The organism is Actinomadura sp. DC4 (assembly GCF_030406325.1).
GTDB lineage: Bacteria > Actinomycetota > Actinomycetes > Streptosporangiales > Streptosporangiaceae > Actinoallomurus.
Map to the genome: position 1 here is coordinate 1 of NZ_JAUEQY010000034.1, position 57,671 is coordinate 57,671.

Here is a 57,671-nt window from a genome sequence, read left to right on the forward strand (position 1 = left end):
GCGGCGGCGGCCGCCACCTGTGGCGTACCCCCACCAGCTATCGCGCCCGCGCGCGCGTGGACGCGGGGACCCACCGGCTCGCGGCTTTCATCTATCCGTACTCGGGCGGGGACCACTCATAGACTACGGATAAATACTAAAAACCGCTTTATACACTGGGGGTATTTTTCATTTCACACGGTTGGGGGGTGCCCCGCGGGGGGCACACGCCCCACTTCCCGCGATCCCCGCGCCATGGCCACCCGAGTCGAGGTGGCTCAGCCGTATCAGAACAGGCGAAAGGAAAATGTCGTGACCGTACACGCGATTCGCGGGGCCACCCAGGCCGAGGCGAACTCACGGGAGGCCATTCTGGAGGCGACGACCGAGCTCGTCGCCGAGGTGATGGCGCGCAACGCCCTCACGACCGACGACGTGATCAGCGTGGTCTTCACCGCGACACCCGACCTGGACGCCGAGTTCCCCGCGGTCGCGGCGCGCAAGGTCGGGTTCGACGAGGTCCCCTTACTGTGCGCGGGCGAGCTCGGGGTGCCGGGAGCGCTGCCGCGGATCGTCCGGCTGATGGCGCACGTCGACATCGACCGGCCGCGTTCCACGATCCGGCACGTGTACCTGCGTGGCGCGACCGCCCTGCGACTCGACATCGCGCAGTGAGAACCTCGACCCCGCATCCCGATCACGACGAACCGGGAGGCCGGGCGCTGCCGTCCGCGATCCTGGTCCGGCGTGTCGTCGTCATCGGCGCCGGGCTGATCGGCACCTCGATCGCGCTGGCGATGTCGGCCCGCGGCACCACGGTGTGGCTCACCGACCGGGACCCGGCGACGGCGGAGCTCGCCGCCGGCCTCGGCGCCGGAAAGGTCCTCGACGACTCCGCCGATCACCCCGCCGACCTGGCGATACTGGCCGTACCACCGGCGGCGGTGGCCACGACCCTGCGGGACGCGCAAAAGTGCGGTCTCGCCCGGATCTACACCGACGTGGCGAGCGTCAAGGCGGGGCCGCTGGCCGAGGCCGCCCGGCTCGGATGCGACATGTCGGTCTTCGTCGGAGGTCATCCGATGGGCGGGCGCGAACGCTCCGGGCCGGCGGCCGCGCGCGCCGATCTCTTCCTCGGCCGCCCGTGGGCGCTGTGCCCCTCCGACCAGTGCGACGCGAGTGCCATCGGTGTGGTGTCCGCCCTGGTCAGAGGGTGTGGCGCCCGGCCTCTCATCGTCGACGCCGCCGCACACGACCAGGCCGTGGCGCTGGTCTCGCACGCCCCCCACGTCGTGTCGTCGGCGATGGCGGCCCGATTCGGGGACGCCCCCGAGAGCGTCCTCGGCCTGGTGGGACAGGGCGTACGGGACGTGACCCGCATCGCGGCCGGCGACCCGCAACTGTGGCTGGGAATCCTGGCGGCCAACGCCGGGCCCGTCGCCGAGGTGCTGGAGGACGTGTCACACGACCTCGCCCTCACCGCGTCGGCGCTGCGCGAGCGGTCCATCGGGGAGACGGCGGGGGCCGTCGACGTCTGCGCGGACGTGACCGATCTTCTTCTGCGGGGGGAAAAGGGGCGCGCCCGGATCACCGGGCAGGCGCGCTGAGCCTTTCGGGATGACGGGGGTTTTCCAGGGCATTCGCTGTCCCGCCGGCGGGACGGACTTCATCGCGCCGCGGCGGCGTACGTTGTTTCGGTCGCATTCCGTTCTCTGCGCGGATCACATTCACGAGCGAAGGCGCATCGGCTTTCGATTGTCCTTTTCCCGCTCAGGCGAGAAGATGCCTGAGCCGCCGAGATATCGGGACGAATTTTCAATTCCCCGTACGCGGCACTCACGCATTCGCCGGCGGACGGCGGGCGAACCCCCACGGAAACGACAGGAGACCCCATGGTTGTGATCATGGCCCCCGAGGCCACCGAGTCGGACGTCGAGGTCATCGTCGAGATGGTCCAGGGGGTGGGAGGCAAGGCCTTCGTCAGCCGCGGTGTGTCACGGACCATCGTGGGACTGGTCGGCGACGTCGAGGAGTTCGGCGCCCTCAACCTGCGGAGCCGGCCGGGCGTCCTGGACGTCGTGCGGATCTCGGTTCCGTACAAGCTCATCAGCAGGGAGCATCACAGCGCCCGGTCGGTGATCGAGGTGGGCGGGGTCCCCATCGGCCCCGACCACCTGACGGTGATCGCGGGCCCCTGCGCGGTCGAGACTCCGGAGCAGACGCTGACCGCGGCCCGGATGGCCAGGGCGGCGGGCGCCTCGCTGTTACGCGGCGGGGCCTTCAAGCCGCGGACGTCCCCGTACGCCTATCAGGGTCTGGGCGAGGCCGGCCTGAAGATCCTCGCCGACGTGCGCGCCGAGACGGGGCTGCCGGTGGTGACCGAGGTGATCGACCCGGCGCACGTCGACATGGTCGCCTCCTACGCCGACATGCTCCAGGTCGGCACGCGCAACATGCAGAACTTCGCGCTGCTGCAGGCCGTGGGCGCGGCGACCAAGCCGGTCCTGCTCAAGCGCGGCATGAGCTCCACCATCCAGGAATGGCTGATGGCCGCGGAGTACATCGCCCAGCGCGGCAACCTCGACATCGTCCTGTGCGAGCGCGGCATCCGCACGTTCGAGACCGCGACGCGCAACACGCTCGACATCAGCGCCGTCCCGGTCGCGCAGCGGCTGTCGCACCTGCCGGTCATCGTCGACCCCTCGCACTCGGGCGGCCGGCGTGAACTCGTCCTCCCGCTGACCAGGGCGGCGATCGCCGCCGGCGCCGACGGCCTCATCATCGACATCCACCCCGAGCCCAAGATGGCGCTGTGCGACGGCGACCAGGCGCTGGTCGACTCTGACCTGGCCGAGATCGCGAGGATCGGCGCCGAGCTCTCCGCCCTGATGGGCCGCGTCCTCACTCCGGCGCCGGACGCCTCGCCGGCACGCGTGCCGAGCGCGCTCTGACCCTGCGGACGCCGAGCGGCGTGGGGGCGTACGAGCATCCCGGATGGCAGGCGGCTGCGCGCCATCCGGGATGCGCTCGCCCGCGGCGGCCGTCCGGCGTCCGGCGGCTGAACCGGCCGTCATGTCCTGGCGGGTGGACCGTCGGCCGTCCCCCTCATCCAAAGCCGGGCCGGGTGCGGCGCCACGCGACTGAGCCGCGGCGGCGGCCTCGGGAAGGGAAAGTCCTAGCAGTACCCGGAGAAGGCGTCTCAACAGGGGCACGAGGGCTCTCCTGCGCGGCGACCGGGTATCCGTACGCCCGTCGCGGCCGGTCCCGGAGCCGTGGCTCGGGTCGCGCTGCGCGGTCGCTGTCGCTGTCGCCGACGGGCCTGTCACCCGGCCGACAGTAGAAGCTGCCCGGTATCACCGGCGTAACAACCGGCGTTACGGTGCCGTTATCGGGGATCGGGCATGGTGGGGCGCGAGGGTCTGCCCACGTGCGCTCCTCGAACTCGAATCGCCTGTTCGGAGGGCATCGCCGATGAGAGTCCTGATCGTCGAGGACCACACCAAGCTCGCCGAGACCGTCGCGGCGGGGTTACGCCGCGAGGGCATGGCCGTGGACATCTCGTTCGACGGGCTTGACGCCCTGGACCATGCCGGCACCAACCGTTATGACGTCATAGTCCTCGATCGGGACCTGCCGGGGATGCACGGAGATGACGTGTGCCGGTCCCTGGTGTCGAGCGACTGCGAAGGCCGGATCCTGATGCTGACGGCGGCCGGCACCATCGAGGACCGGGTCGAGGGCCTGTGCCAGGGTGCCGACGACTACCTCTCCAAGCCCTTCGCGTTCGCCGAGCTCGTCGCGCGAATCCGCGCGCTCGCCCGGCGTTCGCAGCCGGCGCTGCCGCCCACCCTGGTGCACGGCGACATCCGCCTCGACTCCGCGCGGCGGGTCGCCACCAGGGCGGGGGAGCGACTCACGCTGAGCCCGAAGGAGTTCGCCGTCCTCGAACTTCTTCTCGGGGCGCGGGGCGCGGTCGTGTCGGCCGAGGAGCTCCTCGAACGCGTCTGGGACGAGATGGCCGATCCCTTCACCAACGCCGTCAAGATGACCGTCAGCCGGCTCCGCGCCAAGCTCGGGGACCCGCCGGTGATCGAGACCGTCGCTCAGGCCGGCTACCGCATCTAGGCTTCCGCGACAACGGCGGCCGGATTTGGCCGTTCGCCCATTCTTTGCTGCCTGTACTAGGCGCATTGTCGTTACGTGTGAAGCGCCGTATGGTCGGGTGTTTCGTTCACCGGAACGTGTATCCCTTAAGTGTTCCCGCGTGAACAGACGCGTGATCAAAAGCGGGAAAGGCCGAGTCCGGCCTGAATTGCCGGGGATCTATTGTGTCGGCTGGAAGGGCCGTCGTAGCATCAAGCCGATGCACGGGGGCCGGTGGGCGAAAGATCGCTGACCAGGCATTGTTGGCGTAGGTTAGGACTGCCCTTTACGGGGTTATTTCTCGTCACGAATCAGGGGCGGCTTCGTCCGTCGCGCCTGTTTCTGATCTCCAACAGACCTGATGACCTGCTCCACGCTGTCCAATCAAGGTGAGGTCAGATCGTGAGGAGTTGGACTTGAAATCGGCACCAGACCAGGTCGATCTTCAACCGGTGGTAGAAGTCGACATCGGCCTACTGTCAGTCGGCTGTTCGCCGAGGATCGCGGGGGAGAATCTCGAGCACGTGGAAACGCTCGCGGCGGCGCAGTCTCCTCTTCCTCCGATCATCGTTCACCGGCTGACGATGCGCGTCATCGACGGCATGCACCGGCTGCGGGCCGCCAAGCTGCGCGGTCAGCAGCGAATTCCCGTCAGATTCTTCGACGGCACCGAGGCCGAGGCCTTCATTCTGGCGGTCAAGTCGAATATCGCGCACGGCCTGCCACTGACGCTGGCGGACCGCAAGCGCGCCGCGGAACGCATCATCTCCCTGCATCCGCAGTGGTCGGACCGCATGATCGCCGCGGTCGCGGGCCTGGCGGCCGGGACGGTCGTCGAGATCCGCAGGAAGACCGGCGCCGGTTCGGCGCAGGAGGTCGCCAGGATCGGCAAGGACGGCCGCGTCCGGCCGATCAACGGCGCCGAGGGCCGCCGGCTGGCCTACGAACTCATCGTCGAGGATCCCAGTCTCTCCTTACGCCAGATCGCCCGTACGGCCGGGATATCCCCGGAGACGGCGCGGGACGTGAGAAACCGGCTTCGCCGGGGCGAGGATCCCCTTTTGAAAGGACGCCGAAAAGCACTCCTCGGCCACGGGAGGCCCGCTAATTGGCAACCCGCGACGGTCAAGAGCATCGCGACCGGTAAAACGATCGCGCAACCGCCGGCGGTGGTCGTCGAGCGCCTGAAGGCCGATCCGGCGCTCCGTTTCAACGAGAGCGGCCGCGATCTGCTGCGGCTGCTCAATATTCACACCATCAGGGCAGAGGACTGGAACAAGATCGTCGATAGCGTTCCGTCCCACTGCCGGGGAATCGTCGCCCAGCTCGCGCGCGACTGTGCGGAGGTGTGGGCGGAACTCGCGCTGCGCATCGAGACCAATTCGCAGCAGGCGACGAGCTGAATCGGCGTCGCCGGATCTTTTCGTACGGGCGCCCGGCAGAGCGTCGGCGCACCATGCCCTGGAGGGTAGGAGACGGTGGAGATTCATTCGGTCGACCACATCGAGTTATACGTCGAGGACGCCGAGAAGGCGTCGAACGAGCTGTGTGAGTCGTTCGGCTTCACGGTGCACGGGCGGGGCGGTCCGGACACGGGCCTGGAAGGCCGTACGTCGGTCCTCCTGCGTCAGCACGACATCGCGCTTGTCGTCACCTCGGCGATCGGCGACGGTCACCGCGCCGCGGAATACGTACGGCGGCACGGCGACGGCATCGCGGTGGTCGGCCTCAGCGTCGACGACGCGTGCGCGGCGTTCGCCGAGGCGGTGGCCCGCGGCGCCGTGCCCACCGCCGAGCCGGAGGCCTTCGGCGAGGTGGTGTTCGCCTCGGTCGAGGGGTTCGGTGACGTCGAGCACCGGTTCACCTCCCGGCCGGCCGGGGCGCCGTTCGCTCCCGGGATCATCGAGCAGGTCGCGGGCGCCTCGTCCGCGGGGCTCCTGAAGAGCGTGGACCACCTCGCGGTGTGCGTTCCGGCGGGGGAGCTGGGCGAGACCGTGCGGCGGTACCGGGAGATCTTCGACTTCGACCAGACCTTCGAGGAGCGGATCATCGTCGGTTCGCAGGCGATGGACTCCAAGGTCGTGCAGAGCGCGTCGGGGAAGGTCACCCTGACCATCATCGAGCCGGACACCACGCGGGCGCGTGGTCAGATCGATGAGTTCGTCGGCTCCCACGGCGGCGCCGGCGTCCAGCACATCGCGTTCCTCACCGAGGACATCACCGTCGCGGTGCGGGCCGGCACGGGCAACGGGGTCCGGTTCCTCACCACACCGCCCAGCTACTACGAGGACCTGCCGTCGCGGCTCGGTTCGGTCGGCTTCCCCGTCGAGACGCTGCAGGAGCTGAACATCCTCGCGGACCGTGACCACTCCGGGGTGATGCTGCAGATCTTCACCGAGTCACGGCACGCCCGCCGCACCCTGTTCTACGAGCTGATCGACCGCCGTGGCGCACGGACCTTCGGAAGCAACAACATCAAGGCCTTGTACGAGGCCGTCGAACGCCAGCAGGCCGCCGACCGCGCCGGCCTCACCTGACAGGAAGGCAAGAGCACATGAGCACGGAGAACCGTGAAGAGTTCGACGTCGTCGTCGTGGGTGGCGGGCCGGGCGGCTCCACACTCGCCACCTTGGTGGCCATGCAAGGTCACCGGGTCCTGATCTTAGAGAAGGAATCGTTCCCCCGGTACCAGATCGGGGAGTCGCTGCTGCCCTCCACCATCCACGGCGTGTGCCGGATGACCGGCGTCGCCGACGACCTCGCCAAGGCGGGCTTCACCCTGAAGCGAGGCGGCACGCTGCGGTGGGGCGCCAAACCGGAACCGTGGACGTTCGCGTTCTCGGTCTCCCCGAAGATGGCCGGATCCACCTCCTTCGCCTACCAGGTCGAACGCTCCAAGTTCGACAAGATCCTCCTCGACAACGCCGTCCGCAAGGGCGTCGAGGTACGGGAGCAGTGCAACGTCCTGGACGTCATCGACGGCCCGGACCGGGTCGAGGGTGTCGCCTACGCCGACGCCGACAGCGTCGAACACCGGGTGTTCGCGAAGTTCGTGGTGGACGCCTCGGGTAACAAGAGCCGCATCTACAAGCGCGTCGGCGGCACTCGGGAGTACTCCGACTTCTTCCGCAGCCTCGCCCTGTTCGGCTACTTCGAGGGCGGCAAGCGGCTGCCGGAGCCGAACTCGGGGAACATCCTGTCGGCGGCGTTCGGGAACGGCTGGTTCTGGTACATCCCGCTCAGCCCGACCCTGACCAGCGTCGGCGCCGTCGTCCGCCGCGACATGGCCGGCCTCATCCAGGGCGACCAGGAGAAGGCACTGCGGAACCTGATCGACGAGTGCCCGATCGTCAAGGACATGCTCGCCGACGCCACCCGTGTCACCACGGGGCAGTACGGGCAGCTGCGGGTGCGCAAGGACTACTCCTACCACCACACGACGTTCTGGCGGCCCGGCCTCGTCCTCATCGGCGACGCGGCCTGCTTCGTCGACCCCGTCTTCTCCTCGGGCGTCCACCTGGCCACCTACAGCGCCCTGCTGGCGGCCCGGTCCATCAACAGCATCATCGCCGGCAGCGTGGGGGAGGCCGCGGCCTTCGACGAGTTCGAGGCCCGCTACCGCCGCGAGTACGGCGTCTTCTATGAGTTCCTCATGTCCTTCTACGACATGCACGTGGACGAGAGCTCCTACTTCTGGTCCGCGAAGAAGGTCACCCAGAACCGCCACTCGGAGCTGGAGTCGTTCGTGGAGCTGGTCGGCGGCATGACCTCCACCGACTTCGCCCTCGAGGACGCCGAGTCCGCCGCGCTGCGCTTCAAGACCCGGTCGGCGGAGTTCGCCGACGCCATCGACGAGCTCACCGCCGACGAGGAGGGGAGCATGGTGCCCCTCTTCCGGTCCTCGGTCGTACGGCAGGCGATGTCCGAAGGCGCCCAGGTCCAGAGCCGGGCCCTGCTGGGCGAGGACCTGGGGCCGGACGTCCCGATCTTCCCGGGCGGCCTGGTGACGTCGGACGACGGGATGTTCTGGCGGGTTCCCGAGCAGATGTGACACCTGGCGGTACGAGCATCACCTGGCCGTCCCCGCCCGCTCATCGGTGAGCGGGCGGAGACGGCTCACCGCCGCCGTCCGGACCGTCTCCCGAGCGCCCACCCCGCGCCGGCGAGACACCCCCCCCGCAGGGACCGGACGGCGGCGGCGACGCCATGCCCGGCGCGTACGGTCAGACTCAGAGGGAGCCCGAGGGCGGGCGGCCCACCGGGGTTTCTCAGGTCCGGGAACCGCCGGGTTCCGGCGCCGGAGTCAGGCGCTGGTCCTCCAGCCGGAGCTCCTCTTCCGCGGTGTACTCCACGCGGCGCATCGCCAGGCGCAGGATCGGCGGCGCCATCAAGGACGTCACGACCGCGACCAGGACGATGATCGTGTACGTGCCGGTGTCCAGGACGCCGAGCCGCAGGCCGACCATCGCCACGATCACCTGGATCACGCCGCGGGCGTTCATGCCCGCGCCCAGCGCCAGGGCCTCCCAGCGGTTGAGGCGGCTCAGCAGCGCGCCGACGTAAGCCCCGGCGAACTTGCCGGCGATCGCGGTCAGCAGCACCAGCACCGCCGCGAGGAGCACCACCGGCCTGCCCAGGGCCCTCAGGTCGATCCTCAGGCCGGCCGTCGCGAAGAAGACCGGGGCCAGGACGGTCAGCACGAGCGTTCGCAGCGCCGAGACGCGCGGGCGCTGGAAGCCGGGGCTGGAGCCGATGAGGATTCCGCAGATGAAGGCGCCGAACACCGCCTCGAGGTGGAGCGCCTGCGTCGCGGCCCCGGCCAGCAGGATCATCACGACGCACGCCGCGACCGTCCGCTCCGCGGAGTCCCCGCACAACCGCAGGACCCAGCGGACGACGTGCCGGCCGAACACGATCGCGGCCAGGACGACGAGCGTGAGGGAGATCAGGGCCGTGGCGGCCTGTCCGGCCGGGGCGCCGCCGATGGCCATCGCCGAGACGACGGAGAGCATGAACCACCCGAAGGCGTCGTCGATCATGCCCGCCGCGAGCGTGAGCTGACCGACGTTGCGGTGGATGAGGTCCATGTCCATCAGCGTCTTCGCGATGACCGGGATGGCGCTGACGCACATGGCGACGCCGAGGAAGAGCGCGAACACCAGCGTCCTCCCCGGCACGTCCAGCATCCGGTCGAGCACATAGGCCAGGGCGACCCCCGGCAGGAACGGCACGATGACGCCGGCCACCCCGACCCGTACCGCGGTAAGGCTGCGGCGGCGGATCAGGGCGAGGTCGATCCCGATCCCCGTGAGCCCGACGAGCAGCAGGACGCCGAGCTGTCCCACGCCGTCCAGGAGATGCATCTGTTCGGCCTGTCTCGGGAACAGCCACCCGGAGGCGTCCGGCGCGGTCCAGCCGAACAGGGACGGCCCGAGGATCACCCCGGCGAGGAGTTCGCCCACGACGGCGGGCATCTTGCACCGCGCCGCCAGGCGTCCCAGGAACGTCGCGGTGAGGAGGAGGACGCCGACCTGGAGAAGGAAGACGAGGAGCTCGTGTTCTGGGATCGGTGGTACAGGAGATGAGTGCATCGATGTACTCCGAGGCCATTAAGTCCTAGCTCCGGTCACGGGACATGATCAGTACCCCCGGTCGGATTTGAACCGACAACCTAACCCTTTTAAAGGGTTCGCCTCTACCATTGGGCTACGGGGGCGGTCGAATCATAACCACGCCTCGTCCGGCGTCTCGACTGTCCAATCGGTGAAAACACAGAGACCCTGGTGATGGCCGTCCCACCTGGAGAATTGGTCACCTGCCATTACTCTGAACGGACGGCAATAATTCCGGTGAACGGTTCCGGAGATCGGAGGTCGGCGATGGCAGCCGCCGGTGACACGCGCGGAGGCGACGCCCTCACGCTCGACGACTACGCACGCCTCGCCAGGGAACGGCTGGACCCCGGTGTCTGGGACTTCCTGGAGGGCGGGGCCGGCGAGGAGCGCACCCTCGCGGCGAACGTGGCGGCCTTCGACCGCGTCCGCATCCGGCCGTCCGTCCTGCGCGGCGTGGGCCGGCCGGAGACCGGGACGAAGATCCTCGGCCGTACGTGGGACGTGCCGGTGGCGATCGCCCCGATCGCGTACCACACGCTGGCGCACCCGGACGGCGAGCTCGCCACGGCACGGGGCACGGCGGCCGTGGCGAGGGTTCCGCTGGTGGTCAGCACCTTCGCCGGATGCTCGCTGGAACGGCTGGCCGCCGCCGGCGGGATACCGCTGTGGCTGCAGGTCTACTGCTTCCGCGACCGCTCGACCACCCGGGGCCTCATCGAGCGCGCCGAGAGCGCGGGCCTCGAGGCGCTGGTCGTCACGGTCGACGCCCCGCATCTGGGCCGGCGGCTGAGGGACATCCGGAACGACTTCCGGCTGCCGCCCGGAATCGTCCCGGCCAACCTCGCCGGCGACGACTTCTCCGCGCCCGCCGCGCACGCCCGTACCGCGTTCGACCCCGAACTCGACTGGTCGGTCGTGGAGTGGCTGCGGTCGGTCAGCTCGCTGCCGGTCCTGCTGAAGGGCATCCTCACCGCCGAGGACGCGGCGCGCGCGGTCGACGCCGGGGTCGACGGCATCGTGGTCTCCAACCACGGGGGCCGCCAGCTCGACGGCGTCCCGGCGACGCTCGAGGTGCTCCCGGAGATCGCCGCGGCCGTGGCCGGACGCGTCACGGTCCTGCTCGACGGGGGGATACGGCGCGGCCGCGACGTGCTGGCCGCCCTGGCGCTCGGCGCCGATGCCGCGCTCCTCGGACGGCCCGTGCTGCACGGCCTCGCGGTCGGCGGCGACGAGGGCGTGGCCCGGGTGATGAGGATCCTCATCGACGAGCTGACCGACGCGATGGCGCTCTCCGGCGTCCGCGCGACCGCCGACGCCGGGCCCGCGCTGATACGCCTCTAGAAAAGCGGAACTCCGGTACGGATAATTGCTTCTACCGTGCCTGGAAAGAGTCGTCCAACTGCGAAATCTGATCAGTTGGACGCGATTATGGACGGCTGGATCAGGCGGGTTGCCCAGCTGTCATCGCATCGGTTAGCTTGCAGAGGATTTCCTGCCGAATGGTGCGACGAACAAGAGAGGCGCGGTCATGACCAACCCCTTCGAAGACGAAACCGCAAGCTATTTCGTGCTCATCAATGACGAGGGGCAGCATTCGCTCTGGCCGGCCTTCGCCGACATTCCGAACGGCTGGACCGTCGTGCACGGCGAGGACACGCGCAAGGCCTGCCTCGACTTCATTGAGACGAACTGGACGGACATGCGTCCCAAGAGCCTCATCGAAGAGATGAAGCAGTACGAGAACGCCGAATAGAGCGTCCGGCGGGCGCACATCTGGCGACGGCGGATCCCCGTGCCCGGGGTTTCGCCGTCACGCCTGGGAGAGGCCACCCCACACCACTAGGCAGGTACGTCGATGCTCGGCAATGAAGAGCTGCCTCTGTTCACCGTTCAGTCGCGTATCCGGTCGGCCGAGCGTGAGACCGGCCCGGCGCCTCACCTGGTCCTGTGCGCCGACATCCGCGGCTCGATCGACCCGGCTCTCTTCGAGAGCGCGCTGCGCGAGGTCGTCGGTGAGGCGGAGACCCTGCGCATCCGTCTCGTCGACGCGGTCGACGGTCCCCGGCAGACCATCGACCCGCAGCCGCCGGACTGGCGGCTGCGGATCCTCGACGTCGGCGGGGAGCCGGCCGCGGACGCGTGGCCGAGCGAGGACCCCGCGGAAGAGCGGCTCTTCGCCCACGCCTTGGTGCGGCTCGCCCCCGACCGGTTCCGCTGGTACCAGCGGTACGGGCGCATCGTGATGGACGCGGCCGGCGGAGTGCTCATCGCGCGCCGCGTCGCCGAGGTCTACACCGGTCTCACCGGCGGATCGCCCGAGGGCAGGACCGTCTTCGGCCCGCTGGCCGCCCTGCTCGAGGAGGACCTCGCCGACCCGCCTGCGGCGGTGGCCCCCACGAGAGGCCGGACCGCGACCCTCGGGCGCTCCTCCGCGCTGCGCGAATGGTCGGCCGCGCTGGGGCGCGGCGAGGCCGAGCTCGTCACCGCCCTGGCGGCGGCCTACGTCGGCCGGATGTCCGGCACCGCCGAGGCGGTCGTCGGCCTGCACACCGACCGCCGTACGAGCGACCTCGCCCGGCGCACGCCCGCGCCGATGGCCGGGGTGGTGCCGGTACGGATCTCCCTGCGCCCCGAGGCCCGCTTCTCCGACCTGGTCGAAGAGATCCTGGCGGCGCCGCCGGAGAACGGGTCGCCCGGTGACCTGCGCGCCGCCGTACGGGTCCTGCCGTCCGGAGACGAGCTCGTCTTCGGCGAGGCCCGCGCCACCGTACGCGAGGTCTCCCCGACCGAGCCGCGCGCCACGGGTCTCCAGGTCGAGTTCGCCGCGGAAGACGAGAGCCTGGCCGCGTCGTTCCCGGGATTCGTGGCGGCCGTCGCCGCCGACCCCGCCGCCCGCGTGGGCTCGGTGGGCGTGCTCGGCGCGGCCGAGCGGGCCCGGGTGGTCGAGGAGTGGAACGACACCGCCGTAGAGGTGAAGGACGAGACCCTGGCGGGCCTGTTCGAGGCGCGGGCCGCCGAGAGCCCGGACGCCGTCGCGGTCGTGTTCGAGGGCCGGCGCGTCACCTACGCCGAGCTGGACGACGCGGCCGACCGCCTCGCCCGGCACCTGGTCACCAGGGGAGTGGGGCCGGAGCAGGTCGTCGCCGTGGCGGTGCCGCGGTCGGTGGAGCTCGTCGTGTCGCTGCTCGCCGTCCTCAAGGCGGGCGCGGCGTACCTGCCCGTGGACACCGGCTACCCGGCCGCACGGGTGGCGTTCATGTTGGAGGACGCGGATCCGGCGGCCGTGATCTGCACGACCGCGACCGGGCCCCGGCTGCCCGAGAGCGCGACCCCCCGCGTCGTGGCCGACGACCCGCGCCTGGCCGAGACGCTGGCGGCTTATCCGCAGGGCGCCCCGCACCGGGCCCTGCGGCCGGAGAACCCGGCGTACGTCATCTACACGTCGGGCTCGACCGGGCGGCCGAAGGGCGTGGCGGTCCCGCACCGCGGCATCGTGAACCGGCTGCTGTGGATGCAGTCCGAGTACGGGCTCGCGGCCGAGGACGGCGTCCTGCAGAAGACGCCGTCGGGCTTCGACGTCTCGGTCTGGGAGTTCTTCTGGCCGCTGATCACCGGGGCACGCCTCGTGGTGGCGCGGCCGGAGGGCCACCGCGACCCCGGCTACCTGGTGGGTCTCATCGAGGCCGAGGCGGTGACGACGGTCCACTTCGTGCCCTCGATGCTGCGGCTCTTCGTCGAGGGGACGAGCCGCTGTACGGGACTGCGCCGGGTGATCTGCAGCGGCGAGGCCCTGCCGGCGGACCTGGTGGAGCGGGCGCGCGCGACGCTGCCGGGGGCGAGGCTGCACAACCTGTACGGGCCGACCGAGGCGTCGGTGGACGTGACGTACTGGCCGTGCCCGCAGGACGGCCCCGTGGGCGCCGTGCCGATCGGCCGCCCGATCTGGAACACCCGGACGTACGTGCTGGACGGCTTCTTACAGCCGGTGCCCCCGGGCGTGACCGGCGAGCTCTATCTCGCCGGGACGGGGCTGGCCCGCGGGTACCTCAAGCGACCCGGGCTGACCGGCGAGCGGTTCGTGGCCTGCCCGTTCACCGGCGAGCGGATGTACCGTACCGGCGACCTGGCCCGCTGGACCGCGGACGGCGAGCTGGTGTTCGCCGGCCGCGCGGACGGCCAGGTGAAGGTGCGCGGCTTCCGGATCGAGCCCGGCGAGATCGAGACGGTGCTGTCCGCACTGCCGGGCGTGGGGCAGGCCGCGGTGGTGGCCCGCGAGGACACCCCGGGGCAGAAGCGGCTCGTCGCCTACGTCGTCGGCGACGCCGATCCGGAGGCGGTACGGGAGTTCGCCGCCGCGCGGCTGCCGGAGTACATGGTCCCGGCCGCCGTGGTCCCGATGACCGGACTGCCGCTGACGCCCAGCGGAAAGCTGGACCGCGCCGCGCTGCCGGCCCCGGACTTCGCCGGCCTCGTGGGCGACCGCGAGCCACGTACGCCGGTCGAGGAGGTCCTGTGCGCCCTCTTCGCCGAGGTGCTGCGCCTCGACCGGGTCGGCCCCGACGACGGCTTCTTCGACCTGGGCGGCGACTCGCTCCTGGCGATACGCCTGATCGCACGCGTACGCGCGGCGCTGCGGGCCGAGACGACGATCGGCCGGCTGCTCGACGACCCGACCCCGGCCGGTCTGGCCCGGCTCGTCGAGGACGGCGGCGTGACCGCGGAGCCACCGCCCGCCAGGCCCGTGCCGGTGACGCGGCCGGACCGGGTCCCGCTGTCGTTCGGCCAGGCGCGGATGTGGTTCCTCAACCGCCTGCAGGAAGGCAGCGCGGTCTACAACATGCCGCTGGCCCTGCGCCTGGGCGGAGCGCTGGACGTCGCCGCGCTGCGGGCGGCTCTGGCCGACGTGACGGCGCGCCACGAGAGTCTCCGCACGGTCTTCCCCGACGCCGGCGGCGTCCCCGAGCAGCGCGTGCTGGAGGACCGGGCGCCGGATCTTGCCGTCGTCCCCGCCGACGAGCAGGCCCTGGCGGACCTGCTGGCCGCGGAGGCGGCCCGGGGGTTCGACGTGAGCCGCGATCTGCCGCTGCGGGCGAGCCTGTTCGCCCTGTCGGGCGAGGAGCACGTGCTCCTGCTGGTGGCCCACCACATCACGACCGACGCCTGGTCGACGGGCGTCCTCGCGCGCGACCTGTCAGTCGCCTACGCCGCGCGGAGAGAGGGCCGGGCCCCGCGGTGGGCGCCGCTGCCGCTCCAGTACGCCGACTTCTCGCTCTGGCAGCGGCGGATGCTGGGCGGCGAGGACGATCCGGACAGCCTGATCAGCGGGCAGCTCGCGTACTGGCGCGCGGCGCTGGCCGGGCTGCCCGCCGAGCTGACCCTGCCCGCCGACCGCCCCCGCCCGGCCGTGGCCGGCTTCGAGGGCGGCGAGATCCCGGTGCACGTCGCCCCCGGCGTGCACGCCCGGCTGGCGGAGGTCGCACGGGACGGCCGGGCGACGCTGTTCATGGTGGTCCAGGCCGCGATCGCGCTGCTGCTGTCGCGGCTCGGCGCCGGACGCGACATCCCCATCGGTGTCCCCGTCGCCGGCCGGGGCGACGAGGCGCTGGACGACCTGATCGGCTTCTTCGTCAACACGCTCGTGCTGCGCACCGACCTCGGCGGCGACCCGACCTTCGCCGAGCTGGTCGAACGCGTCCGTGCGGCCGACCTCGCGGCCTACGCCCACCAGGACCTGCCGTTCGAGCGGCTGGTCGAGGAGCTCTCGTCCCGGTCCCCGGTCCGGCACCCCCTGTTCCAGGTCCTGCTGGCCTTCCAGAACGTCCCCCGCGAGGTGCCCTGGGAGCTGCCCGGCCTGACCGTGACCCCGATCGAACCGGGAACCGACGCGTTCGAGTTCGACCTGTCCTTCAGCCTGGAGGAGCGGCGGGCCGGCGACGGCGCCCCGGCCGGCATCGAGGGCGTCGTACGCTACTCGGCCGACGTCTTCGACCGGCGGACCGTCGCGGCGCTGGCCGGGCGGCTGACCGCCGTGCTGGAGACGGTCGCGGCGGACCCCGGCGTACGGCTGAGCCGGATCGGGGTCCTGGGCGCGGCCGAGCGCTCGCGGGTGCTGGAGGAGTGGAACGCCACCGAGGCCCCGGTCGCGGGGACGAGCCTGCCGGAGCGGTTCCGCGCCCTGGTCGCGGAGGCGCCGGAGGCGCCCGCCGTACGCGCTGAAGGCGTCGCCCTGTCGTACGCGGAGCTGGACGCGGCGGCGGACCGGGTGGCGGGGCGGCTGGCCGGCGAGGGCGTGACGCGCGGGTCCCGGGTCGGCGTGGTGATGGAGCGGTCGGCCGAACTCGTCGCGGTGCTGCTCGGCGTGGTGAAGGCCGGGGCCGCGTACGTGCCGGTGGACCCGGAGTGGCCGGCCGGGCGCGTGCGCCGGGTGCTGGCGGAGGCCGGCGTGACGGCCGTGGCCGCGGTGCCGCGCCTGTGCCCGGACGGCCTGCCCGGCGTCGTGCCGGTCGACGGCGGCTGGGTGCTGCGGGGACCGGACGGGCCGGAGCCGCCCGCGGTGACGGGCCCGGCCGACGTGGCGTACGTGATGTACACGTCGGGCTCGACCGGCGTGCCGAAGGGCGTCGCCGTCACGCACGCCGGAGTGCTCGCGCTGGCCGCGGACCGCCGGTGGGCGCGCGGCGCGCACCGCCGGGTGCTGCTGCACGCGCCGCACGCCTTCGACGCCTCGACCTGGGAGCTGTGGGTGCCGCTGCTGACCGGCGGCGAGGTCGTGGTGGCCCCGCCCGGACCGGTCGACGCCTCCTCACTGCCCGCGCTGATCTCGTCCACGGGCCTGACCGCGGTGCACGTCACGGCGGGGCTGTTCGCGGCGCTGGCGGAGGAGTCGGCGGGGTGCTTCGCCGGGGTCGCCGAGATCTTGACCGGCGGTGACAGTGTGAGCGCGGCGGCGGTGGCCAGGGTCGCCGCGGCCTGCCCGGACGCGTCGGTGCGCGAGCTGTACGGGCCCACCGAGGTGACGGTGTGCGCGACGACGTTCGTCGTGGAGCCGGGCGATCGGGTGCCGGCCGTGCTGCCGATCGGCGTGCCGTTCGACAACACGCGGGTCTACGTCCTGGACGAGTTCCTGCGGCCGGTCCCGCCGGGCGTGACGGGTGAGCTGTACGTCGCCGGCGCGGGACTGGCGCGCGGGTACTGGAACCGTCCCGGCCTGACCGCCGAGCGGTTCGTCGCCTGCCCGTTCACCGGCGAGCGGATGTACCGTACGGGCGACCTGGCCCGGTGGAACGGCGACGGCGAGCTGGTCTTCGGCGGCCGGGCCGACACGCAGGTCAAGGTCCGGGGCTTCCGGATCGAGCCGGGCGAGGTCGAGGCCGTACTGTCCGGGCATCCGGCCGTCGCACGGGTCGCCGTCGTGGCCCGCAAGGACACACCCGCGCAGAGGCGGCTCGTCGCCTACGTCGTCCCCGGGAGCGTCGACGGCGCGGCGGTCCGTGCGTTCGCCGCCGAGCGGCTGCCCGACTACATGGTCCCGGCCGCCGTCGTCGCGCTGGAGGCCCTCCCGCTCACGCCCAACGGCAAGGTCGACCGTACGGCCCTGCCCGCGCCCGGCTTCGCCCGCCCGGCCGGCGGGCGCGCGCCGCGCGGCCCGGTCGAGGAGATGCTGTGCGCCCTGTTCGCCGAGGCGCTCCGGCTCGACCACGTCGGGCCCGACGACGGCTTCTTCGACCTCGGCGGCGACTCGCTGCTCGCCATGCGCCTCATCGCACGGGTCAAGGCGGCGCTGCGGACGGACATGACCATCGCGGCGCTGCTCGCGGAGCCGACACCGGCCGGCGTGGCCCGGCTGGTCCAGGCCGGCGGCGCGGCCGCGGAGGACCGCCTGCCGCGCCTGCCCCTCGCCCCCGCGACCCGCCCGGACGTGGTCCCGCTGTCGTTCGGCCAGGCGCGGATGTGGTTCCTCAACCGCTTCGAGGGCGGGGAGGCGGTCTACAACGTGCCGCTGGCGCTGCGCCTGAGCGGTGACCTGGACGTCGTGGCGCTGCGGGCGGCGCTGGCGGACGTGGCGGCGCGTCACGAGAGTCTGCGCACGGTCTTTCCCGACGCCGACGGCGTGCCGCGCCAGCAGGTTCTGAAGGACGGGGCGCCGGGGCTGACCGTCGTCGCGGTCGATGAGGAGGCGCTGGCCGGGAGCCTGACGGCCGAGGCGGAGCGCGGCTTCGACGTGGCGCGCGAGCTTCCGCTGCGGGCCCGCCTGTTCGTCCTGCCGGAGTCCGAGCACGTGCTGTCGCTCGTGGCCCACCACGTCGCGGCCGACGGCTGGTCGATGGGCGTGCTGGCCCGCGACCTGCCCGCGGCGTACGCGGCGCGCCGCCGGGGACGCGCGCCGGACTGGGCCCCGCTGCCGGTGCAGTACGCGGACTTCTCGATCTGGCAGCGCCGGGTCCTGGGCGCCGAGGACGACCCGGACAGCCTGATCAGCGGGCAGCTCGCGTACTGGCGCGAGGCGCTGGCCGGGCTCCCGGCCGAGCTGACGCTGCCCGTCGACCGGCCGCGCCCGGCCGTCGCGAGCTTCCAGGGCGGCTCGGTCCCGGTCCGCGTCAGCGCGGAGACGCACGCGCGGCTCGCCGAGATCGCCAGGGAGCAGCAGGCCACGTTGTTCATGGTCGTGCAGGCCGCGGTCGGCCTCATGCTGTCGCGGCTCGGCGCCGGCGAGGACGTCCCCCTCGGCGCGGCGGTGGCCGGTCGCGCCGACGAGGCGCTGGACGACCTGATCGGCTTCTTCGTCAACACGCTCGTCCTGCGCACCGATGTGAGCGGCGACCCCACCTTCACCGGCCTGCTCGGGCGCGTGCGGGACGCGGACCTGGCGGCGTACGCCCACCAGGACGTGCCGTTCGAGCGTCTCGTCGAGGAGCTCCACCCGGCCCGCTCGCTCGCCCGCCACCCGCTGTTCCAGGTCATGCTCGCCTTCCAGAACACCCCGCAGCGCGAGTGGAGCCTGGAGGGCCTCGACACCCGGCGCATCCAGGCCCGCGCCGACGCCGCGAAGTTCGACCTGTCCTTCGACCTGGCCGAACGCCGCGACGGCGAGGGCGCGGCGGCGGGCATCGCGGGCGTCCTCGACTTCTCCGCCGACCTGTTCGACCGGGCCACGGCGGAGTGGCTGGCGCTGCGGCTCGTACGTGTGCTGGAGGCGGTGGCCGCCGACCCGTCGCTGCGCGTCAGCCGGGTGACCGTGCTGGACGCGGTCGAGCGCGACCGGGTCGTACGGGAGTGGAACGACACCGACGTCCCGCTGCCGGACGCGACGCTGAGCGGGCGGTTCCGGGCGCGGGTGGCCGCCTCCCCGGACGCGGTCGCGCTGCTCGCCGGTGAGGTCGAGCTGTCCTACGCGGAGCTGGACGCGGCGGCGGACCGCGTGGCGCGGCGGCTGGCCGGCGAAGGCGTGACGCGCGGGTCCCGGGTCGGCGTGGTGATGGAGCGGTCGCCGGAGCTGATCGCCACGTTCCTGGGCGTCGTACGGACGGGCGCGGCGTACGTCCCGGCCGACACCGACTGGCCGGCCGAACGCGTGCGGCAGGTGTTCGCCGAGGCCGGGGTCCGCGTCGTCGTGTCCGACGACGCCACCTGGGACACACCCGGCCTCGACGTCGTGCTCACGAGCGGCTGGGTCCTCGGCGGCCCCGCCCACCCGGGCGTTCAGGTCGCGGTGAGCCCCGACGACGTGGCGTACGTGATGTACACCTCGGGCTCGACCGGCGTGCCGAAGGGCGTGGCGGCCACCCATGCCGGCGTCGTGGCGCTGGCGGCGGACCGCCGCTGGAGCCAGGGCGGTGACCACCGCCGGGTGCTGCTGCACGCGCCGCATGCCTTCGACGCCTCGACCTGGGAGATCTGGGCGCCGCTGCTGAGCGGCGGTGAGGTCGTCCTGGCCCCGCCCGGCCCGGTCGACGCGGCCTCCCTGGCCGCGCTGATCGGCGCGGCGGGCCTCACCGCGGTGCACGTGACCGCCGGGCTGTTCGCCGCGCTGGCGGAGGAGTCGGCCGGCTGTTTCGCCGGGCTGGCCGAGGTGCTGACCGGCGGGGACAGCGTGAGCGTGGCGGCGGTGGCCAAGGTCGCCGCGGCCTGCCCGGACACGACGATCCGCGAGCTGTACGGGCCCACCGAGATCACGATGTGCGCCACCGGCCACGTCCTGCGGCCCGGGGACCCGGTCCCGGACGTGCTGCCGATCGGCGTGCCGCTGGACAACACGCGGGCCTACGTCCTGGATGAGTTCCTGCACCCCGTACCGCCCGGGGTGATCGGCGAGCTGTACCTCGGAGGGACCGGCCTGGCCCGCGGCTACCTCGGCCGTCCGGGCCTGACCGCGGAGCGGTTCGCCGCCTGCCCGTTCGGCGACGGGAGGCGGATGTACCGTACGGGCGACCTGGCCCGGTGGAACGGCGCAGGCGAGCTGGTCTTCGCGGGGCGGGCCGACACGCAGGTGAAGGTCCGGGGCTTCCGGATCGAGCCGGGCGAGGTCGAGGCCGTGCTGTCCGCCCACCCCGGCGTGCGGCGCGCCGCGGTGCTGGCCCGCGAGGACACACCCGGGCAGAAGCAGCTCGTCGCCTACGTCGTCCCCGGGAGCGTCGACGGCGCGGCGGTCCGCGCGTTCACTGCCGGGCGGCTGCCGGACTACATGGTCCCGGCGGCCGTCGTCGCGCTGGCCGCGCTGCCGCTCACGCCCAACGGCAAGCTCGACCGCGCCGCGCTGCCGGCGCCCGACTTCGCCGGTCTCGCCGGCGGACGCGCGCCGCGCACCCCCGTCGAGGAGGTCCTGTGCGCGCTGTTCGCCGACGTGCTGGGGCTCGACCGCGTGGGACCCGACGACGGCTTCTTCGACCTCGGCGGCGACTCGCTGCTCGCCATGCGCCTGATCGCGCGGGTGCGGGACGCGCTGGACGCGGAGGTGAACATCCGCCGGCTGTTCGTGGCCCCGACCCCGGCCGGAGTGGCACGGCTCGTCGGCGACCGCGGCGTGACCCGCGTCCCGCTGCGGCCCGCGGACCGTCCCGGCGTGCTGCCGCTGTCGTACGGCCAGACCCGGATGTGGTTCCTCAACCGGCTCGAGGGCGGGGAGGCGGTCTACAACGTGCCGCTGGCGCTGCGCCTGAGCGGTGACCTGGACGTCGTGGCGCTGCGGGCGGCGCTGGCGGACGTGGCGGCGCGTCACGAGAGTCTGCGCACGGTCTTCCCCGACGCCGACGGCGTGCCGCGCCAGCAAATTCTGGAGGACGGGGCGCCGGACCTCGCCGTGGCAGAGATCGGTGCGGAGGACCTGGCCGGGCGCCTGGAGGCCGAGGCCGCGCGCGGTTTCGACGTCGGCCGTGAGCTTCCGTGGCGGGCCCGCCTGTTCGTCCTGCCCGGACGTGCGCACGTGCTGCTGCTGGTGGCGCATCACATCGCGGCCGACGGCTGGTCGATGGGCGTGCTGGCCCGCGACCTGCCCGACGCGTACGCGGCACGGCGACACGGGCGGCCGCCCCGGTGGGCGCCGCTGCCGGTGCAGTACGCGGACTTCTCGATCTGGCAGCGCCGGGTCCTCGGCGCCGAGGACGACCCCGGCAGCCTGATCAGCGGGCAGCTCGCGTACTGGCGCGAGGCGCTGGCCGACCTCCCGGCCGAGCTGGCCCTTCCCGTCGACCGGCCGCGCCCGGCCGTCGCGAGCTTCCAGGGCGGCTCGGTCCCGGTACGGATCGGCGCGGAGACGCACGCGCGGCTCGCCGGGCTCGCGCGCGCCGAACGGGCCACGGTGTTCATGGCCGTACAGGCCGCGGTCGCGCTGACGCTCTCGCGGCTCGGCGCGGGCGAGGACGTCCCGCTCGGCACCGTCTCGGCGGGCCGCGGCGACGAGGCGCTGGACGACCTGATCGGCTTCTTCGTCAACACGCTGGTCCTGCGCACCGACGTGAGCGGCGACCCCACCTTCACCGAGTTGCTCGGGCGCGTGCGGGAGACGGACCTGGCGGCGTACGCCCACCAGGACGTGCCGTTCGAGCGTCTCGTCGAGGAGCTCCACCCGGCCCGCTCGCTCGCCCGCCACCCGCTGTTCCAGGTCATGCTCGCCTTCCAGAACACTCCGCACCCCATCACCTGGGAGCTGCCGGACCTCGACGTCGAGCGGATCCGCCCCGGCGACGTCGAGACCTCCAAGTTCGACCTGTCCTTCGACCTGACCGAACACCGCGACGGCGAGGGCGCGGCGGCGGGCATCGCGGGCGTCCTCGACTACTCCGCCGACCTGTTCGACCGGGCCACCGCCGAGCGCCTGGCGGCACGGCTCGTACGGGTCCTGGACGCCGTGGCCGCCGACCCGTCGCTGCGGGCCCGCCGGGTCCCCGTGCTGAGCGAGGCCGAGCGCGAGCAGGTCCTCTCGGCGTGGAACGCCACCGCGGTCCCGGTCGAGGACGCCACGATCGCGGTGCGGTTCGAGGCGCGCGCGGCCGAGCGCCCGGACGCGGTGGCCGTGACGTTCGAGGACACCGAACTCTCCTACGCCGAGCTCGACGCCGCCGCGAACCGGCTCGCCCGGCACCTCGTCGCGCGGGGCGTCGGGCCGGAGCAGGTCGTCGCGGTCGCGATGCCGCGCTCGGCCGGGCTGGTCGTCGCGCTGCTGGCGGTGCTGAAGGCGGGAGCGGCGTACCTGCCCGTCGACCCGGAGTACCCGGCGGCGCGCGTGGCGTTCATGCTGGCCGACGCCGATCCCGTCGCGGTGGTCTGCACCGCCGAGACGGGGCGCCGGCTGCCGGAGGGCCCGACCCCCTGCGTGGTCCTCGACGACCCCGCGCAGGCAGGGACCATCGCCGCGTACCCGCCGGCCTCGCCCGGCGGCGGCGCGCACCGGCCGCGGCACCCGGCGTACGTGATCTACACCTCCGGGTCGACCGGGACGCCCAAGGGCGTGCTGATCCCGAATCGCAACGTCGTGTCCCTGGTCGAGACGGCGGGGCGGAGGTTCGGGCTCGGGCCCGATGACGTGTGGAGCCTCTTCCACTCCTACGCGTTCGACTTCTCGGTGTGGGAGCTGTGGGGCGCGCTGCTGCTGGGCGGCCGCGTCGTCGTCGTGTCGCACGGCGTCAGCCGGTCCCCGGCGGAGTTCGCCGAGCTGCTGAACCGGACCGGCGTGACGATGCTGAGCCAGACCCCGTCGGCCTTCTACCAGCTCATCCACGCCGACCGGGAGACGCCCGTCGCCGGCCACGCCCTGCGCCACGTCGTCTTCGGCGGGGAGGCCCTGGAGCCGGCCCGGCTGGGGGAGTGGTACGGCCGGCACCCCGAGGACGCCCCGGCGCTGGTCAACATGTACGGCATCACCGAGACCACGGTGCACGTCAGCTTCGCCGCGCTGGACCGGCGGCCGGTGGCCGCGGGCGCCGGCAGCGTGGTGGGCGGGCCGCTCGACAACACGCGGGTGTACGTCCTGGACGACCTCCTGCGGCCGGTGCCGCCCGGCGTGGTCGCGGAGCTGTACGTCGCCGGGACGGGCCTGGCCCGCGGCTACCTGGGCCGGCCGGCGCTGACCGGCGAGCGCTTCGTCGCCTGCCCGTACGGCGAGGCGGGGGAGCGGATGTACCGTACCGGGGACCTGGCGCGGTGGACCCCCGACGGCCAGTTGATCTTCGGAGGCCGCGCGGACGCGCAGGTGAAGATCCGCGGCTTCCGCATCGAGCCGGGCGAGATCGAGGCCGTGCTGTCCGGGCACGCGGCGGTCGGCCAGGTCGCCGTCGTGGCGCGGGAGGACCAGCCGGGCCAGAGACAGCTCGTCGCCTACGTCGTACCGGCCGGTGGAGAGGACGTCGACGGCGGGGCGCTGCGGGAGTTCGCCGCCGGGCGGCTCCCGGAGTACATGGTTCCGGCGGCCGTGGTCGCCATGGCCGGCCTGCCGCTGACCTCCAACGGCAAGCTGGACCGCGCGGCGCTGCCGGCGCCGGACTTCGGCGGCCTGGCGACCGGGCGCGCGCCGCGCAGCCCGGTCGAGGAGATGTTGTGCACGCTGTTCGCCGAGGTGCTCCACCTCGAAAGCGTCGGCGCCGACGACGGCTTCTTCGACCTGGGCGGCGACTCGATCATGTCGATGCAGCTGGTCGCCCGCGCCCGCCGCTCCGGCCTGGTCATCACGCCGCGCCAGGTGTTCGAGCAGCGCACCCCGGCGGGGTTGTCGCTGGTGGCGACGGGTGAGACGGCCGCGCCCGCGGTGGCCGACAGCGGCGTCGGCGAGGCGCCCCTGGTCCCGGTGATGCGCTGGGTGGCCGAACGCGCGGGGACGATGGACCGCTTCTCCCAGTCGGTCCTCCTCACGGTCCCGGCCGGGCTGGACGCCCGGCACCTGACCACGGCGGTCCAGACGCTGATGGACCACCACGACGTACTGCGAGCGCGCCTCGTCGCCGGGGACGAGCACGACACCGCCTCGTGGCGGCTGGACATCCCCGCCGGTACGGACGCGGGCGGCCTGGTCTCGCGCGTGAACGCCGCCGGGGCGGGCGACGAGGCGCTGAGCGCACTCGTCGCGGAGCGGAGCCGCCTGGCCGCGGCGCGGCTCGACCCGCGGGCCGGCACGATGCTCCAGGTCGTGTGGCTGGACCGCGGGCCCGACCGGCCGGGCCGGGTGCTGGTGATGGCGCACCACCTGGTGGTCGACGGCGTGTCCTGGCGGATCCTCCTGCCGGACCTGGCCGCGGCGTACGCGGCGGCGACGGCGGGACGGCCCGCCGGACTCGAACCCGTCGTCACCTCCTTCCGCCGGTGGGCACGGCTCGCCGAGGCGCAGGCGCTGGACCCGGAGCGGGCGGCCGAGCTCCCCGCGTGGCGGGAGATCCTCGCCGGCGCCGAACCCCTGTTCGGCCCGCTGGACGCGGCGCGCGACACCACGGCGAGCACCCGCCGGATGGCGCTACGCGTGCCGGCGGACGTGACCACGGCGCTGCTGACGAGCGTGCCGGCGGCGTTCCACGCGGGCATCGACGACGTGCTGCTCGCGGGGCTGGCCGCGGCCGTCGCCGAGTGGCGCGAGCGGCGCGACGGCGGTACCGGACCGGTGCTCGTGGACGTGGAGGGCCACGGACGCGAGCCGCTGGACGCCAAGACCGAGCTCTCCCGCACCGTGGGCTGGTTCACCGCCGTCCACCCGGTCCGCCTGGATCCCGGCCCGGCCGACTTCGCCCGCGTACGCGCCGGCGGCCCGGCGGCGGACCAGGTGATCAAGAGGATCAAGGAGCAGCTGCGGGCCGTCCCCGGCGACGGCCTGGGCTACGGGCTGCTGCGCTACCTCAACCCGGAGACCGGCCCGGCCCTCGCGGCCCTGCCGGCCCCGCGGATCGGCTTCAACTACCTCGGCCGTTTCACCACCGCGTCCCAGGGCGCGAACTGGGAGCCCGCCGACGCCGACGCGCTGGACGGCCAGGTCGACGCGGCGATGCCGGCCGCCCACGTGCTGGAGGCGGACGGGATCGTCGAGGACGGGCCGGACGGGCCCGAGCTGAGCGTGGGGCTGGCCTGGCCCCGGCGCCTCCTCGGGGAGGACGAGGTCGCGGAGCTCCTCGAAGGATGGGCGGCGATGTTGACCGGGCTCGCCGCACGGGCGACGCGGCCGGGCGCGGGCGGGCACACCCCGTCGGACTTCCCGCTGCTGGCGCTGGCCCAGGACCAGCTGGAGGAGCTGGAGGCCGAGATCGCCTCGGACCTGTAGGGGAAGGGAAGGGCACGGGATGGCGGTAGTCCGGATCAACGGGGTCAATCTGAGCTTCGACGACTACGGCTCGGGGGAGCCGGTCGTCCTGGTCACCGGGACGGGCGCCCCCGGGCGCGTGTGGAGGACCCACCAGGTTCCCGCGCTCAGGGCGGCGGGCTATCGCCCCATCACCGTCGACAATCGCGGCATCCCGCCGACCGACACCGGCCCCGAGGGGTTCACCCTGCACGACATGGTGGCGGACACGGCCGGGCTGATCGAGCACCTCGGGATCGGCCCGTGCCGGATCGTGGGGTTCTCCCTCGGCGCGATGGTCGTGCAGGAACTCCTCCTCGCCCGGCCGGACCTCGTACGCCGGGCGGTCCTCATGGCGACGCGCGGGAGGTCGGACGCGCTGGCCGTCGCCATGTCCGACGCGGAGATCGAGATGTGCGCGAGCGGGATCAAACCGCCGCCCCGGTACACCGCGTTCACCCACGCGATGCAGAGCCTCTCGCCGCGCACGCTCGCCGACGAGCAGCGGCTGCGCGACTGGCTCGACATCCTCGAACTCTCCGCGATCGACCTGTCCTCGGTGCCGGGACAGCTCGGCCTGGAGCGGATCCCCGACCGCCTTACGGCGTACGGGGAGATCCGTTGCCCCTGCCTGGTCATCGGCTTCGCGGACGACCTGATCGTGCGCCCGGAGCTGTGCCGCGAGCTCGCCGGCGCCATCCCGGGCGGCCGGTACCAGGAGATCGCCGGCTGCGGCCACTACGGCTACCTCGAGGAGCCCGACGCGGTGAACGCGGCCGTCATCGGCTTCTTGCGCGAGGACTGAGGCGGCCTCACGGCGCGAGCCTCCCGGTGTTCCTGCGGATCGACAGCCGGCCGTTCCGCATCACGCCCACGCACGGGGCGCGGTAGGCCAGGGCGCTGTCGTGCGTGACGAGGATGAGCGTGAGGTCGTGCCGGCGGTGCATGGTCTCCAGCAGTGTGATGATGTCGTCCCGCGTGTCCTCGTCGAGGTTGCCGGTGGGCTCGTCGGCGAGCAGCACCCGCGGCCGCTTGGCCAGGGCGCGGGCGATGCCGACGCGCTGCTGCTGTCCGCCGGACAGCTCGGAGGGCAGGTGGTGCGCCCGGTCGCCGAGCTTGACGCTGTCGAGCACCTCGCCGACCCGCCGCCGGCGTTCCGCCGAGCGCATGCCGAGCGGGATGAGCGCCGCCTCGACGTTCTCGGCCGCCGACAGCGTCGGGATCAGGTTGAACGTCTGGAAGACGAACCCGATGGTCGTGGCGCGGATCTTGCCGACCTCCCGCTCGCGCATCGCGGTCAGGTCGTGGCCGTCGAGCCGGACCGTGCCCGCGGTCGGCCGGTCGAGCCCGCCCAGGACGTTCAGCAGCGTGCTCTTCCCATGGCCCGTACGGCCCTGGATGGCGAGCCACTCGCCGTCCTCGATCTCCAGGTCGACGTCCTGCAGCGCGGCGACGGTGCCGCCGTCCTTCTTGTACGTCTTGGTGACGCCGGTCAGTGTGTACACGGGGGTGTCTCTCCTTCGCTGCGCGGGGCGTACCCGCTGGTCATCCGATGCGGCCGAGCGCCTCAGAAGGTCGGAGCCGTACGGCCCGCCAGCCCCCGAGGGCGCCGGCGACCAGGCCTCCCGCGACCGCGAGCACGACGGCCAGCAGGATCGCGGCCGGTGTGATCGGCGCGGTCAGGTGAACGGCCACGTCGCGGGAGTCGCCCGGACTCGTGGGAACGGTCGCCGAGAGTTCCGGCGCGATCAGCCGGACCAGCCCGGCTCCGGCGAATCCGAGGGCGACGCCGAGGGCCGCGCCGGCCACTCCGGTGACGAGCGACTCGCCCATGAGCTGGGCCACGATCCGCCGCCCGCGCCAGCCGAGCGCCCGCAGGGTGCCCAGCTCCCGTACGCGGCGGGTGACCGACGCCATGGTCAGCAGGCCGGCCACCGCGAAGGCCGCCGCCAGGCAGGCGGCCGCGAGCCACCGGCCCAGCCCGCTCGCCAGTTCGGCGGCGCTCGCCAGGGAGCCGTCCACGGCGCCGACGAGGTTCGAGGACGAGGTCAGGGTGGCGTGCGGCAGGAGCACGGAGATCTCCTTCTGCACCGAGGCGAGAGAGTCGCGGCCGGCCGCCTTCACGTAGATGGCGTCGACGTGACCGCTCAGCGTCTTCAGGCCGGGGGAGGAGGCAAGGCCCTGGGCGGTGGCCAGCGGAACGTAGACGTTCGCCCTGCTCTGCCCCTGCGCGGTGATCCCGATGACGCGGAGGCCCCGGCCGGCGACGGTCAGCGTCGAGCCGGCCCTGAGCCCGTGCGTCCTCGCGTACGAGGAGTCAACGACGGCCACGTACGCCGTCGCGTCCGAGGCCGTGAAGGACCGCCCCGAGCCGATCGTGGTGGAGGCGTACGGGCCGAGGCCGGTGCGGTGCGGATCGACGCCCTCGACGGTGAAACTCGCCGGCATCGGGAACCGCGGCCCGCCGTCCCCGGGCTTCGGCGGGTCGAGCGCCGTGTCGACGAGCGTCAGACCGCCCGCGGCGGACGCGACGCCGGACAGCCGGGCCACGGCCGGCACCGACGCCGCGTCCAGCACGCCGAGCCCCTGGGGCGGAGTGAGGAACTCCCGCCGCCCCGCCGCTGCCGCCGGAGCCGCACCGAGGGCCTTGCCCGATCCGGACTTCGGCGGCGTCGTGGTGACCGTGACGTCGGTGCCGAGCCCGTACAGGGAGTGCAGCACCTGCGCCTGGGCCCGGCGCACGCCGTTCGAGGCGGCGGTGACGGTCATGACCAGGCCGATCCCGACCGCGAGCCCGAGGGCGATGACGATCGTCTGACGTTTGCGCCGGAGCAGTTCATGGCCGAGGTAGGTCAGGAAGAACATGCGGAGGTCACTGGCCGCCCGGAACCGAGCCGGGCCCCGACTGGACCCACGCGGGCGGTGCCAGCGACTTGCAGGGGCCGTTCAGCGCGGCGAGGTAGCCGGAGGAGGCCGCGTCGACGCCGCTGTCCGGCCCGAGCCGGCCACTCTTGCCGTTCGGGTCGGGGAACCGGGCCACACCGTGGTCCCGCATGCACTGGGCGAACTCCTTCGTGAACGCGCCCGGTCCGGCGTTGTGGCTGCCCTCGGCCTTGCTCTTGGTGTTGAAGTTCTGGCCGGGCGCCGCGGTGCCCTGGGGCGCGGAGGTGTCCGCGGCCTTGGCGGCGACCGCACGGGCCGGTCCGTCGCCGGTTCCGCAGGCGGCCGAGAGTAAGGCGATCCCGGCCGCGGCGAGGCCGGCGAGCGCCAGTGACGTGCGCCGCCGGGTGATCGGGTCGGTGGTCATCGGATTGATTCCCTTCCGTGGGGTGCTTCGCTGAAGGCGACGCTACGGCGCGGTCAGTACCACGGTCGTAACGTGCGGTGTTATTACGCGGTTATGCATGATCTGCCATTGTGGTGACCGGCGATTTCGCCTTTGACATGCGCGTATCACCCGGCTATGGCCGCATTTGAAGGAAGCCGATGCCCGACCACAGATCATCTCGCGGATTACTCCGGCTACTGCGTCCCCGCCGGAGTACGGTCCGGCTCCGGCTCACATTCCTGCAGGGCGCGCTCTTCCTCGCGTCGGGGGCCGCCCTGATCGGCATCACCTACCTCCTCGCGGTGGCGGAGTTCCCCGCCCGGCACACGACCCAGGGACTGAGCGGCACCGGAACGACGACCGGCGGCTCGGCGGGCGTCAGCACCGGGAAGGCGCCGCACGAGTCGGTGCAGACGGCGCAGCGCGCGGCCGACCTGCACCAGTTCCTCACCGAGTCGGTGATCGCCCTGGTCATCACGGTGATCCTGTCCGTCGGGCTCGGCTGGCTCGTCGCGGGCCGGATCCTGCGGCCGCTGCGGACGATGACCACGAGCACCCGGCAGATCTTCGAGGACAACCTGCACGAACGGCTCGCCGTGCAGGGCCCGCGCGACGAGCTCAAGGAACTCGGCGACACCATCGACGGCCTGCTCGCCCGGCTGGAGGCCGCCTTCGAGGCACAGCGGCGATTCGTCGCCAACGCCTCACACGAGCTGCGCACGCCTCTCACCCTCGAACAGACCATGCTCGAGGTCGCGCTCGCCGATCCGGCCGCGACGGCCGAGACCCTGCGCTCCACCTGCGAAGACGTGCTGGCCTCCAGTCGCCAGCAGGAGCGCCTGATCGACGCGCTCCTCACGCTGGCGCGGAGCCAGCGGGGGCTGGACCACCGGCAGGTGTTCGACCTCGGCGCCGTCGCCGCGAGTGTCCTCCAGGCGGCCCGGCCGCACGCGGAGCACGCGGGGCTGCACCTGCGCGCCGCCCTCACGCCGGTCCAGGTGTCCGGCGACCCGCGCCTGGCCGAACGCCTCGTGGCCAACCTCGTTGACAACGCCCTGCGTTACAACGTGCCCGACGGCACGGTCGACGTGACCGTCGGCGGAAGCGCCGTCCTGACGGTGACGAACACCGGCCCGGTGACGCCCGCCGACCAGATCGAGCGATTGCTCCAGCCCTTCCAGCGCATGGCCGCCGGCCGGTCGGGCGTCCAGGACGGGCTGGGCCTCGGCCTGTCGATCGTGGCCGCCGTCGCCAAGGCGCACGACGCGCTCCTCGACGTACGACCGGGGCCGCACGGCGGGCTCCGGATCATGGTCTCCTTCGCCGTCTCCCAGGCCGCCGGCCGTCATTCCGGGCGGGGCGCCCACCGGGGTAACGGGCTCGTACGCTCCGAGCGCCAGTCCCGGTGAAAAAGGCTTTCCGGCCGTTGGATTGACACGCGGTCTGCGCTGTAAATTACCCCAAATCGGGCGATGTTACGGGAGTGGATTCGCATGTCCAAGACGTTTGTCATCCTGACCCACGTACGTTCCGGAAGTAGCATGTTGTCCGACATGCTGGCGCGAAACGCGTTAGGCGCTCCGGAAGAGCATTTGAACCTGCGTTTCCTCGGAGAGGGCGGCGACTGGCATCCGGCCGACGTTCTCGCCGGGGCCAGAAAGGAGACTCCGGGCGACTACTTCGGCTCCAAGGTGATGATCCACTGGCTCGACGTGCTCAAGAAGCACGCGGGCCTGCCGGCCGCGACCGACGCGCGCCTGCTCGCCGAGCTGTTCGGCGAGGACTTCACCATGATCCACCTCTACCGCGAGGACACGGTCGCGGCGGCCGTCTCCTTCACGCTGGCCGGCCTCAACCAGGAGTGGCACCGCCGGACCGGTGAGTCGGCCAAGCAGGTCGTGCTGCCCGACTGGGAGGTGCTGAACGTCATGATCTCCGACAACGTGACGTGGCTCGACTGGTGCCGGCACCGCCTGAGAATGGCCGCCTCGACCAGCATGCGAGCGGTGGTCGAGATGCGCTACGAGGACCTCGAGCGCGAGCCGGCCGCCGAGCTCCGGCGCGCGGTCACGGCCATCATGGGCGAGGAGGCCGCCTCGGCCCACGAGCTCACGGTCGGCACCAAACTCGTCAAACAGCGGAACGAACGCTCGGCCGAGCTCCGCGGCCGCTGGCTGGCCGAACATCCCGGCTACGGGAGTTATGACCTCGGATAGCCCACCGGCCGTCCGGGCGCCGGCAGGGGTACGGCGGCGTGTCCCGGGCCGTCGCCGGCCGCCAGCATGTTCAGGGTCAGCGCGGCCGACCAGCTGAAGTCGTGCGCGCCCCGCCCGGAGCCGTCCAGCGGGTCGAAGTACTCGCGGAAGCCCGACCGCTGGATGAGTTCGAGCGTCGCCGCGCGGACGGTCCGCGCGACGTCCGGGCGGCCCGCGCGCAGCGTCCCGATCCAGACCAGCCAGTTGGTGTTCACCCAGGCCGGCCCGCGCCAGTAGCGGTGCGGTTCGAAGTCACGTGAACGCAGGTCGTACGTTGGCACGGGGTACCGGCATCCGCCGAGGAAGGCGGGGGAGACCAGCAGGTCGATCAGCCGCCGGCGTACGGCGGCGGGCAGCCACGGGTCGAGCAGCGGCACGAAACCGGCGACGGTCACCGCCGTCGCGCACTCGCCGGTTCGCGCGTCGCGGGCCACGAACGTGCCCAGGTCCTCGTCCCAGAGCCGCGCCAGGAGCGCCCGGTGGATGGCGTACGCCGCCGCCCGGTGCGGCTCCGGGTCGCGGCCGAGGAGACGCGCGATCTCGGCCAGGCACAGCTCGCCGTCCAGCAGGATCGCGTTGAACAGGGGGTCTTCCACCGTGAAGGGGTGCTTGGCGAACAGGCGGCCGTCGTCGTACCCGAGGTCGCGGTAGTTCTCCGCGAGCGCGACGTAGGCCGAGTAGTCGGCGTCGCTGGGCCGCTCGGCCGCCGGGACGTGGTGGAGGTCCTCGCGTACGAAGGGCTGTGACAGGTCGAGCCCGGCGAGGAAGGGGTCCCAGGCCGGGCTGTTGTCCATGCCCGACTCCCACGGGTGGACGATGCACGCCAGCCCGCCGCCGTCGAGGTCGCGGTCCTGCCGGAGGTAGCGGTGCTGCGCGGCGAGCCTCGGGTACGCCTCGGTGAGGAACCGCAGGGCGCCGGCCTCGTCCGTGGCCTGCGTGAAGACGGTCAGCGCCGCCCGCGCGTGCACCGGAGGCTGGACGATGCCGGACGTGCTCACCTCTGGCGCGCCGGGCACGCGGCGGCTGGCCCAGAAGCCGGGCCCGGGGAAGTACGCCTCGTCGGCCCGGTCGTTGTAGACGATGTGCGGCAGCCGCCCGTCGCCCCACTGCGCGCCGAGCAGGCTGAGCAGCTCGTGCTGTGCGCGCTCCTGGCTGACCTGCGCCAGCCCGATCGCGATGAACGCCGAGTCCCAGCTCCACTGGTGCGGATACTGCGTACGGGACGGGAGCGTGGCGGTGCCGGTCCAGTTTCCGGTCAGTGTGCCGGCGGCGGCCCGGCGCAGGTCGCGGTGGCCGATGTCCGTGCTCATGAGCGAGCCGGGACCCGCGAAGCGTACGGCATGGTCCATGTCGCCTCCCTTCAGGTCGTAGAGGTGTAAATCCAACTTATGGCCGATGATCGGACAAAAGTCGCGTACTCATCAGTCATCATGGGACATGTTACGGCCATGTTTCGGCGTTTCGCGATACGCAACAAACAGCTTTGCGGAGCGACCGCCTCGCTTGAGAACGGTTGGGGGAGACGATGACGCGCAGCGGCGTTCCGGCGTCGGCCGGGCGGATCCTGCAGATGATCCGCTCGGGCCAGGTGAGCACGCGCGGTGAGCTGCAGGAGCTCACCGGGCTCTCGCGGTCGACCCTGACGCTCCGGCTGTCGCAGCTCCACGCGGCGGGTTACCTGCGCTCGGAGGCCCGGCGTGCCGGGGCCATGGGCCGGCCATCCGGGATCCTCGCCTTCGACGAGACCGGGAAGTTCATCCTGACCGCCGACCTCGGGGCGACGCACGCCCGGATGGCGGTCACCGACGCCGCCGGGAACGTCGGCGCCGAGACGACGCGCGAACTGCCCGTCGACGAGGGCCCGCGCCCGGTGCTCGGCGTCGTGCAGAAGACGTTCCGCGGGCTGCTGAGGAAGGCCGGGCGCGACGCCGGGGACGTCTGCGGGATCGGCGTCGGCCTCCCGGGCCCGGTCGACTTCGCCACCGGCCGGGTGCGCAACCCGCCGATGATGCCGGGCTGGCACGGCCACTCGGTCCGCGAGAGCCTGGCGGAGGCGTTCGGCGCCCCGGTGTTCGTGGACAACGACGCGAACCTCATGGGGCTGGGCGAGCAGCGGCTCACCTATCCGGGCGTCGACGGCCTGCTGTTCGTCAAGGTCGGCACCGGGATCGGCTCGGGCCTCATCCTGCAGGGGCGGCCCGAGCGCGGTGTCGCCGGAGGTGCCGGCGACATCGGCCACATCCGGATGCGCGGCCCGGCGGAGGAGGCGCCGTGCCCGTGCGGCGGGTCGGGCTGCCTGGCCGCGTACGCGAGCGGCGGGGCGCTGGCCCGGCGGCTCACCGCCGAGGGGATCCCGGCGCGTACCGCCCGCGACGTGGTCACGCTCGTCGAGGCCGGCCGGTCCGAGGCGATCGCGATGGTCGGGGCGGCCGGGCGGCTGCTCGGCGAGGTCCTCGCCACCGCGGTCGCGCTGCTCAACCCCTCGGTGCTCGTCATCGGCGGCGACGTCGCGCGTACCCACGAGCATCTCCTCAACGGCGTGCGCACCGTGCTGTACGAGCGGACCGTCCCCCGCGCGACCCGTGACCTGCTCGTCGCCACCAGCGCCCTCGGCGACCGCGCCGGCGTCGAGGGCGCCCGCCTCATGGTCCTCGAACAGGTCTTCTCCGAAGAGGCCGTCGACGAGCGGCTGCGCCGGATGGCCGTTCCCGGGTGACACGGACGTCCGTTTCCGCGGTCGCGGACCGGGCCGGAAGTGCCGCTGGAACTCAGGGTGGCAGGTCGCGTGAGAGCGGTCCGTGTCCTGCGTTATGCTCACGGGCAGTAGCCGCACAACTACCGCGATGGGTCGGATATGGGAAGCAGGATCGCCGAGCGGCCGGTAAGTCAGATCCGCCCAGGTGACCACGCGGCGTTCTCCTTCACCACGGCCGAGGAGCAGGCCCAGGTCATCGGCCCGTTCCTGCACGACGGCCTGGACGCGCGCCACAAGGTGATCTACATCAGCGGCGGCGGCCCCCGGCAGCTCCCCGGCCTGGCCGGCCGCTGCGACGCCGACCGCCTCGCCGGCACCGGCCAGCTACGGGTCATTCCCCGCGGCGCCGCCTGCCTGACCCGGGGCCGCTTCGACCCCGACCGCATGCTCATGGTCATCGGGCGTGAGATCAGCCTGGCCGCCGAGCAGGGCTACGCCGCCGTGCGGCTCACCGCGGACATGAGCTGGGTGCTCGGCCAGCCCGGGGGATACCCCCTGATGCTGGCGAGCGAGGCGGGCTTCGACGCGGCGATCACGCCCGGCGCCGAGATCATGGCGATCTGCCAGCTCGACCGCGCGCGCTGCGCCCCGGAGCACCTCAGCGCACTGAACGACACCCACCGGATCCGGGTGACGCCCAACCCCGAGTTCGACGACGGCGTGTTACGCATCACCCGCACCCACACGCCGGTCGGCCTGCGCCTCAGCGGAGAGCTCGACGCGGCGCGCCACCCCCCGTTCGTGGCCGCGCTCACCGCGCTCGGCGAGGCGAACACCGACATCCACCTCGACTTCACCGACGTACGCTTCCTCGACCTGGCCACGCTGACCCTGCTGGTCACCCACGCCCTGCGCACGCAGCCGGGCCACGGCCTCGTCCTGGACCACCTGCCGCCGGACGTGGTCAGGCTCATCGAGTCACTCGGCTGGCGCCAGTTCCCGGGCCTCGCCAACGGGCGGCCACGACACCCCTGAGACCGTTCGGGTCATCGGCCGGCGGTGACGTGGCGGTTGCGCGACTGTCACGATGACGACCTGGGTCAGGTGATCCGGGTCTGGGGACGAGAGCCGCCGGCCCGGCGAGCCGCTCCCGGTGGGATGATCCCGGCTTCCACCACAGCGCGCCGGCCGGCTTCCGCGACCGTCTCACCCCGGGCGATCGCGCGGCCCGCCTGCTCGACCTCGCGCCGGCCCGTCTCAAGGACGCCGGGCTCGTGCGTGAACGCCACTCAGCGCACCGATTCCACCCATGTTCTGGGCCGCTTCCCGGACCGGGGCGAGATTTCCCGCCTGAGGTCCGGGCGAGCCGTCTGGCGGCCGGCCTCGAAGGCGTCGAGCTTTCCGGCAGAAGCGGGGCCGGCGGCCACGGCGTGGATCCGCCGTGGCCGCCAGGTGCCCGTCTCAGCCGGCGGAGTGGCCGAGCCACATGTCGAACCCGTCCTCGTCGTGGCCGTTCAGCGTGACCGCGCTCGCGGCCGGCGGATAGCCCGCGGCCGTGACGGTGTACGGCCCGCCGGTCAGGTGGGCGAAGGCGTACTCGCCGTCGGGACCCGTGGTCGCGACGCCGACGACGTTGCCCGCCGCGTCGACCAGGGTCACCCGGGCGTCGGGCACCGGCCCGCGCCCTTCGGCGCGTACGACGCCGCTGATCCGGCCGCCGGGCGGCAGCGCGATGTCCTGCCGGGTCCGCTCCGTGCCGACCTCGACCGGGACCGCGGCCGGGCGGTGTTCCTCCGCGTTGACGGCGAGCGTGTACGCGCCCGGCGTCACCTCGGGGAAGGCGTAGGCGCCGCCGGCGCCGGACGTACCGGTCGCCACGACCTCGCCGCGCAGGTTCGTCACGACGACCCGCGCGTCGCGGACGGGCTCGCCCTCCGCGTCGTGCACGGTGCCGATGAGGCCGCCGGACCCGGTGAGCACCAGGTCGAGGTCGACCGGCTGGTCGCCCACCACGAGGGTGGCGGCGTGCGGAGCGAGCTCCCCCGCCGCCGCGACCAGCACGTACGTGCCGTGGTCCGGCGCCTCCAGCCCGTACCGGCCGTCGTCCTGGGTGGTCGTACGGCCGACCTGGTGGCCGTCGACGTCGATCAGCGTGAGCGCCGCGTTGCCCGCGGGGACGCCGTCGGCCCGGTGGACGGAACCGCGGATGAGCCCGCCGCCGAGGGGTTCCCGGCCGCCCATCGGCGCGTACGCCGGGGGCGTCGCCAGGGAGGCTCCCGCCTCCGCCGCGACCAGGACCGGCTCGGGCACGGCGTTCGCGGCGTGACGTCCGCCGCCTCCGGCCGGGGCCGGCGTGGGAGCGCTGCCGCGCAGCGGCACCTCGCGGATGAACCAGGCGACGATGAACCCGGCGAAGGCGAGGACCGCGCCGCCGATGACCGTTCCGTGCAGGCCGTTGGTGACACCGATCTTGAACGCCTCCCGTACGGGCGCCGCGAGCGTGTGCAGCGCGCCCGGGGTGACGTGGACGCCGCCGCCCGAGGTCAGCGCGTGGCCGGCCTGCGGGCCGAGGTGGTCGACGAGGGAGTCCTTCAGCCGGCTGGTGTAGATCGAGCCCAGCAGGGCGACGCCGAGCGAGCCGCCGATCGTCCGGAACAGCGTGACCGAACCGCTGGCCGCGCCCATGTCGCGCAGCTCGACGCTGTTCTGGGTGACCAGCATCGTGTTCTGCATGATGAAGCCCATGCCCAGGCCGGCCACGGCGGTGAGCGCGGAGCTCGCCACCGTGCTGGTGTCGACCTTCAGCAGGACGAGGAGGAGCATGCCCGCGGTCAGCACGGCGCCGCCGATGATCGGGTAGATGCGGTACCGGCCGTTGCGGGTGATGAGCTGCCCGGTCGTCAGCATGACCGCGAGCATTCCGAACATCAGCGGCAGCAGGAGCAGGCCGCTCGTGGTCGCCGACGCGCCCTGGACGTACTGCATGTACTGCGGGAGGAAGCTCACGGCGCCGAACATCGCGGCCCCGACGAGGAAGCTCAGGATCTGCGCCACCGTGAAGTTGCGCTCGCGGAACAGCCGTGGCGGCAGGATCGGCTCGGGCACCCGGCCCTCGGCGTACACGAAGCCGGCGAGCGCGCCGACGCTGACCACCGCGAGCGCGATGATCTGCGTGGAGACCCACGGGTACTCCGTGCCGCCCCAGCTCGCCACGAGCGTGAGCGCCACGATGCCGACGGTCAGCAGGGTCGCCCCGATGTAGTCGATCTTCGCTTTGACGTGGCGGGTGTGCAGCCGCATGCCGAGCCCGGTCACCAGCAGCGCCAGCACGCCGAGGGGCAGGTTGACGTAGAACGCCCAGCGCCAGCTCAGGTTGTCGGTGAGGAAACCACCGAGCAGCGGGCCGCCGACGAACGCCAGCGGCATCATGCCGCCGATCATCGCCTGGAACTTGCCGCGCTCACGGGGCGGCACGAGGTCGCCGATGATCGCCATCGCCCCGACCATCAGGCCGCCGGCGCCCAGGCCCTGCAGCGCGCGGAACCCGATGAGCTGGTCCATGTTCTGCGACAGGCCCGCGAGCGCGGAGCCGATCAGGAAGATGACGATCGCGGACATGAACATGCCCTTGCGGCCGTACAGGTCGCCGAGCTTGCCCCAGATCGGCGTCGCGGCGGCCGTCGCCAGCGCGTACGCGGTGACCACCCAGGACAGGTGCTCGATTCCGCCGAGATCTCCGACGATCGTCGGCAGCGCGGTGCCGACGATCAAGTTGTCGAGCATGGCCAGGAACATGCCGAGCATGAGCCCGATCATCGCGATGTACAGCGAGCGCGCGCTCCTCGGCGGCGCGGTGTCCGGCGGCGCGGACTCCACTGTGTTCGTGACCGACATTCCGTCTACCCCCAACTTCGGGCGCCGAGTTACTTACTTGTCGCCCGGCTAGCTAACTTACTTGTCGTACGGTAAGCTACGAACTAGCCGGGCGTCAAGTAAGCTCGCATTCCGGGAAGGGACCACGATGGGCGAACGACGGAGCGGCACCCGCGAGAAGATCCAGGCGGTCGCGCTCGAACTGTTCGCCGAGCACGGCTACGAGAAGACCTCGCTCCGCGAGATCGCCGAGCGGCTCGACGTGACGAAGGCGGCGCTGTACTACCACTTCAACACCAAAGAGGACATCGTCGTCAGCCTGTTCGACAGCCTCCTCGCGGACATGGACGAGACGATCGCCTGGCTGGGCGAGCAGCCGCACACGCTGGAGACGCGGCGGGAGCTGGTCGAACGATACGCCCGCCTGACCCGGCAGTGGCCCCCGGGCATGCGGCGGCTGATCCAGGACAGCAAGGCGACCATGCGCGAACTGGCCGTGGCCGAGAAGCTCCACGCCCGCCTCCAGACGATGATCCGCATGCTGACCCCGCCGGACGCCTCGCCCCTCATCCGGCTCAAGTCGACGATGGCGCTGATGTCGATCAACGCCGCCACGTTCGTGCTGCAGGACACCGGCACGGCGCTCGAAGAACGCCACGCCGCCGGCCTCACGCTCGCGCTGGAGCTCGTCTCGGACACGACCTGCGACGCTCCGTCCGGCCGGCCCGCGGACGACGCACGCGCGGTCCAGGTCCAGGCCTGAGAAGGCGGCGTCCCCGTCCCTCACCGAGGTGCTCTAGGGTCGCTGGATGCGGCGAGGGACTGGATTGCTGGTCGGCGGGGCCGCGGTCCTGGCCTGGGGTGAGTGGGTGAACTGGCGCTGGTCTCGAGCCCTCGCGCCGAACAATGGGGGCGCCGCCGAGGCCGTGGTCGTGTTGGGCCACCGGAACCCCCAGGCGACCGCGAACTTCGTCAACCGCTGGCGAGTCCGTGCCGGCATCCGCTCCATCGCCGCCGGCAGTGCGCGTGAGACCTGGGTGATATTCAGCGGCGGTGCGGCCGGCGGCGGGGCCGCGGAGGCCCGGTTGATGGCCGACTACGCGAGGTCGGTGCTCGGGTTCGACGGCGTGGTGCTCCTCGAAGACCGAAGCGTGACGACATGGGAGAACATCACGAACGTGATCCCCCTGCTCGAGGACGCCGACCGCATCAAGATCGTCTCCCAGCCGGCTCACGCGCTCAAGGCCCGCGCGTACTTGCGGCGGCAGCGCCCCGATCTCGCCCAGAGGCTTGCGCGCGCGGACGACTACCGCCCCGGCGAGTGGACGGCCGTCAAACCGCTGCTGGCTCTGTACGGACTCTGGACCCTCCGCGGCCTCGAACTCAGGGCCCCGCCGCATCCCGCGCCGGAACGACCATTCTGCTCGGAGCTCTAGGACGGGGACCTCGCCGCGGTGCGGATCTCCTCCAGCAGGATCGTCAGGTCCGCCTCGGTGGTGTCCGGGTGGAGGACGCAGGCGCGCAGGGCCGTCGTGCCGGACAGGTTCGTGCCGGTGAGAAAGGCGCGGCCCCGGTGCTGGACGGCGGCCGGGAGGCGCCGGTTCAGCTCCTCGACCTCGCGGGGGTCCAGCCCCGCCGGGCGGAGCCGGAAGGCGACGACCGACGTCACCGCCGGGGCGAGCAGGTCGAACTCCTCGTCCGCCTCGACCATCGCCGCCAGCGTCCGCGCGAGGGCGCAGGTGCGGCGTACGAGGCGGGCGACGCCCTCGCGGCCCAGATGGGCGATCGTGGCCCACACGCGCAGTGCGCGGAAGGGGCGGGTCTGCTCCGGGCCGTACTCGGAGAACCAGCCCAGCTCGTCGGCGCCCTCGTCGCGCAGGTAGGGCGGTACGAGGCTGAAGGTGTCGCGCGGCCCGGCGGGGTCGCCGAAGAGGACGCACCCGCAGTCGACGGGGACGCCGAGCCACTTGTGCGGGTCCAGCGCGAGGGAGTCGGCGAGCTCCAGCCCGGTGAAACCGGGGTCGCCCAGGACGCCGAGCGCACCGTACGCGCCGTCGACGTGGAACCAGAGCCCGTGCTCGCGTGCCACCTCGGCGACGTCGCCGAGAGGGTCGACGGCGCCGGTGTTCACCGTTCCCGCGCTGGCGGCGACGAAGAACGGCCGTACGCCCCCGGCCACGTCCGCCGCGACGAGGCGGCGCAGGGCGGCGGTGTCCATCCGGTAGGAGCCGTCGACCGGGACCGTGCGCAGGTACCGGCCGCCCAGGCCGAGGAGTTCGGCCGCCTTGCGCAGGCAGCTGTGGCCCTCGGCGGAGACGTACATCGCCAGCGGGCTCCGCTCGTACAGGCCCGTCTCGCGGACGTCCCAGCCCTGCCGGCGTCCCTCCCGCTGCCGGGCGGTGGCCAGCGCGATCACGGTGGCCATCGACGCGCCGCTGGTCAGCAGCCCGGCGCCCGGCCGGTGCGGGAAGCCCACCAGCTCCGCCAGCCACCGTACGGCGGTGCGTTCCAGGAGGGCGCCCGCGTGCTCGCCACCGGCGCAGCTCGGGTTCATGGCCGCTGCGAGCGGGGCGACCAGGACGCCGGCCGGCGAGGGCGGCGAGTTGACCCAGCCGAAGAACCGCGGGTGCCCGTTGCCCATCGGGTGGGGCAGCACGTGGTCGCGTACGTCGGCGAGCAGGTCCTCCAGCGGGCGGCCCGCGGCGGGCAGCGGCTGGTCGGTGAGCCACGCGCGGTCCGCGCCGGGCACCGGCCGCCAGACGGGGCCGTCGGGCACGGAGGCGAGGTGGCCGGCCGCCAGATCCGCGGCCGTACGGCCGGCCCGGCGCAGGTCGTCCGTCACCCGGACACCGGCGCCACGACGCGGCTCCCGGGCCACCGGTGCGACCGGGCGGGAAGCCGGCCCGTACGATCTGGCCCGTGGAACTTCGCGAATTGGGCAGAACGGGCAGGCAGGTCGGCGTAATCGGCCTCGGAGCGTGGCAGCTGGGCGCCGACTGGGGTGAGGTCGGCGAGGACGACGCGCTGGCGACGCTGACCGCCGCCGTCGACGCCGGCGTGACCTTCATCGACACCGCCGACGTGTACGGCGACGGCCGCAGCGAGCGGATCGTGGGTGGGTTCGTCAAGGGGCGGACCGGGCTCACCGTCGCCACGAAGATGGGCCGCCGGGTGCCGCAGGAGCCGTCCGCGTACACCCTGGACAACTTCCGCGCCTGGAACGACCGGTCGCGGGAGAACCTCGGCGTCGACACCGTCGACCTGGTCCAGCTCCACTGTCCGCCGACCGAGGTCTTCTCCGACGAGGCCGTCTACGACGCGCTCGACTCCATGGTCGAGGAGCGGCGGATCGCCGCGTACGGCGTCAGCGTCGAGACCTGTGACCAGGCGCTGACGGCGATCGCCCGGCCGGGTGTGGCCACCGTGCAGATCATCCTCAACGCCTTCCGCCTCAAACCGCTCGAACGCGTCCTTCCCGCGGCGGCCGAGGCCGGGGTCGGGATCATCGCGCGCGTCCCTCTCGCCAGCGGGCTGCTGTCGGGCCGCTACGACCGCGACACGACGTTCGGCGCGGACGACCACCGTACGTTCAACCGGCACGGCGAGTCCTTCGACGTCGGCGAGACCTTCGCCGGGGTCGACTACGAGACCGGCCTGGAGGCCGTCGAGCGCCTCAGGCCCGTGGTTCCGGAGGGCGTGACGCCGCCCGGGTTCGCGCTGCGCTGGATCATCGACCAGCCGGCCGTCAGCGTGGTGATCCCCGGTGCACGTACGCCCCGGCAGGCGGAGGCGAACGCCGCGGCCGCCGGGCTCGCCCCGCTGGACGAGCGCGCACACGAGTCCGTGACCGCCGTCTACGACGACCTGATCCGCCCGCTGGTGCACGACCGCTGGTAGGCCGCGCTCAGCGGCCGGCGGGCAGGGACAGGGCGTGCCTGATCAGTGTGATGAGCGTCGCCTTGGTCGACTCGCGGTCCCGCGCGTCGCAGGTCACGACCGGCACGTGCGGGGCGAGCGCGAGCGCCTCGCGGATGTCGCGGACGGAGTGGGTGGGCGTGCCGTCGAAGGCGTTGACGCTCACGACGAACGGCAGCCCGGCCTCCTCGAAGTAGTCGACCGCCGCGAAGGAGTCGGTGACCCGGCGGGTGTCGACCAGCACCACGGCGCCGATCGCGCCCCTGGCCAGCTCGTTCCACATGAACCAGAAGCGGTCCTGCCCGGGCGTGCCGAACAGGTAGAGGACGAGTTCCTCGTCGAGGCTGACCCGCCCGAAGTCCATCGCGACGGTCGTGCTGTTCTTGTTCGGGGTCGCGGACAGGTCGTCGAGCCCGGTGCTGGCCACGGTCATAACGGCCTCGGTGGTGAGCGGCATGATGTCCGAGACCGACCCGACGAACGTCGTCTTCCCCACGCCGAAGCCACCTCCGACGACGATCTTGACGGAGGTCATACCGGGGGGAGCACCCCGATTAGAGCTCGCGAAGTCCACTGAGAACCCTTTCCGGCAGGAGATCAGGCAACCCGAGAACGGAGGGAGCCTGATACAAGCGCGGCAGGCCTCGTGTCCATGCCATAAGGGCGGTGAACCATTCCGTAATAAAGGTGAACCGGAGTCAGCTTCAGTATTTGTACACTTATAGCGTGACAGCGGCAAGGCTAAACGCGGGAACACGCCGGGCTCCGGTGCAACGCCGCAGCCGGGAACGCGTCGAGCGGATCCTCGACGCGGCGGGAGAGTTAATCGTCCAGGACGGCGTCGCGACGCTGAGCACCCGCCTGATCGCGCAGCGGGCGGGTATTCCGGTCGCCTCCCTGTACCAGTACTTCGCGGACAAGGAACAGATCCTCCTGGCGCTCGTGGAGCGCGACATGGCCGAGATGGACGCGGCGGTGGCGGCGGCGGTGGGCGCGCTCGGCACTCTCTCCGTACGAAGCCTCGTGACCGCGTCCATGCGGGCGTTCGTGTCCGTCTACCACCAGAGGCCCGCCTTCGTGGTCATCTACTGGCGAGGCCGGACCAACCCGGCGGTGCACGAGTTCTGCCGCGCGCACAACAAGCGGGTCGCAGCCGACCTGTTCGCGTTCGCGCAGGCCACGGACATGGTGCCGGCCGGCACGGTCCCGAGGGTGGTCGAGCTCGCGGTGGAGGTCGGCGACCGGGTGTTCGAGCTGGCCTTCGAACACGACCTCTGCGGCGACCCGGTGCTCATCGAGGAGGGCATCGAGCTGGTGGCGGGCTACCTCGAACGCCACGCGACCCGCGCCGGGCTCACGGGCATCGTCACGCCCGGCCGGGAGGCCCCCGCGTAGGCGCCCGGACCGGCCCGCCTACCCTGGTCACGCCCTGAAACGCACCACCAGGAAGCGGGAACCATGGAACTTCTTCGCCTCGGGCCGGCCGGACAGGAACGGCCCGCCGTACGGCACGAGGGCGCCGTGTACGACCTGTCGCCGCTCACCGGCGACATCGACGGCGCCTTCCTCGCCTCCGACGGCATCGGGCGTACGCGGGACGTCCTGCGGGACGGCGCGCTGCAGGTGCTGGAGGACGCCGGGTCGCTGCGGGTCGGCCCGCCGGTCGCGCGGCCGGCGGCCGTCATCTGCATCGGCCAGAACTACGCGGCGCACGCCGCCGAGTCCGGCAGCACCCCGCCCGAACAGCCCATCGTGTTCTTCAAGCACCCCAACACCGTCATCGGCCCGGACGACGCGGTGACCATCCCTCCGGAGAGCACCAAGACGGACTGGGAGGTCGAGCTGGCCGTCGTCATCGGCCACCGCGCGCGGTACCTTGACTCCGCCGGCGAGGCGATCGGGCACATCGCCGGCTACACGATCGGCAACGACGTGTCCGAGCGGTCGCTGCAGATCGAACAGTCGGGCGGCCAGTGGTCCAAGGGCAAGTCGTGCCCGACGTTCTGCCCGCTGGGACCGTCGCTCGTCCCGGCCGACGAGGTGGACCCGCAGGACCTCGGGCTCCGCTCCTGGGTCAACGGCGAGCCGCGCCAGGACTCCACGACCGCCGACATGATCTTCTCGGTGGGGCAGATCGTCCTTGACCTGTCCCAGTACGTCGTACTCGAGCCGGGAGACGTCATCTTGACCGGTACGCCCGAGGGCGTCGCGCTCTCCGGGCGCTTCCCCTACCTTACCGAGGGCGACGTCATGGAGCTGGAGATCGACGGTCTCGGCCGGCAGCGCCAGCTCCTCCGGTCGAGCCGGGAGGCCGCGTCGTAGGTCACGGTGCCTGGGCGCCCGCCGCGCCCGAGTTGACGGCGGCGATGGCGTCCGCGACGGTCTCGGTGATCGTGAGGACCTTGGTGAGCTGCGTGGTGCGGAACACCTTGTAGACGCGGTCGGTCGCGCCGGCGAGCGCCAGGGAGCCGTTGTGCGTACGCAGGCGGTGCAGCAGGCCGATGATCACGCCGAGGCCGGTGGAGTCGAGGAAGACGACCTCGGACAGGTCGATCACCACGTGCACGTGGCCCTCGTCGATCACGCCGATCAGCGTGTCGCGCATCTGCGGCGCGGACCCGATCTCGATCCACCCGCTCACCTGCACGACCGCGATCTCCCCGACCAGGTGATGGGCGATGCCGAAGTCCATGTACGGGGACCCTCCATCCGGACCGAGAGGACACGGCGGGTACCCGGGCAGCACGAAAGACGCGATCGACGCGTCCGTGGCTGTCCCCGTCCTCGCCGTGAGCGTACCGGCATGATGGCCGAGCGTGACACAGGCTCGGCCGGATGCCGTGTCGTCAGTGCCCGGGGTGTCCCTTGCCGTGCCTGCCGTGCCGTCCCCGGTTCTTGGCCCTTGCCTGGTGGGAGGCCGGAACCGGCCGTTTGACGGGCGGCGTCGTCGTTCTCGCGTGTGAGGGAGAGGGAGTGGGAGAGGCCGCCGGCGCCGCCGACCGCCGCTCCGCCGCCACCGGCCGATGCGCCGGCTCCGGGCGGGCGAACCAGCCCACGACCCCGGCGAGCAGGGCGATCGCGACACCGCCGAGGACGTACGGGACCAGCCGTCGGTGCCACGGCCCGGCGAGCGGGCGTGCCATGACCTGGGTGTGGTCGCGCCGCCCGGCGTCCGGAACCGGCCCGGCTCCGTCGAGCCTCGTGACGGCGACACACGCCAGGCCGGGGGGCGGCGTCATCGTGGGGTCGGCCCGGAGCCGGGTCGCCCACTCCGCGACGGCCGTGGCGTTCTCCGGCCGCATCGCCGGGTCCTTGGCCGTCAGCGCGCGTACGAGGTCGGCGAGCCCGGACGGTACGGACGCGGGCAGCGGCGGGAGGGGCGCGTCGCGGTGCGCGAGGAGCACGGCCGTCGCGAGCCCCTCGTACGGCGGCCGGCCGGTCAGCGCCTCGAAGGCGATGATGCCCAGCGCGTACAGGTCGCTCGCGGCCGTCGCCGGCCTCCCGATCGCCTGCTCGGGCGCGAGGTACAGCGGGGTGCCCATGAGCATCCCGGTCCGCGTCAGCGGGATGGCGTCCACCGCGCGGGCGATCCCGAAGTCCACGATCTTGATGGAGCCGTCGCGGCCGAGCAGGAGGTTGCCGGGCTTGACGTCGCGGTGGACGAGCCCGGCCGCGTGCGCCGCGGCCAGCGCCGCCGCGGCGGCGACGACGACCTCGACCACGATGTCCGCGTCGACCGGAGCCTCACGGGCGATCGCCGCGGACAGGGACTCGCCCTCGACGTACTCCATGACGAGGTAGGGCGCGACGCCGTCGCGTCCCTCGTTGTAGTCGAAGATCTGCGCCACGCCCGGATGCGACAGACCCGCGGCGTGCTGGGCCTCGCGGCGGAACCGGGCACGGAACTCGGCGTTGTCGGCGTACTCCGACCGCAGCACCTTCACCGCCGCCGGCCGGCCGAGGCTGACGTCCTCGGCGCGCCAGACCTCTCCCTGCCCGCCCACGGCGATACGTTCGATCAAGCGGTAACGGCCGTCCAGCACCGTGTCCGCGCTCACTGTCCAGGTCATCGTCGCGCCACGATACCGACACCCCGCCGATGGCACGCGCCCGATGTCCGCCACACTCAGGCCACGAGGTGCCGGAGGGCCCGAGCCGAGGGCGTGCCCGGGTCCGCGGTGATGAAGACGACCTGCTGGTCGTCGTCGGGGACGGCCAGGACGTCGCAGTTCACCCGCAGCGGGCCGAGGCCGGGATGTTCCATCGTCTTGGCCCGGTGGCCCGGCGCGCGTACGGGATTGGTGTCCCAGACGCCGACGAACTCCTCGCTGCCGGCGCGCAGCTCGGCCAGCAGGCGGGCGAGCGGCTCGTCGTGGGGATACCGGTCGGCGGCGCCGCGCAGCCGCGCCACCGCGATCGCGCCGAACTCCTCGGCGCCGGAGCTCGCCGGCGGCCCGGGCTCCAGGAATCTCCGCCGGGCCAGGTTGGGCCGCTGTTCGAGGTCGCCCAGCAGGGCCGCGGCGAGCGGGTTCCAGGCGATCACGTCGTACGCCGCCGAGGTCACGATGGCCCCGGCCTCGGGCATCCGGCGCAGCAGGCCGGCCACGTAGGGGCGGACCCGGCGGGATGGGCCGGGCGGCGGGGTCGGACTGGTCCCGGCCAGGCGGAAGAGGTGTGCCCGCTCGGCCGCGGTGAGCCGGAGCGCGCCCGTGAGGGCGTCCAGGATCCGCGGCGACGGGTGCGGGCCGCGGGCCTGCTCCAGCCGGACGTAGTAGTCGACGGACATGTTGGCCAGGCCCGCGACCTCCTCGCGGCGCAGGCCGGGCGTACGGCGGCGCGGGCCCGCCGGCAGGCCGACGTCGGCCGGGCGCAGGTCCTCCCGGCGGTCGCGCAGGAAACGGGCCAGCTCCTGTCTCGCCATTCGTCACCTCCTGGGGTCCCTGGTACCGGTTGTACCTGGATGGGCCGGTACGCCGGCGGCATCGTCGGCAGCATGAACAATTCCACGGCTCTCGTCACCGGCGCCAACAAGGGCATCGGCAAGGAGATCGCACGTCAGCTCGCCGACGCCGGGATGACCGTTCACGTCGGCTCGCGCGACGCCGAGCGGGGCAGGCGTACCGTCGAGGAGATCGGCGGCGACGCCCGGCTGCTGGTCCTCGACGTCACCGACGCCGCCGGCATCGCCGACGCCGCCCGCCGGGTCGAGCACCTCGACATCCTCGTCAACAACGCCGGCGTCATGCTCGACGGCGAGCGGCCGGTCGACGCCGACCTCGACGTCTTTCGCCGCACGTACGAGACGAACCTCTTCGGCGTGCTCGCGGTCACCAACGCGTTCCTCCCGGCGCTGCGCCGCTCCGGCCGCCCCCGGATCGTGAACATCTCCAGCGGCACCGGGTCGCTGGGCTGGAGCACGGGCCCGGACCGGCAGTTCCCGCCGGCCGGCTCGGGCGCGGCCTACCGGTCCTCCAAGACGGCGCTGAACGCGCTGACCGTGTTCTACGCCCAGGCGCTGGCCGAGGAGGGCTTCAAGGTGAACGCGCTCGCCCCCGGCCTGCGCAGGACCGAGCTCCACCCGCGCGCCATCGCCAGCGACGGCGACCCGGCCGAGGCGGCGGCGGGCGCGGTCCGGCTGGCGCTGCTGCCGGACGATGGCCCGACCGGTGAGTTCCTGTCCTGGGACGGGACCTCCGTTCCGTGGTGAGACGCGGTCGGTCTCAGGCGGCGGTGAAGCCGGTCTGGCGCTCGGGGCGCGGGGCCGCGAACTCCTCGCGCTTGCTCGTACGCGGGCCGAGCGCGACGAGGCGCTCGACCGGCTTGGTGGCCGCCGCGACGCCGCCGGGCCCGGCGAAGATCGCTTCGCAGCGGCCTGGCCATACCCGCGCAGCGGAGGACGATCACCTCGCCTCCATCCGCGTCGCCGGGGTTCACCGCCGTGATCTCGGTGGCGGGAGCGGCGACCTACCGGCACGGTCGCCGACGCGGTGACCACGGTCGGCGGTGGGAAGAACCGGAAGTCGGCCGGCAGGCCGAGGAGGTCACCTCCAGATACGGGAGCGGAGAAGGAGCCCGAGGGCGACGGCCCGGCGCAGGAGCACCCGTCCGCGATCCGGCGGTCGTGGGAGGTCACCCCGGTCACGCTCGGCGGCAGGGTCGTCTTCCGCGGGCTCACGCCCGTGCCGACGCCGGGCGTGGAGTTCTTCGCGTCCGACGTCGTCACGCTCGCGGTGAACGACTCGCTACGCCCGGCCGCCCATCATCGGCGACCGCTCCGCGATCCGACCGCCGTCGCGACCTGGCTCGTCGTCCACCCCTGAGCGCGGGGGCGCGGAAACCGCGTTGGCCACGCGGCCGGAGTCGGTCATCATGCTCCGTATGGGGATCAAGCTCGCGGGTGGTGTGGTGGCCTCGGGCCTGCGCGCCTGGAGCGCGGGGCCGGAGGGTTCGCCCCAGGCGGTCGAGGAGCCGGGCGCGGCCGTCGCCCTCGGGCCGGCCGAGGCCGATGAGGGGCAGGTACGGAGCGCGGTCGCGGAGCTGAACCGCCTCGTTGCGGCCGGTGGCGTCGCGGCGGCGGGCGCGGGCGTCGAGCTGGGGCCGGGTTTCCGCTCCGCCCGCCTGGCCGGGGCGCGCGGGGACCAGCGGGACGCGGTCATCGCCGCGCTGCGGGTCCTCGGCCTGGACGGCGCCGGCCGCCTGGGCGATCGGGCCGGTTTCCTCGTGGCGCTGTTCGGCCCCCACGTTACCAAGAAGGTGGGCGCCGCCGCCGCGCGGGCGATCGGCGACGGGCGGTGGGCCGCGCTGCACCTGGCCACGGCCGCCAGCGACGTGCTCGGGCCCGAGCAACTGGAGCAGGTGCTCGACCTGACCGCGCCCGAAGGCGCCGACCTCATCCCGGGCGGTCCGCCCTCGGCGCTCGCGCAGCACCTCGGGCAGGTCCTCGCGCCGGTGCCGGGGCCGAGCAGGCTGCACCTGATCCTGGACCTGTGGGCGCAGGTCATCGAGCACCACGCCGGGACCGCACGGCTCGAACGCCGCCGCGCGAGCCAGAGCCGCCGGGACCGGTTCGCCGACCTGGTCGAACGCCGCACCCGGTACGAGGACGAGCTGATCCTGGATCCGCTGCGGTCCAGGTTCGGCCGGGAGCCGTCGCTCGCCGAGGCCGTGCGCTGGACGCCGCCCGACCGGTACTGGCACGACCTGTACACCCGGCTCCTCCAGGACGCGCTCGCCGCGACCGCCCTGCTCCGTACGGCGGTCGCGGTCGCCGACCACGGCCTGGAAGAGGGGCTGGACCGCTCGGAGGCGCTGCTCGCCGCGGCCCGGGCGCAGCTGCCCGGCCGTGACGCGGTCCGGTCGGCGCGCGCGGTGCCGGGACTGACCGGCCTGCCGGCCCGTCCGGGCGCCCAGGTGCGCCACATCCACCGCAGGCTCAAGGACGGGACGCGGAAGGATGAGAAGTACGCCGACTACGTCCGGGCGCGGCTGGCCAACGCCCGTGACTACGGCCTCGTGGTCGTCGCGGCGGCCGGAGGCCTGATGGAGGAGGCGGTCGAGGCCCGTTCCGGAATGCTGCGCGAGTGGGCGGAGTCCGACCTGCGGAGCTGGCGCGAAGGAGCCGGCTACGGCGACGTGCGGCCGCCCGGCGAGTGGGGCGGCATCCCCGTGTGGAGCGCCCCGCTCCTCGGCGACCGTGAGCCGCTCCACCGCAGGCTCGCCGGCTCGGCCCCCGAGGACGTGGAGGTGGTCGGCGACCTGCTCTGGTACGCGGAGCTGATCGACGCCCTGGCCCTCGTGTACGGCCACGACGCGGCACGGGCCACGCCCGGCATCGGCGCGCCCTGGTTCGACCACGACCCGCCGGCGCCGGAGCCCGAGCCGCTGGCGCCGCGGCTGGACTCCATCACGATGGCCGTCTCCGGGGCCGCGCAGCTCGTCGCGCTCGGCGGCGCCCCGCCCCGGGGCGTACGGGCCTGGCGGCGGTTCACCGACGGCCTGCTGGCCGGCACCGCGATCGCCGAGTCCCTCACCGGCGGGTTCGCCGTGCCGTCGACGTTCACCGCCCTGGACGGGACCGTCGTCGGGGAGACCGGCGCGCGCCTGCGGGTGGCGCGCGACGCCCGCACGCTGGCCGAGTGGTCGGACTACATGGGCAACTGCATCGCCGGGTGGCACTACGTCCACGAGGCACGGGCCGGCCGGAGCGTGCTGATCGGCCTGTACGGCGAGGACGGCACCCTGCTGCTCAACGCCGAGCTCCGCCCGCTACGGCCCGCCGGGCGCGGTTGGCGGATCGACGAGATCGCGGCGCGGTTCAACGAGGCGCCCGAACCCGTCCTGGAGGGGCGGTTTCGCGACTGGGTCGCCGCCGTCCCCGGCGCGGCGGCCGACCCGCCGGATCCGGTGCCGCCGGAGGAGGACCCGCCCGCCCGGCCGGCCCGGCGGCGCTCCGGGAGCCGCCTGGTCGAGGGGGCCGCTCCCGCGTTCGGCACGCTCGCCCGCCGGGCGTGGGAGGAACAGGTCGGCGAGGAGACGCTGGAGATCTTCGCCGTCCTCGCGGGTACGGCGCCGGACGCCGCCCTGGTCCGGCTGCGCCGCATCGGTCCGGACAAGCTGACCGACGCCTGCCGGCGCGCGCTGGAGGCGGGCACCGTCGACCTCGATCGCCTCTGGGCGGCCGGCGCGGTCCGTCCGCTGACGGCGGCGGTGGAGGCCTTGGCCCCGGCCGCGCGCGACCGCTTCGGGCCGCTGCTCGGCGAGCCGCCCCTGCCCAGCACGCTGCGCCGGCTCGTACGGCGCCCCGAGATCGCCGACGTCTACGCGATCGACCTGGCGGCACGCCGTACGCGGCAGGCGGTCGGACGGCTCGCATGCGCGGACGATCCGGTCATCGCCCGCGCGGTCGCGGGCCGCCCGGCCGAGCCGATGCTGTGCACCCTCATCGTGATGATCGCCTGCCGGGCGCCGTCGATCGACCTCACAACGGTGGCGCCGCCGCGTGCGGTCACCGTGCCCGGGTACCCCGCCACGACGCTGGAGGACCCGGACGGCCCGTGGCGGCGTGCTCTCGTGGCCGCCCGCGAGCTGGGCGCCGACGTCGAGGCGTTCTGGCTCGCGATCGCCGAACACGGCCTGCGCGTGCCCGCCTCATGGCTCGTCCCGGGCGGCTGGGCGGCGCTCTGGGCCCGCGCTCACCGCTGAGCGCTCACGGCCGGTCGTGGGGCCCGCATCGGTGGTGGGCCCACAGGTCCGGCCACATCCTCCGGTGGTCGCTGGAGTCCGGGTCGCGCGGTGTCTTCGGCCGCCGGTCCCGCGGTTTCGGCAGCGGCGGCATTTCCCAGCGCGATTCGCGCGGCGTGCGATCTTTTACCCGGGCCTTTCTCCGGTGCATGAGTTTCACGGCTTTCCCCCTTCCGGAAAGACTAGCGCCGGCGTCCGGGAGCGTTTCACCGCCAGGCGGCGTTGCCCCCGTCCATAGCGGGAAAACGGGTCGTTCGTCCCTGATCGCGTCCTCATCCCGACGGGCGAACAGGTCCCTCTGGGACCTACGCGCGGCGACGTGTCCCGTAAGGCTGGAGTGAGAGCCCGGACGGCCCGTACCCGGCCACCGGAAGCACCGGCCCAGGGAGGTCGCCGATGGACCGTCTCACCGTCGTGATCATTACCCGGAACAGGCGGGCCGAGCTGTCGCGCACGCTCGGCCGGCTCCGCGCCCTCCCGGCGAGCCCGGCCATCGTGGTGGTCGACAACGGCTCTGACGACGGGACCGTCGCCGCCGTCGGGGCCGAACACCCGGACGTCCGCGTCGTCCCCCTGGGCCGCAACCGGGGCGCGGTCGGGCGGAACATCGGCGTTCACCTCGCACGGACGCCGTACGTGGCCTTCAGCGACGACGACTCCTGGTGGGAGCCCGGCGGCCTGGAGCGTGCCGCCGATCTGTTCGACGCCCACCCCCGGCTCGGGCTGATCGCCGCGCGTGTCCTCGTCGGCCCCGATCGGGTTCCCGACCCGGTCAACGCCCTGATGGCGGGGTCGCCCCTGCCCGCCGAGCCCGGCCAGCCCGGCCCCTCCGTGCTCGGGTTCCTGGCCTGCGCGACGGTCGTACGGCGGGAGGCGTTCCTCGATGCCGGGGGCTTCAGCTCGCTGCTCTTCTTCGTCGGCGAGGAACGCCTGCTCGCCTACGACCTGGCCGCCGCCGAGTGGGCCCGGTGCTACGTGCCGGAGATCGTCGCGGTGCACGAGCCCTCGCCGCACCGGCCGCCGTCCCGCCAGCGGCGGCGTGCCGAGCTGCGCAACACGGTTCTCACGATGTGGATGCGGCGGCCGGGGCCGGTGGCGTTCCGCGAGACCGCGCGCATGGGCGCGGCGGCGGTGCGCGACGGCGACGCCCGCGCCGCCCTGCTGGCCGCCGCGGTCCGGATGCCGGCGGCGCTCGCCCGGCGAAGGCCGCTGCCGCGGGCGGTCGAGAGCGGGATCCGGCGGCTCGCCGAGGAGACGAAAGCGCAATGCGGGGTCAAAGACATTCTGGGCGAAGCATGACACGGGTGTGGCGCCGAAGCCCATTTTTGCCCATGAGTCTGGCGTAGCCGACAACAACGGAATTTTGCCAAAACCGTCGATCATCATTTGGCGTGATAAGCGACGGTTTGGAGGTAAGGGATTTGGTAATCGGTGTCGATACAGCCGCCTGATAAAGGAGTGACCGGGTGAAGATCGACATGGTCTCGGAACACGCCAGCCCGCTCGCGACGCTGGGCGGTCCCGACGCGGGAGGGCAGAACGTCCATGTCGGCGCGCTGGCGGCGGCACTGGGACGGCGTGGGCACGACGTGGTGGTGTTCACCCGGCGTGACAACGCCGATCTCCCCGCGTCGGTCCCGTTCGCGCCCGGCGTCCGGGTCGAGCACGTGCCGGCGGGACCGCCGACGCGGGTGGCGAAGGACGACCTGCTGGCGTACATGGACGACTTCGCGGCCCACCTGTCCCGGCGCTGGCTGGTCAGGCCGCCGGACGTCGTCCACGCGCACTTCTGGATGAGCGGGTTCGCGGCTCTCAAAGGAGCTCGCGCCCGCTTCGGCGGCCGGCGCGTCCCGGTCGTGCAGACGTTTCACGCACTCGGCAGCGTCAAGCGCCGCTACCAGGCCGGAGCCGACACCAGTCCGCCGGGCCGAATCCGCCTGGAGGGCGCGATCGCGCGCGAAGCGAGCGCGGTCATCGCGACGTGCACCGATGAGGTGACCGAGCTCTCCGCGTACGGAGTGAAACCCGACCAGGTCTTCGTCGTGCCGTGCGGGGTGAACACCGAGGACTTCCGGCCGGACGGGCCGGTGGCGGAACGGGGCGGCGCGCCGTTCCGCGTCCTGACGTTCGGCCGCCTGGTGCCCCGCAAGGGCGTGGACACGGTGATCGAGGCGCTGCGCCACGTGCCCTCCGCCGAGCTGGTCGTCGCCGGCGGGCCGGACCGGCGCTTCCTGGACGATGACACCGAGGCACGCCGCCTGGTCCGGCTCGCCGGGGAACAGGGCGTCGCGGACCGGGTGGTCCTGCTCGGACGCGTGGCCCACGACGACCTGCCGTCCCTGATCCGGTCGGCCGACGTGGCCGTCTCCGTTCCCTGGTACGAACCGTTCGGCATCGCGCCGGTCGAGGCCATGGCCTGCGGCGTGCCGGTGATCGCCTCGGCCGTGGGCGGCCACCTGGACACCGTCCTCGACGGCGTGACCGGGCTGCACGTGCCGGCGCGGCGGCCGGCGGCGCTGGCCGGGCTCCTGCGCCGGCTGTTGGCCGACCGCGCCCTGCGCCGCTCGCTCGGCTCGGCCGCGGCCGAGCACGCACGCGACCGTTATCCCTGGAGGCGGATCGCGGCGGAGACCGAGGCGGTCTACGAACGGCTCGTCGCGACCGCGCACACGCCGGCCGCCGTCGCGGACCGGGCACGGTCATGACCCCCTCCCACCTCGGCGCGCTGCGGACGGCGCTGCGCCACTTCGACGCCCAGGTGCCCCGGATCGAGGACTGGGGCCGGCGGCTCGCCGACGTCCTCGAGGGCGGCGGGCGGCTGCTCGCCTGCGGGAACGGCGGCAGCGCCGAGCAGGCACAGCACCTGACCGCCGAGCTCGTGGGCCGGTACGAGGACGAGCGGCGGCCGTACTCCGCCCTCCCGCTCCACACCGACGTCACGGCGCTGACCGCGATCGTCAACGACTACGGGCCCGAGGAGATGTTCGCCCGGCAGGTCCACGCGCACGGGCGCCCCGGCGACGTCCTGGTCTGCCTCTCCACGAGCGGCGGCAGCCGCAACGTGATCGCCGCGGCGGAGGCCGCCGCCGCGATCGGCGTACGGGCCTGGGCGCTGACCGGCCCCGCGCCGAACCCGCTCGCCGACGCGTGCGCCGACGCCGTCACGGTCGACGCGCCGTGCACCGCGACCGTCCAGGAGGTCCACCTCGCCGTGATCCACATGCTCTGCGCGGCGGTCGACGCCGCCGTACGCCGGTCCGGGCGGATAGCGGGCGACGGTGAGGGAGGCGCGAGGGAGGCCTCATGAGGACTGGACCGCTGGTCGTCATCGGTGACGCTCTGCTCGACGTCGACATCGAGGGCACGGCCGAACGCCTGAGCCCGGACGCGCCGGTCCCGGTCGTCAACTGCGTGCGCGAGCAGGAGCGGCCCGGCGGGGCGGGCCTGGCCGCACGGCTCGCGGCCGCGATGACCGGTCACGACGTCGTACTGGTCACCGCGGTGGGCGACGACCGCGACGGCCGCCGCCTGGAAGAGCTGATGACGCCGTACGCCGAGGTCGTCCGGGTACCGATGTCGGGTACGAGCTCCTGCAAGACGCGGGTACGCGCAGCCGGGCAGTCGCTCATCCGGATCGACCGGGGCGACGGGCACGTGACGGACGGCCCGCTCTGCTCCCGCGTGGCCGAGGTGCTCGGGCGGGCCGGCGCCGTCCTGGTCTCCGACTACGGGCGCGGCGTCGCCGCCCACCCCGGCCTCCGGCGGCTCCTCGCCGGCCTGCCGGACGGCGTGCCCCTGGTCTGGGACCCCCACCCGATGGGCGCGGTGCCGCTGCCCGGGGTGCGGCTGGTGACGCCCAACCACGCCGAGGCGCGGGCGCTCGCCGGGAACGCCGGCGGCCTGGACGCCGCGCCGCTCACCCAGGCGGCGAGAGACGCCGCGGCGCTGGTCGAGCGCTGGCGGGTCACCGGAGTCGCGGTGACCCTCGGCGAGCGCGGCGCCCTGCTGTCGGTCGGCGAACCGGCTCCCTACGTCGCCCCGGCCCCGCGGCCGTCGCCCGGCACGCGGGCGGACAGCTGCGGCGCCGGTGACTGCTTCGCGGCGGCCGCCGCCCATGTTCTGCACGGGGGCGGCGTGGTCACCGAGGCGGTGACCGAGGCCGTACGCCGCGCGAGCGCGTTCGTCGCCGCCGGGGGAGTGGCGGCGTCCATGGCGTACGGGAGAGAACCGGCCGGCGCGCCGGAAGGAGATGGGCCGTGGGACCTCGTGCGGCGGGTCCGCGAGGGCGGGGGCCGCGTCGTGGCGACCGGGGGCTGCTTCGACCTGCTCCATGCCGGCCACGTCAGCATGCTGCGCGAGGCCCGGCGCCTGGGCGCCTGCCTCGTGGTCTGCGTCAACTCCGACGCCTCCGTACGCGAGCTGAAGGGCCCTGACCGCCCGCTCGTCCCGCTCGCCGACCGCATGCGCGTGCTGTCCGCGCTGGAGTGCGTCGACGCCGTGGCGGTCTTCGACGAGCTCACGCCGGTCGAGCTCCTGGAGCGGCTGCGGCCGGATGTCTGGGTCAAGGGCGCCGACTACTCCGGCGCCGATCTGGCCGAGACCGCGACCGTACGCCGCCATGGCGGTGAGGTCGTGCTGCTGCCTTACCTGGACGGCCGGTCCACGAGCCGCCTCGTCGCCCGAGCCCGCGAGACGGCGAGCGTGATCTTCGGAGGTGATGGTGAGTGATCGAGCACGCGGTGGTCACCGGAGGCGCCGGATTCCTCGGCTCCCATGTCTGCGAGCGGCTGCTCGCGCAGGGCGCCGCGGTGACCTGCATGGACAATTTCCTCACCGGCTCGCCACGGAACGTCGCGCACCTCATGGACCGGCCGCGTTTCCGGCTGACCGAGTGCGACCTGACCGGGTTCATCCACGTGTCGGGCGACGTCGACCTCGTCCTGCACCTCGCGTCGGCGGCCTCGCCGGCCGACTACCTCAGGCTGCCCATCGAGACGCTGAAGGTCGGCAGCCTCGGCACGCTGCACGCGCTCGGCCTGGCGCGCGAGAAGGACGCGAGGTTCGTCCTGGCCTCCACGAGCGAGGTGTACGGTGACCCGCTGCGGCACCCCCAGCGGGAGGACTACTGGGGCAACGTGAACCCGGTCGGGCCGCGCAGCGTCTACGACGAGGCCAAGCGTTACGCCGAGGCTCTCACCACCGCGTACCGCAACAGCCGGGAGGTCGACACCGGCATCGTACGGATCTTCAACACCTACGGCCCGCGCATGCGCCCGCACGACGGCCGGGCGATCCCGACGTTCGTCCGCCAGGCGCTGACCGGGCAGCCGCTGACCGTGACCGGCGACGGCAGCCAGACCCGGTCGATCTGCTACGTCGACGACACGGTCGAGGGGATCCTGGCGATGGCCCGCGACGACTTCGCCGGGCCGGTCAACATCGGCAACCCCGAGGAGCTGACCATGCTCGGCCTCGCGGAGCTGATCCGCGACCTCGCCGGCTCCCGGTCGCCCATCGTCTTCGTGGAGCGGCCGACCGACGACCCGATGGTCCGCCGGCCCGACATCACCCTCGCGCGCGAGCGGCTGGGCTGGCAGGCGAGCGTGACCGGCCTCGACGGCCTGCGCCGTACGGTCGAGTGGTTCGCGGGCGAACTCGACGTGACGACCGGTGGGCGCGTCATCAGCACCTGATCGCGAGCAGGCCCGCGACGGCCGCCAGGACCTCCTCGACGGAGATCAGGAGGAGCCGCGGGTCGGTCGCGGCGCCGTGGGCGTCGCCGGGCCGGTCGCCGGAGCCGTGCCAGAGCGCGACGTGCTCCGGCCGGCCGGGCGGCGGTCCCCACAGGGCCGGCGACACCGGCCCGAAGAGCGTGACCGAGGGTGTGCCGTAGGCCGTGGCCAGGTGAGAGACGCCGGTGTCGTTGCAGATCACGACCCGTGCGGACGCGACGAGGGCGGCCAGGCCGAGTAGGTCCGTGGCGGGCGCGCGGGGAAGGCCCGCCTCGTCGGCGACGGCCCGGGTGAGCGAGCGCTCGGTCCCGGTGACGACGACCCGGTGACCCCCGCGGGACAGCGCGCGGGCGACCGCCGCGAAACGACCGGCGGGCCAGCGGCGTCCCTCGCTCGCCGCGCCGGGATGCACCACGACGACGCCGGACGGGGCCGCGACCGGCGGCGGGGCCAGTGACAGAGCGCCCGGGTCGGCCGGGACGCCGTACCACTCCAGCAGCCGGCACCACCGCAGGACCTCGTGCTCGCCCGGCTCCCACCACGGCCCGTTCGCGTACGGGGCCTGCGGCGAGGCGTACAGCATCGTCCGCCGCGCGGTCAGCGCCGCGACGAGGCGGTGACTCGCCGGGCCGTCGCCGTGCAGGTCGGCCGCCACGTCCGGAGGCGGGCCGGTCCAGGCGACCGGCGCCAGCTCGGCGGCCGGCAGCACGCGGTCGACGGCCCCGGTCAGTGCGGCCAGCGGCGCGAGCGCGGCCGGCGCGGCCAGGACCGTCTCGTGGCCGGGGAACGCCGCGCGCAGCGCGCGGTAGGCGGGCACCCCGGTGAGGAAGTCACCCAGCCCGAGGGCGCGGAGCATGAGCAGCCTCAGCCCGCCACCTCCCGCAGCAGGCGGTCCCAGTCGTCGAGGAACCGCCGCAGGCCGTACCGGCCCAGGACCGACGCGCGGGCCGCCCGCCCGGACTCGGCCGCCGCGGCGGGATCGTCGAGGAACCGGCGGATGGCCGTCCGCAGCACGTCGATCCGCGTCGAGACCACACCCGCCTCCGGCGGCACCGCCTCGACGGCCTCGGTGGTGGCCAGCGCCACGACCGGCATGCCCAGGTGCATCGCCTCCAGCAGCGACAGGCCGAGCGAGGTCCACCGGATCG

The 57,671-nt window shown here is 73.1% G+C and carries 41 protein-coding genes and 1 tRNA gene (1 of these 42 running past the window's edge); 28 read left to right on the plus strand and 14 right to left on the minus strand.

Annotation, left to right across the window (positions count from 1 at the left end):
- Window positions 1–291 precede the first annotated feature (291 nt).
- The 7 genes from aroH (at window position 292) to QWU11_RS39085 (ending at window position 8,173) form a co-directional block, all read left to right on the plus strand.
- Entirely contained in the window at window positions 292–654 is a 363-nt protein-coding gene (gene aroH, locus QWU11_RS39055; protein WP_290119591.1) for a chorismate mutase, read from the plus strand.
- Complete coding sequence (locus QWU11_RS39060) at window positions 651–1,586, plus strand: prephenate dehydrogenase (protein WP_354670936.1); 936 nt, start codon at window positions 651–653, stop codon at window positions 1,584–1,586. The genes aroH and QWU11_RS39060 overlap by 4 nt, the downstream gene beginning before the upstream one ends.
- Before the next feature lie 285 nt (window positions 1,587–1,871).
- A complete protein-coding gene (aroF, locus tag QWU11_RS39065; RefSeq protein ID WP_290119592.1) occupies window positions 1,872–2,930 on the plus strand; it encodes a 3-deoxy-7-phosphoheptulonate synthase in 1,059 nt (352 codons plus the stop codon).
- 520 nt (window positions 2,931–3,450) lie between these two features.
- A complete protein-coding gene (locus QWU11_RS39070) occupies window positions 3,451–4,104 on the plus strand; it encodes a response regulator transcription factor (RefSeq protein ID WP_290119593.1) in 654 nt (217 codons plus the stop codon).
- Window positions 4,105–4,538: 434 nt separating this feature from the next.
- Window positions 4,539–5,525: a ParB N-terminal domain-containing protein gene (locus QWU11_RS39075; RefSeq protein ID WP_290119594.1), complete on the plus strand. Its 987-nt coding sequence runs from the start codon at window positions 4,539–4,541 to the stop codon at window positions 5,523–5,525.
- Window positions 5,526–5,600: 75 nt separating this feature from the next.
- Window positions 5,601–6,659, plus strand: coding sequence for a 4-hydroxyphenylpyruvate dioxygenase (gene hppD / locus QWU11_RS39080; RefSeq protein WP_290119595.1), 1,059 nt, complete (start codon window positions 5,601–5,603; stop codon window positions 6,657–6,659).
- Between the two features lie 17 nt (window positions 6,660–6,676).
- A complete protein-coding gene (locus QWU11_RS39085; protein WP_290119596.1) occupies window positions 6,677–8,173 on the plus strand; it encodes a tryptophan 7-halogenase in 1,497 nt (498 codons plus the stop codon).
- Window positions 8,174–8,390: 217 nt separating this feature from the next.
- Here the strand turns inward: QWU11_RS39085 and QWU11_RS39090 are convergent, their stop codons facing one another.
- Complete coding sequence (locus tag QWU11_RS39090; RefSeq protein WP_290119597.1) at window positions 8,391–9,713, minus strand: cation:proton antiporter; 1,323 nt, start codon at window positions 9,711–9,713, stop codon at window positions 8,391–8,393.
- A gap of 52 nt (window positions 9,714–9,765) precedes the next feature.
- Window positions 9,766–9,838: transfer RNA gene (locus tag QWU11_RS39095), tRNA-Leu, on the minus strand.
- Window positions 9,839–10,001: 163 nt separating this feature from the next.
- On the opposite strand from QWU11_RS39095, the gene QWU11_RS39100 reads away from it, so the two are divergent.
- The 4 genes from QWU11_RS39100 to QWU11_RS39115 all read left to right on the plus strand — a co-directional run bounded on the left by QWU11_RS39100 (window position 10,002) and on the right by QWU11_RS39115 (window position 26,290).
- Window positions 10,002–11,078 carry an alpha-hydroxy acid oxidase gene (locus QWU11_RS39100; RefSeq protein ID WP_290119598.1) on the plus strand — a complete coding sequence of 359 codons (1,077 nt, stop codon included), beginning with the start codon at window positions 10,002–10,004 and terminating at the stop codon, window positions 11,076–11,078.
- Between the two features lie 187 nt (window positions 11,079–11,265).
- On the plus strand, window positions 11,266–11,490 hold the full coding sequence (locus QWU11_RS39105; protein WP_290119599.1) for an MbtH family protein: 225 nt from the start codon (window positions 11,266–11,268) through the stop codon (window positions 11,488–11,490).
- A gap of 102 nt (window positions 11,491–11,592) precedes the next feature.
- Window positions 11,593–25,467 carry a non-ribosomal peptide synthetase gene (locus tag QWU11_RS39110; protein WP_290119600.1) on the plus strand — a complete coding sequence of 4,625 codons (13,875 nt, stop codon included), beginning with the start codon at window positions 11,593–11,595 and terminating at the stop codon, window positions 25,465–25,467.
- A 19-nt stretch (window positions 25,468–25,486) separates the two neighbouring features.
- Complete coding sequence (locus tag QWU11_RS39115; RefSeq protein ID WP_290119601.1) at window positions 25,487–26,290, plus strand: alpha/beta hydrolase; 804 nt, start codon at window positions 25,487–25,489, stop codon at window positions 26,288–26,290.
- Between the two features lie 7 nt (window positions 26,291–26,297).
- Here the strand turns inward: QWU11_RS39115 and QWU11_RS39120 are convergent, their stop codons facing one another.
- The 3 genes from QWU11_RS39120 to QWU11_RS39130 are packed head-to-tail and all read right to left on the minus strand — an operon-like array spanning window position 26,298 to window position 28,792.
- On the minus strand, window positions 26,298–26,990 hold the full coding sequence (locus QWU11_RS39120; RefSeq protein ID WP_290119602.1) for an ABC transporter ATP-binding protein: 693 nt from the start codon (window positions 26,988–26,990) through the stop codon (window positions 26,298–26,300).
- 40 nt (window positions 26,991–27,030) lie between these two features.
- The gene (locus QWU11_RS39125; RefSeq protein WP_290119603.1) at window positions 27,031–28,350 is read right to left on the minus strand and encodes an ABC transporter permease; all 1,320 of its coding nucleotides are present in this window, start codon (window positions 28,348–28,350) and stop codon (window positions 27,031–27,033) included.
- Window positions 28,351–28,357: 7 nt separating this feature from the next.
- Window positions 28,358–28,792, minus strand: coding sequence for a hypothetical protein (locus tag QWU11_RS39130; RefSeq protein WP_290119604.1), 435 nt, complete (start codon window positions 28,790–28,792; stop codon window positions 28,358–28,360).
- A gap of 179 nt (window positions 28,793–28,971) precedes the next feature.
- Here QWU11_RS39130 and QWU11_RS39135 point away from each other — a divergent pair, with 179 nt between their 5' ends.
- Together QWU11_RS39135 and QWU11_RS39140 are read left to right on the plus strand one after the other, a co-directional pair.
- Window positions 28,972–30,222, plus strand: a complete 1,251-nt coding sequence (locus tag QWU11_RS39135; RefSeq protein WP_290119605.1) for an ATP-binding protein — start codon at window positions 28,972–28,974, stop codon at window positions 30,220–30,222.
- A gap of 183 nt (window positions 30,223–30,405) precedes the next feature.
- Window positions 30,406–31,029 (plus strand): Stf0 family sulfotransferase, encoded by a 624-nt coding sequence (locus tag QWU11_RS39140; RefSeq protein ID WP_290119606.1) that lies wholly within the window; start codon window positions 30,406–30,408, stop codon window positions 31,027–31,029.
- On the opposite strand, the gene QWU11_RS39145 is transcribed toward QWU11_RS39140, so the two are convergent.
- The gene (locus QWU11_RS39145; RefSeq protein ID WP_290119607.1) at window positions 31,014–32,417 is read right to left on the minus strand and encodes a hypothetical protein; all 1,404 of its coding nucleotides are present in this window, start codon (window positions 32,415–32,417) and stop codon (window positions 31,014–31,016) included. The two genes, QWU11_RS39140 and QWU11_RS39145, sit on opposite strands and share 16 nt — an antisense overlap.
- A 176-nt stretch (window positions 32,418–32,593) precedes the next feature.
- Between QWU11_RS39145 and QWU11_RS39150 the strand changes: the two genes are divergently transcribed.
- A complete protein-coding gene (locus tag QWU11_RS39150) occupies window positions 32,594–33,784 on the plus strand; it encodes an ROK family transcriptional regulator (RefSeq protein ID WP_290119608.1) in 1,191 nt (396 codons plus the stop codon).
- A 138-nt stretch (window positions 33,785–33,922) separates the two neighbouring features.
- Window positions 33,923–34,798 (plus strand): MEDS domain-containing protein, encoded by an 876-nt coding sequence (locus QWU11_RS39155; protein ID WP_290119609.1) that lies wholly within the window; start codon window positions 33,923–33,925, stop codon window positions 34,796–34,798.
- Between the two features lie 426 nt (window positions 34,799–35,224).
- Here the strand turns inward: QWU11_RS39155 and QWU11_RS39160 are convergent, their stop codons facing one another.
- On the minus strand, window positions 35,225–37,657 hold the full coding sequence (locus QWU11_RS39160; RefSeq protein ID WP_290119610.1) for a DHA2 family efflux MFS transporter permease subunit: 2,433 nt from the start codon (window positions 37,655–37,657) through the stop codon (window positions 35,225–35,227).
- A gap of 127 nt (window positions 37,658–37,784) precedes the next feature.
- Between QWU11_RS39160 and QWU11_RS39165 the strand changes: the two genes are divergently transcribed.
- Both QWU11_RS39165 and QWU11_RS39170 read left to right on the plus strand, forming a co-directional pair.
- Complete coding sequence (locus QWU11_RS39165; RefSeq protein ID WP_290119611.1) at window positions 37,785–38,399, plus strand: TetR/AcrR family transcriptional regulator; 615 nt, start codon at window positions 37,785–37,787, stop codon at window positions 38,397–38,399.
- Between the two features lie 46 nt (window positions 38,400–38,445).
- The gene (locus QWU11_RS39170; RefSeq protein ID WP_290119612.1) at window positions 38,446–39,072 is read left to right on the plus strand and encodes a YdcF family protein; all 627 of its coding nucleotides are present in this window, start codon (window positions 38,446–38,448) and stop codon (window positions 39,070–39,072) included.
- Here the strand turns inward: QWU11_RS39170 and QWU11_RS39175 are convergent.
- A complete protein-coding gene (locus QWU11_RS39175; protein ID WP_290119613.1) occupies window positions 39,069–40,478 on the minus strand; it encodes a pyridoxal-dependent decarboxylase in 1,410 nt (469 codons plus the stop codon). The two genes, QWU11_RS39170 and QWU11_RS39175, sit on opposite strands and share 4 nt — an antisense overlap.
- Before the next feature lie 77 nt (window positions 40,479–40,555).
- On the opposite strand from QWU11_RS39175, the gene QWU11_RS39180 reads away from it, so the two are divergent.
- Window positions 40,556–41,533 (plus strand): aldo/keto reductase, encoded by a 978-nt coding sequence (locus QWU11_RS39180; protein ID WP_290119614.1) that lies wholly within the window; start codon window positions 40,556–40,558, stop codon window positions 41,531–41,533.
- Window positions 41,534–41,540: 7 nt separating this feature from the next.
- Here QWU11_RS39180 and QWU11_RS39185 read toward each other — a convergent pair whose 3' ends face one another.
- Window positions 41,541–42,086 carry an ATP/GTP-binding protein gene (locus QWU11_RS39185; RefSeq protein ID WP_290119615.1) on the minus strand — a complete coding sequence of 182 codons (546 nt, stop codon included), beginning with the start codon at window positions 42,084–42,086 and terminating at the stop codon, window positions 41,541–41,543.
- A 233-nt stretch (window positions 42,087–42,319) separates the two neighbouring features.
- Between QWU11_RS39185 and QWU11_RS39190 the strand changes: the two genes are divergently transcribed.
- Together QWU11_RS39190 and QWU11_RS39195 are read left to right on the plus strand one after the other, a co-directional pair.
- The gene (locus QWU11_RS39190; RefSeq protein WP_290119616.1) at window positions 42,320–42,946 is read left to right on the plus strand and encodes a TetR/AcrR family transcriptional regulator; all 627 of its coding nucleotides are present in this window, start codon (window positions 42,320–42,322) and stop codon (window positions 42,944–42,946) included.
- A gap of 63 nt (window positions 42,947–43,009) precedes the next feature.
- Window positions 43,010–43,873, plus strand: coding sequence for a fumarylacetoacetate hydrolase family protein (locus tag QWU11_RS39195; protein WP_290119617.1), 864 nt, complete (start codon window positions 43,010–43,012; stop codon window positions 43,871–43,873).
- A gap of 1 nt (window position 43,874) precedes the next feature.
- Here QWU11_RS39195 and QWU11_RS39200 read toward each other — a convergent pair whose 3' ends face one another.
- The 3 genes from QWU11_RS39200 to QWU11_RS39210 form a co-directional block, all read right to left on the minus strand.
- The gene (locus tag QWU11_RS39200; protein ID WP_290119618.1) at window positions 43,875–44,243 is read right to left on the minus strand and encodes an STAS domain-containing protein; all 369 of its coding nucleotides are present in this window, start codon (window positions 44,241–44,243) and stop codon (window positions 43,875–43,877) included.
- A 154-nt stretch (window positions 44,244–44,397) separates the two neighbouring features.
- Window positions 44,398–45,621, minus strand: a complete 1,224-nt coding sequence (locus tag QWU11_RS39205; protein WP_290119619.1) for a serine/threonine-protein kinase — start codon at window positions 45,619–45,621, stop codon at window positions 44,398–44,400.
- A gap of 56 nt (window positions 45,622–45,677) precedes the next feature.
- A complete protein-coding gene (locus QWU11_RS39210) occupies window positions 45,678–46,472 on the minus strand; it encodes a helix-turn-helix transcriptional regulator (RefSeq protein ID WP_290119620.1) in 795 nt (264 codons plus the stop codon).
- A gap of 72 nt (window positions 46,473–46,544) precedes the next feature.
- Here QWU11_RS39210 and QWU11_RS39215 point away from each other — a divergent pair, with 72 nt between their 5' ends.
- From QWU11_RS39215 to QWU11_RS39250, 8 genes are all read left to right on the plus strand, one after another.
- Window positions 46,545–47,258, plus strand: a complete 714-nt coding sequence (locus tag QWU11_RS39215) for an SDR family oxidoreductase (protein ID WP_290119621.1) — start codon at window positions 46,545–46,547, stop codon at window positions 47,256–47,258.
- Between the two features lie 280 nt (window positions 47,259–47,538).
- Complete coding sequence (locus QWU11_RS39220) at window positions 47,539–47,871, plus strand: hypothetical protein (protein ID WP_290119622.1); 333 nt, start codon at window positions 47,539–47,541, stop codon at window positions 47,869–47,871.
- A gap of 58 nt (window positions 47,872–47,929) precedes the next feature.
- Window positions 47,930–50,752: a hypothetical protein gene (locus QWU11_RS39225; protein ID WP_290119623.1), complete on the plus strand. Its 2,823-nt coding sequence runs from the start codon at window positions 47,930–47,932 to the stop codon at window positions 50,750–50,752.
- A gap of 435 nt (window positions 50,753–51,187) precedes the next feature.
- The gene (locus QWU11_RS39230; RefSeq protein WP_290119624.1) at window positions 51,188–52,090 is read left to right on the plus strand and encodes a glycosyltransferase; all 903 of its coding nucleotides are present in this window, start codon (window positions 51,188–51,190) and stop codon (window positions 52,088–52,090) included.
- 167 nt (window positions 52,091–52,257) lie between these two features.
- Entirely contained in the window at window positions 52,258–53,496 is a 1,239-nt protein-coding gene (locus QWU11_RS39235; protein ID WP_290119625.1) for a glycosyltransferase, read from the plus strand.
- Window positions 53,493–54,098: an SIS domain-containing protein gene (locus QWU11_RS39240; protein ID WP_290119626.1), complete on the plus strand. Its 606-nt coding sequence runs from the start codon at window positions 53,493–53,495 to the stop codon at window positions 54,096–54,098. Before QWU11_RS39235 ends, QWU11_RS39240 begins: the two co-directional genes overlap by 4 nt.
- Entirely contained in the window at window positions 54,095–55,519 is a 1,425-nt protein-coding gene (rfaE2, locus tag QWU11_RS39245) for a D-glycero-beta-D-manno-heptose 1-phosphate adenylyltransferase (protein WP_290119627.1), read from the plus strand. Before QWU11_RS39240 ends, rfaE2 begins: the two co-directional genes overlap by 4 nt.
- Window positions 55,516–56,484 (plus strand): UDP-glucuronic acid decarboxylase family protein, encoded by a 969-nt coding sequence (locus tag QWU11_RS39250; protein WP_290119628.1) that lies wholly within the window; start codon window positions 55,516–55,518, stop codon window positions 56,482–56,484. The genes rfaE2 and QWU11_RS39250 overlap by 4 nt, the downstream gene beginning before the upstream one ends.
- Here the strand turns inward: QWU11_RS39250 and QWU11_RS39255 are convergent.
- Window positions 56,474–57,379: a glycosyltransferase family 9 protein gene (locus tag QWU11_RS39255; RefSeq protein ID WP_290119629.1), complete on the minus strand. Its 906-nt coding sequence runs from the start codon at window positions 57,377–57,379 to the stop codon at window positions 56,474–56,476. The two genes, QWU11_RS39250 and QWU11_RS39255, sit on opposite strands and share 11 nt — an antisense overlap.
- 8 nt (window positions 57,380–57,387) lie before the next feature.
- Window positions 57,388–57,671, minus strand: the final stretch of a protein-coding gene (locus QWU11_RS39260) for a glycosyltransferase (protein WP_290119630.1). The gene runs 634 nt beyond the window's last position; 284 of the gene's 918 nt are visible here — the last part of the coding sequence; its start codon lies beyond the right edge, outside the window; its stop codon occupies window positions 57,388–57,390.

Bases quoted from the DNA above. Each gene is read 5' to 3' on its own strand.
- aroF (WP_290119592.1), top strand. From the start codon at position 1,872: ATGGTTGTGATCATGGCCCCCGAGGCCACCGAGTCGGACGTCGAGGTC.
- QWU11_RS39070 (WP_290119593.1), top strand. From the start codon at position 3,451: ATGAGAGTCCTGATCGTCGAGGACCACACCAAGCTCGCCGAGACCGTC.
- QWU11_RS39085 (WP_290119596.1), top strand. From the start codon at position 6,677: ATGAGCACGGAGAACCGTGAAGAGTTCGACGTCGTCGTCGTGGGTGGC.
- QWU11_RS39090 (WP_290119597.1), bottom strand. From the start codon at position 9,713: ATGCACTCATCTCCTGTACCACCGATCCCAGAACACGAGCTCCTCGTC.
- QWU11_RS39100 (WP_290119598.1), top strand. From the start codon at position 10,002: ATGGCAGCCGCCGGTGACACGCGCGGAGGCGACGCCCTCACGCTCGAC.
- QWU11_RS39105 (WP_290119599.1), top strand. From the start codon at position 11,266: ATGACCAACCCCTTCGAAGACGAAACCGCAAGCTATTTCGTGCTCATC.
- QWU11_RS39110 (WP_290119600.1), top strand. From the start codon at position 11,593: ATGCTCGGCAATGAAGAGCTGCCTCTGTTCACCGTTCAGTCGCGTATC.
- QWU11_RS39115 (WP_290119601.1), top strand. From the start codon at position 25,487: ATGGCGGTAGTCCGGATCAACGGGGTCAATCTGAGCTTCGACGACTAC.
- QWU11_RS39125 (WP_290119603.1), bottom strand. From the start codon at position 28,350: ATGTTCTTCCTGACCTACCTCGGCCATGAACTGCTCCGGCGCAAACGT.
- QWU11_RS39130 (WP_290119604.1), bottom strand. From the start codon at position 28,792: ATGACCACCGACCCGATCACCCGGCGGCGCACGTCACTGGCGCTCGCC.
- QWU11_RS39135 (WP_290119605.1), top strand. From the start codon at position 28,972: ATGCCCGACCACAGATCATCTCGCGGATTACTCCGGCTACTGCGTCCC.
- QWU11_RS39145 (WP_290119607.1), bottom strand. From the start codon at position 32,417: ATGGACCATGCCGTACGCTTCGCGGGTCCCGGCTCGCTCATGAGCACG.
- QWU11_RS39150 (WP_290119608.1), top strand. From the start codon at position 32,594: ATGACGCGCAGCGGCGTTCCGGCGTCGGCCGGGCGGATCCTGCAGATG.
- QWU11_RS39155 (WP_290119609.1), top strand. From the start codon at position 33,923: ATGGGAAGCAGGATCGCCGAGCGGCCGGTAAGTCAGATCCGCCCAGGT.
- QWU11_RS39160 (WP_290119610.1), bottom strand. From the start codon at position 37,657: ATGTCGGTCACGAACACAGTGGAGTCCGCGCCGCCGGACACCGCGCCG.
- QWU11_RS39165 (WP_290119611.1), top strand. From the start codon at position 37,785: ATGGGCGAACGACGGAGCGGCACCCGCGAGAAGATCCAGGCGGTCGCG.
- QWU11_RS39170 (WP_290119612.1), top strand. From the start codon at position 38,446: ATGCGGCGAGGGACTGGATTGCTGGTCGGCGGGGCCGCGGTCCTGGCC.
- QWU11_RS39185 (WP_290119615.1), bottom strand. From the start codon at position 42,086: ATGACCTCCGTCAAGATCGTCGTCGGAGGTGGCTTCGGCGTGGGGAAG.
- QWU11_RS39195 (WP_290119617.1), top strand. From the start codon at position 43,010: ATGGAACTTCTTCGCCTCGGGCCGGCCGGACAGGAACGGCCCGCCGTA.
- QWU11_RS39200 (WP_290119618.1), bottom strand. From the start codon at position 44,243: ATGGACTTCGGCATCGCCCATCACCTGGTCGGGGAGATCGCGGTCGTG.
- QWU11_RS39205 (WP_290119619.1), bottom strand. From the start codon at position 45,621: ATGACCTGGACAGTGAGCGCGGACACGGTGCTGGACGGCCGTTACCGC.
- QWU11_RS39210 (WP_290119620.1), bottom strand. From the start codon at position 46,472: ATGGCGAGACAGGAGCTGGCCCGTTTCCTGCGCGACCGCCGGGAGGAC.
- QWU11_RS39215 (WP_290119621.1), top strand. From the start codon at position 46,545: ATGAACAATTCCACGGCTCTCGTCACCGGCGCCAACAAGGGCATCGGC.
- QWU11_RS39225 (WP_290119623.1), top strand. From the start codon at position 47,930: ATGGGGATCAAGCTCGCGGGTGGTGTGGTGGCCTCGGGCCTGCGCGCC.
- QWU11_RS39230 (WP_290119624.1), top strand. From the start codon at position 51,188: ATGGACCGTCTCACCGTCGTGATCATTACCCGGAACAGGCGGGCCGAG.
- QWU11_RS39240 (WP_290119626.1), top strand. From the start codon at position 53,493: ATGACCCCCTCCCACCTCGGCGCGCTGCGGACGGCGCTGCGCCACTTC.
- rfaE2 (WP_290119627.1), top strand. From the start codon at position 54,095: ATGAGGACTGGACCGCTGGTCGTCATCGGTGACGCTCTGCTCGACGTC.
- QWU11_RS39255 (WP_290119629.1), bottom strand. From the start codon at position 57,379: ATGCTCCGCGCCCTCGGGCTGGGTGACTTCCTCACCGGGGTGCCCGCC.